Genomic DNA, 56,798 nt, shown 5'->3' with positions numbered 1-56,798 from the left:
GACGGCCCGGCAGATGCCCGTCGTCTGGTCGATCGCCTCGCGGTCCTCAGGGTCCTCGTCGCCGGACCCTCCCCCGTCGTCGACGAGGGGCCGGTAGCGGACCTCGACCGGATAGGTGCGCCCGGACACCTCGAGCACCGGCGCCGGGGTGCCGTCGGCATCGGCGAAGTGGGCGGCGAAGCGGTCCGGGTCGATCGTCGCCGAGGTGATGATCACCTTCAGGTCGGGACGGCGGGGCAGGAGCGCCTTGAGGTACCCGAGGATGAAGTCGATGTTCAGGCTGCGCTCGTGGGCCTCGTCGATGATGAGGGTGTCGTAGCGGCGCAGGTCGCGGTCGCGCTGCATCTCGCTGAGCAGGATCCCGTCGGTCATCACCTTGACCGCGGTGTCGTCGCTGCTGTGGTCGGCGAAGCGCACCTGGTAGCCGACGAGACCGCCGAGGTCGACCTGCAGCTCCTGGGCGATCCGCTCGGCGACGCTGCGCGCGGCGATCCGCCGCGGCTGGGTGTGCCCGATCTGCCCGCCCTGACCGCGACCGATCTCGAGGGCGATCTTGGGCAGCTGGGTGGTCTTGCCCGACCCCGTCTCGCCGGCGATGACGACGACCTGGTGGTCGCGGACCGCGGCGGCGATCTCGTCCTTGACCGCGACGACCGGCAGCTGGGGCGGGTAGTGCAGCTCCCCCTCCAGCACGGGTGCGCGAAGGGGGCCAGGCATGCCGGCCAGGATACGTGCGGATCAGCGCGCGCCTCGCGTCGCCGCCGACGCCCGGTCCTCCTCGCGCGGACCGACCGTGTCCCCGATCGTGCGTGCCGTCTTCACCTGGCCGTTCGCCTGCTTGCCGACCTTGGCGACCGTGTTGACGCCTTGAGCCACCCGCACCACGCGAGAGCTGCCCGCGACCATCGTCCAGTCGGCGATGACGTCGTCGGCGAGCTGCATGCCGCTCTTGGACCGGCCGGCCTCGATCGCCTTGCCAGTGCCCCACCGCGCCGCCCCCCTCGCGCCGTCGACGCCGACGCCGTGCCACGCCTGACCCCGTGCCTTGACCTGTGCCCACCGCGTGTCGGCCGGGCCCGGCGCCGCGGTCCGCCGGGCTCCCGCCCCCTTCGTCGACGCGGTCCTCTCGGCAGCCTTCCAGGCCCCGGTCTCCACCCCGGCGCGCTTCGCCCCCTTCGCCCCGGTCGCGGCGTGGGCAATGCCGCTCATCCTGCGCACCGCCCAGCCGCTGCCCTTCACCGCGCTGTCCAGGCCGACCGTGACTGAGCTCTTGCCGATCTCACGCCAGCTGCCCTGCCCGTAGAAGACCTTGAGCCCGGCCTGGCCGAGCGGGTCGATCACCCTGGCCAGCGCGAGCGGCTTGACCACCCACGAGACGGGGTTGTCCACCACAGAGCTGCGGCCGAGGTCGCGCATCCCCTCGAAGAGGTCGTAGCCGCGCGGGTCGGTGAGCTGGTCGCCGATGTCGACCAGCTCGGCGGCAACCGCCCCCTCCGCGGCGACCGCCTCGCCGCACGACGTGAGGTAGCGCTGCTCGAGGTCGATGAGCCGGTTCATGAGATCACCGTGACGACCGCGCTCGATCGGCTCGGCCGGGTGGTCGGATGCCATCGTCGCCAGTCGGCGGTCGCACTCCTCGGCAGCGGCGCCGACGGCGGCGTGCTGGCGGGCGACCTCGGCAAGCACGTCCTGGCGGTCGGTCAGCCGCGGTGCGTACGCCGCGAGCACCTCGGCCGCGGCACGCAGCTGGGCGGTGATCCGGCGCAGGGTGACCGGCACGTCGTCGACGTGCGCGGCGAAGGCATCCCCCGAGCCGGACTGCCAGACCCCGATCGTGCTGACCTGGCGGAGCAGGCCGCCGACGGTGTCGATGAGGTCGGCCAGCTCGTCCAGCTGCCGTGCCCGGACCCTGATGAACGCGGCGTCGGCCAGGTGCACCCGGTCGGGGTCCATCGCCCGGACATCGCCGTAGGCGCTCATCGCGGCCCGACCCGGTGCCCGTCGAGGATCGTCGGCCGCAGCGCCTGGGCGGTCGCCCGCTCGGTGTCCACATAGCAGGCCCCGGCGGCGCGGGCGAGCTCGGCGAGGGTGTGCAGCCGCTCGTCGAGCTCGACCCGCACCAGCTCGAAGTCACCGAGCAGCCTGGCCATCGCCCCGGCCGCCGACGGGCCGATGAAGCCGGCGAGGTCGTCCACGCCCATCGGGGTCTGGGCCTGCTCCTGGAGCAGCCCGGCGATCTCGTCCAGCCGGTCGCCGAGCGCGGCGATCCCGTCGCCGTCGATGCGCATCACCGTCATGCCGAGCACGGTAGGCAGATCAGCCGATCCGGGTGCCGGACTTTTCCACACCCCCCGCGTCTCCCCCTTCGCCCGCCTCCGACCCCACCCCGTCGCCCGCCTCCCAATTATCGGGTTGAGGGAGTAGTTGCACCTTCACCCGACGACCGACCTCGGGTGAAGGTGCAACTACTCGGGTGAGGCGGCTCAGGCAGCGACCCCGACTCGCGCCGCGGCGAAGCCGGCTTCCAGGTCGGCGATGATGTCGTCCGCGTGCTCGATCCCGACGGCGAGGCGCACCAGACCAGGGGTCACGCCCGCGGCGTAACGCCCCTCGTCCGAGCCCTGGCTGTGTGTCGTCGTCCAGGGGTGGATCGCCAGGCTGCGCACGTCACCGATGTTGGCGACATGGCTGTGCAGGCTCAGCCCCTCGACGAAGCGGCGACCGGCCTCCTCGCCGCCGGCGATCTCGAACGACAAGACCGCGCCCGCCCCCTTCGCGGCGTACTTCTGCGCCAGGTCGTGATGCTTGTGGCTCGGCAGCGAGGCCCACACCACCTTCTCGACCTGGTCGTGCCCCTGCAAGAACTCCGCGACGCGGCGGGTGTTCTCCAGGTGCCGCTCGATCCGCAGCGAGAGGGTCTCCAGACCCTGCGCGATGAGGAAGGCGTTGAACGGCGAGACGGACGAGCCGAGGTCACGCAGCAGCTGCACGCGCGCCTTGAGGATGAAGCTGAGGTTGGCACCGAAGGCGCTGCCCACCCCGAGGTCCGGGCCGTAGCGCAGACCGTGGTAGCTCTCGTCCGGCTGGTTGTAGTTCGGGAAGCGCTCCGGGTGCGCCGCGTAGTCGAAGGTGCCCGCGTCGACCAGCGCCCCGGCGATCGCCGTACCGTGGCCGCCCAGGTACTTCGTCGCGGAGTGGACGACGACATCGGCGCCGTGCTCGATCGGCCGCAGGACGAAGGGGGTAGCGACGGTGTTGTCGACGACGAGCGGCACCCCGACCTCGTGGGCGACGGACGCGACGGACTCGATGTCGAGGATCTCGCCGCTGGGATTGGAGATCGTCTCGCCGAAGAAGAGCTTGGTGTTCTCCCGCACCGCGTCCCGCCACTGCTGCGGGTCGGCACTGTCCTCCACGAACGTGACCTCGATGCCGTAGCGCGGCAGCGTCGATCCGATGAGGTTGTACGTGCCGCCGTAGAGGGCGGGGCTGGCCACGACGTGGTCACCGGCCTCGGCGATGTTGAGGATCGCGAAGGTGGTAGCGGCCTGGCCGGAGGAGAGCAGCAGGCCGGCGACGCCGCCCTCGAGCGCGGCGATGCGCTGCTCGACCGCGTCGGTGGTGGGGTTCATCAGCCGGGTGTAGATGTTGCCCAGCTCGGACAGGCCGAACAGGGACGCCGCGTGGTCGGTGTCGCGGAACTGGTAGCTGGTCGTCTGGTAGATCGGTAGCGCCCTCGCGCCCGTCGTCGGGTCAGGGGCGGCACCGGCATGGACCTGCTGGGTCTCGAACTTCCACTGGGTGGGGTCAGACATGAGGGTCGTGCTCCTTTGGTGCTCGCGCTTGACCGGTGCGGTGTGCACACGGCCCAGGTCGTCTCCCGGGGCACCCCACCGCAAGTGGAGGGTTGCCGACCAGCGAGCCGGGGCTTGGCGCTGGTGCTCTTGACCTTGGCCCGCAGCGTACACACCCCGATCCGACGGGCGCGTAGCCCGTCTCACCTGATGGTCAGCGAGCCTCGGGTCCCGTTCTCTCCCAACGGTTTCGAGCAAGCCACCACAGGCCGACGAAGGGCAGGACGAGCGGCAGGAAGCCGTAGCCGGACCCGAAGTGCGACCAGACCGTCTTGTCCGGGAAGAGGTCGGGCACGAGGTAGCTGAGCGCGCCGACGGCGAGCACGCCGACGGCCTCGACGGTGATCGTCACCTGGGCGAGCCGGCGCCGGTCGGTCACCAGCGCCCAGGTCGCCGCGATGTAGACGACCGCGGCGAGCGCCGAGAGCAGATAGGCCAGCGGCGCCCGCTCGAAGTACTCGAGGATCTGCAGCACCGAGCGTCCGGTGGCAGCCAGCGCCAGCGTGCCGTACGCGAGCACGAGGAGGATGCCCGGGCCGCTGCCGATCGCGCGCCTGGTCCGGCGCGCCGTTGATCCGGGTGCTGCTGGCTCAGGCATGGACGACCCAGATCTGCTGGACCCGGTAGGCCATCACCGCGACGACGAGGGCGCCGGCGAGGAGCACCGCCATGGCCCAGCGCGTCTTCTCCTTGATCGCGAGGAAGGCGAGCGCGGGCGGGACGAGAGGCAGCGTGAGGGCGTAGGCCGCCATCGTCGCGCCCTCCCCCGGCGTGCGCACCGAGGGGGCCTGCACCGCCGCGACCACGGCGAGGACGAGCAGGAGGACCTCGACCAGGGCGGCGACGAGGAGCAGCAGGTCGTCGATCAGCCTCGCCCGCAGGGCGTACACCCCGGCCACGACGGCGAGCACGACCGAGGCGATGACGACGATCGTGGTCAACGGCACAAGCACGGCCCGCAGCCTAGCCCCAGCCGGTCCGGCACGATCGGGGCATGCCAGAGCGCCTCGGAGCCCATGCCCTCGTCGAGACCGTGGTCGACCCCGGCAGCTTCGAGTCCTGGGACGCGCCGGTGCCGCTGGAGGGGATCTGCGAGGAGTATCGCGAGGCGCTGCGCGCGGCAGCGGAGCGGTCCGGGTGCGACGAGTCGGTCATCACCGGCAGAGCATCGATCGGTGGGCACGACGTCGCCCTCGTCGTGAGCGAGTTCGGCTTCCTCGGCGGGTCCATCGGGCGGGCCGCGGCCGGGCGGGTGGTGGCCGCGGTGCGCCGGGCCACGGCAGAGCGCCTGCCGGTGATCGCCGCGACGGCCTCCGGCGGCACCCGCATGCAGGAGGGCACCCCCGCCTTCGTCACGATGGTCGACATCTCCGCGGCGGTGACCGAGCACAAGGCCGCCGGCCTGCCCTACCTCGTCTACCTGCGGCACCCGAGCACGGGGGGCGTCTTCGCCTCCTGGGGATCGCTGGGGCACATGACGATCGCCGAGCCCGGGGCGCTCATCGGCTTCCTCGGCCCGGTCGTCTACGAGACCCTCACGGGCACCCCCTTCCCCGACGGGGTGCAGCTGGCGGAGAACCTCGTCGCCAACGGCATCGTCGACGCGGTCGTCCCCACCGGCGAGCTGGCCTCGGTCGCCGCCCGGGCCCTCACCGTGCTCTCCGGATCGTCCGCGAGCAGCGACGAGACGGCACCCGCCCCGAGGGCGAAGGGGGATCCGCTCGCCGCGGCGAGCATCTCCCCCTTCGCCTCCCGCCCGGAGCCGACGACCGAGGAGGTAAGGCGGACCTGGTCGGCGATCACCGCGACCCGGCGCGCCGACCGTCCCGGCATCCGAGAGCTGCTGCGGCACGCCGCGGACGACGTCATCCCGCTCAACGGCACCGGGCACGGCGAGGCGGACGCGGGGGTGATGCTGGCGCTGGCGAGCTTCGGTGGACGGGCCTGCGTGCTCGTCGGGCAGGACCGCCGCTACCAGGCGGCGGCCTCGATGGGACCGGCCGGGCTGCGGGAGGCGCGGCGCGGGATGCGGGTGGCCGAGGAGCTGTCGCTGCCGCTCGTGACGGTCATCGACACCCCCGGAGCCGACCTCTCCCCACGCGCCGAGGAGGGCGCGCTGGCCGGCGAGATCGCCCGCTGCATCGCGCGGATGACCAGCCTGCGCACGTCCAGCGTCTCGGTCCTGCTCGGCGAGGGAACCGGCGGAGGCGCCCTCGCGCTGCTACCCGCCGACCGGGTCGTCGCGGTCTCGGATGCCTGGCTCAGCCCGCTGCCGCCGGAGGGGGCGAGCGCCATCCTCTTCGGTGATACCGAGCAGGCCGCGCTCGTCGCCGCTCGGCAGCGCGTGCTCGCCGAGCACCTGCTGGCCGACGGTGTGGTCGACCGGGTGATCCAGACGCGGCGGGCGGCGCATGAGGATGTGGCCGGCTTCGCAGGCGATGTCGCCGCGGCGATCGCTGACGAGCTGAGCCCGGCGGCGCCTGTCGGGTGACGAGGCTCAGCCGGCGAGGTCCAGCGGCACCTGGCCGGTGCCGACGAGGCGAACCTCCTCCGGCGCTGCGGCGAAGGTGGCGATGAGCTCGACCCCCGCGGCCCGGCAGGCGGTCAGCGCCGAGCCGTGCCAGGCCAGGTCCTCGGCGCACGGCTGCTCGCCGGGCCGTCCGAGCGCCAGCACGACGGAGCCGAGGGCCCGGCCGAGGTGGTCGAGGAAGGCGTCGAAGAACGCGCGCCGGTCCTCCTCGGTAGAGCTCTGCGGCACGTCGCTCACGGTGACGGGCTGGATCATCCGCCCGTCGTCGGAGCACAGGAGCAGCGAGACCGAGCCGGTCCACCGGTCGCCCTCGCGGACGACGAGGTCGACGACGTCTGCGGCGAGCCGCAGGTCGGTGAGGGATCGGGAGGGCCAGTCACGGGGCAGGTCGATGAATGTCATGGGATGAGACTTCCCGATCTGCCCGATCCCGCCGCCGACTTTTCCACACCCTCCGCAGATCCCCGGGGAACCTCAGACGAACGGTCACCTCCCCCCTTCGCCCTCTCACTCCCTGCAGCGGATCACGGCGGCTCGGATGACCGCATCGTGAGACACGCCCGTTAGTGTGACGCACGTGGCACTGAGCGTCTTCGATCTCTTCTCCGTCGGCATCGGCCCCTCGAGCTCGCACACCGTCGGGCCGATGCGCGCTGCCGTGATGTTCGCCGAGGGACTGGCCGAGGCCGGCGACCTCGAGCGGGTGCACCGGGTCAAAGCCGAGCTCTTCGGCAGCCTCGGCGCGACCGGTCACGGTCACGGCTCGGCGACCGCGGTGCTGCTCGGCCTGAGCGGTGAGCGCCCCGAGGTGTGCGACCCGCGCGAGGTAGCCGACAAGCTCGAGGCGATCCGCTCCTCTGGCCGGCTGAGCCTGCTCGGTGAGCACGAGATCGGCTTCGACGAGGACGAGGACCTCGTGCTGCACCGGCGAGCGACCTTGCCGCTGCACCCGAACGGGATGACCTTCCACGCCTGGGACGAAGGGGGTGAGCTGGTCAGCGAGCACAGCTACTACTCGGTGGGCGGCGGCTTCGTCGTCGGCGAGGACGCCTCCGGCTCGACGAAGATCGTCGAGGACTCCACCGAGGTCGCGCACCACTTCACCACCGGTGACCAGCTCCTTGCGATCTGCGAGGAGACCGGTCTCTCGATCGCCCAGGTGATGCTGGAGAACGAGAAGTCGTGGCGCTCGGAGGAGGAGATCCGCTCCGAGCTGCTGCACATCTGGTCGGTGATGCAGGAGTGCATCGACAACGGCCTGCGGACCGAAGGGGTGCTGCCGGGCGGGTTGAAGGTCAAGCGCCGAGCACCCGGCCTCTACGGCCGGCTGCGGCACGAAGGGAGCAGTGACGACCCCCTTCGCGGGATGGACTGGCTGACCCTCTACGCCCTGGCGGTCAACGAGGAGAACGCCGCCGGTGGCCGGGTCGTCACCGCCCCGACGAACGGGGCTGCGGGGATCATCCCGGCGGTGCTGCGGTACTACCACGAGTTCATCCCGCGCGCCGACGACGACGGGATCATCCGCTTCCTGCTCACCGCCGGCGCGATCGGCGTGATCTACAAGGAGAACGCCTCGATCTCCGGCGCCGAGGTGGGCTGCCAGGGTGAGGTCGGCTCGGCGTGCTCGATGGCGGCCGGAGCGATGGCCGCCGTCCTCGGCGCCTCCCCCGCGCAGGTCGAGAACGCCGCCGAGATCGGTATGGAGCACAACCTCGGGTTGACCTGCGACCCGGTCGGCGGTCTCGTGCAGATCCCGTGCATCGAGCGCAACGCGGTCGCCTCTGTCAAGGCGATCACCGCCGCCCGTACCGCCCTGCGCGGCGACGGCAGCCACGTCGTGTCGCTGGACAAGGTCGTCAAGACGATGCGCGACACCGGCCGGGACATGAAGGTCAAGTACAAGGAGACCGCCCGCGGCGGGCTCGCGGTCAACGTCATCGAGTGCTGAGGCGGGGCGAAGGGGGCCGTGACAGCTCGGGGCGGATGGGTCGGCCGAGGTGGTGCGTGAGCCCGACGTCTGTAGCCGCGGCCGGCCCCATACTGCGTATGCGGGTCATCCACTCGGTGCCGGTGGCAAGGGGCGAGCACGTGCTCTTGCTCGTCCGCTGACGAAGTATGAGCGGATCATCACCGTCTCGATAGACGCCGACGGACCGCCGATGGTGCACGAGCCACGCAGCGTGCCGAATAGGTACTCCTAGCTTCGGCCTACGGGGCCAATTGATGACGTCACCCTGCTGGGCGCCCTGCTCGTAGGACGCACAGATTCAGATCCAGGTCCGCCTCACTCCCGGCCTGCGGGGCTCTCTGTTTCGTAGCCTGGCTCGGTGAAGGCGCCGGAGTCGAGGTCGGGCCCGCCGACTTCAACTAGCTCCCGAACGATGCTGATATCGACGTCCGAATCGCCAGTCACGGTCTCGGCGTCGACGATATCCTCGCCGAAGGTGTCCCCCGTAGCGAGATCGGGATACTTTTCGAGGAGGAAACGACGTCGATATGCGACGTCTGCGGTGTCGACGATGCCCTCGAGGGTTGACCAGTTGAGCGTGCCGCCGATGGCGACGCCAATGCCCGGGAGGACCTTGCCGAGGGTTTGCTTGGTCCATCGGTCGGCGAACTGTGTGGCGAACTTCCCCGTTACACGCGCAACGACGCTCTGGTTGAGAATCTCCCAGGTCTTGCCTCGAACCAACGCTTGGGTGAGTTTCGAGATGTCCTTCATGGCAGCCGTCTTGGCGGTCGCAGTCACAGCAGTTCCGGCGTTGACCACGGACAAGATGAACAACTTCTCGGCCGGGGACTCGGGGTCGTAGCCGTACATCAATGCCGCTCGGCCGACTGCTCGTGAGCCGAGACCGAGGACTGCTGCAGAGTCACCAGCCATGGCGGCGACGATGGTGGCGGCCCCCGGTGCGGCTGCAGCTCCGGCGGACGCGGCGGTGGTCACCTGGCTGCCGGTGATGGCAAAGCTGGCGGCAGCGCCTGTCATAGCGGCGCCGACGGGGTAGAGCCACTCTGCGGACCTGCCCTTCACGGCGTCGACTTGCTCCAGGTCGAGAGCCCGGAGGTCGCTGAGACGAGTGATGTCGTGACCGTGCTTCTGGTGCCGGGCGACGACCCGCTTGGGCGAGAGGCCAGCCCGTGAGACTTTCGCCGTGGCGCGCTCCGCAGACGCGCCGATCGTGCCCGTCCAGGACGGGAGCCTCTCACTGGCGGCCTGTGCTCCGCTCGAGACCGCCTTCGAGCCCTTGGCCGCGATGTCGCGACCACGTCGTGCGATTTTTTGGGCGCGGGGGTGATCCCCGAGGAACATGCCCGTACGTTCACCAATGGCGGCACCCGTGTCGGCGACCTTCTGGCCGACATCGGCCATGCGTGCGGACAACTGGCGTCCCTGGAAGGCTTGGATCTCTTCCCAGGCTTTCATCTCGTACGGCGATGGCTCGTTCATGACGTCAAACTACTCAACACAAGGAGACAGCTCGCCGCAGGCTTGCGGCCAACGTCACTGAGTGGTGCAGCACTCATCGCTGCGCGCGACGAAGGGCCCGACCGGATCAACCGGTCGGGCCCTCCCTTCGTCAGCTACTCAGCGGATCAGCTGCACCCGCTGGTCGAGCCGCAGCCCTCGCAGACGTAGCAGGAGCCGGCGGGGCGCATCTTCGTCCCGCAGGTCATGCACATCGGAGCGTCGGCGGTCTTGCCCTGGAACTTCTCCAGCAGCTCGGCCGAGGAGTGGACGTCGTCACCGGCCAAGCGAGCCGAGGCAGCGCCGGCACCGGCCGGCGTGTGCTCCGAGCCCTCGTGACCCGGCTCGGTCGACTCGACCTCGTCGTGCTTCTTGCCCGACGGGGCGACCGACTGCGAGTACGACTCGAAGTCGCCCTCGTAGTCCTCGTCGTCCTCGGATCCGCTCGCCTCGTACGAGCCGGTCTCGAGCTGGCGGGCCCGCTCCTCCGCGGTGTGGATGCCCATGAAGGACCGGGTGTCGAAGTCGAGGTAGTCCAGCGCCAGCCGGCGGAAGACGTAGTCCATGATCGACTGCGCCATCCGCACGTCCGGGTCGTCGGTCATGCCGGCCGGCTCGAAGCGCAGGTTGGTGAACTTCTCGACATAGGTCTCCAACGGCACCCCGTGCTGCAGCGCCACCGAGATCGCGATGGAGAAGGCATCCATCAGCCCGGCCAGGGTCGAGCCCTGCTTGCCGAACTTGAGGAAGATCTCACCGAGCTGACCGTCGTCGTAGGTGCCGGCGGTGAGGTAGCCCTCGGCTCCCCCGACGGCGAAGGACGTCGTCTGCGAGGTGCGGCGCTTGGGCAGGCGGCGACGCAGCGGCCGGTACTCCACCGTCGGAGCGGCCTCGGCCTGAGCCTGCTGGCCCTTCTCCTTGGCGGTCGACCCGCCGTCGGAGAGCGGCTGGCCCACCTTGCAGTTGTCCCGGTAGACCGCGAGCGCCTTCAGGCCGAGCTTCCAGCCCTCGATGTAGACCTCCTCGATCTCCTCGACGGTGGCCGACTCGGGCAGGTTGACCGTCTTGGAGATCGCACCGGAGAGGAAGGGCTGGGTGGCAGCCATCATCCGCACGTGCCCCATCGGGCTGATCGCGCGGGCACCCATCGCGGTGTCGAAGACCTCGTAGTGCTCCGGCTTCAGCCCCGGCGCGTCGATGACGTGGCCCTTGTCGGCGATGTACTCGACGATCGCCTCGATCGTCTCCTCGGCGTACCCGAGACGCTTCAGCGCCCGCGGGATGGTGAGGTTGACGATCTGCATCGACCCGCCACCGACGAGCTTCTTGAACTTCACCAGCGAGAAGTCCGGCTCGATGCCGGTGGTGTCGCAGTCCATCATGAAGCCGATGGTCCCGGTCGGGGCGAGCACCGAGGCCTGGGCGTTGCGGTAGCCGTGCTTCTCGCCCTGCTTGACGACCTGGTCCCACGCCTTGGTGGCATAGCCGTGGATGTCCTTGTCCATGGTGTGCATGGTCCGGATCTGGTCGTTCGCGGCCTGGTGCTTGCGCATGACCCGCTTGTGGGCGTCGGCGTTGCGGGCGTACCCGGCGTAGGGGCCGACGACCGCAGCGATCTCGGTCGAGCGCTTGTAGGACGCGCCGGTAAGCAGCGAGGTGATCGACGCGGCGAGCGCGCGGCCGCCGTCGGAGTCGTACCCGTGGCCGGTGGCCATGAGCAGCGCGCCGAGGTTGGCGTAGCCGATACCCAGCTGGCGGTAGTCGCGGGTGGTCTCCCCGATCGCCTCGGTCGGGAAGTCGGCGAAGCAGATCGAGATGTCCATCGCCGTGATGACGAGCTCGGTGACCTTCTGGAAAGTCTCGGCATCGAAGGTGTCGTCGTCGCGCAGGAACTTCAGCAGGTTCAGCGAGGCGAGGTTGCAGCTGGAGTTGTCCAGCGACATGTACTCGCTGCACGGGTTCGAGGCGTTGATCCGGCCGCTCTCGGGGCTGGTGTGCCAGTCGTTGATCGTGTCGTCGTACTGGATGCCCGGGTCGGCGCACTCCCACGCGGCCTTGGCGATCTTGGTCATCAGCTCGCGCGCGTCGACGGTCTCGATGACCGAGCCGTCCTTGCGGGAGGTCAGCCCGAAGTCGCCGCCCTCCTCGACCGCGCGCATGAACTCGTCGCTGACCCGGACCGAGTTGTTCGCGTTCTGGTACTGCACCGAGACGATGTCGGCGCCACCGAGGTCCATGTCGAAGCCGGCGTCGCGCAGCGCCCGGATCTTGTCCTCCTCGCGCGCCTTGGTCTCGACGAACTCCTCGATGTCGGGGTGGTCCACGTCGAGGACGACCATCTTCGCCGCGCGGCGGGTCGCGCCACCGGACTTGATCGTCCCCGCGGAGGCGTCGGCCCCACGCATGAAGGAGACCGGGCCGGAGGCGGTGCCACCGGAGGAGAGCAGCTCCTTGCTCGACCGGATCCGGGAGAGGTTCAGCCCGGCGCCCGACCCGCCCTTGAAGATGAAGCCCTCCTCCTTGTACCAGTTGAGGATCGAGTCCATCGAGTCGTCGACGGAGAGGATGAAGCAGGCGCTGACCTGCTGCGGGCTCTTGGTGCCGACGTTGAACCACACCGGAGAGTTGAAGCTGAAGATCTGGTGGAGCAGGGCGTAGGTCAGCTCGTGCTCGAAGACCTCGGCGTCGGTGTCGGTGGCGAAGTACCCGTGCTCCTTGCCCGCCTTGACGTAGGTGAGCACGACCCGGTCGATGAGCTGCTTGAGCCCCTGCTCGCGCTCGGGGGTGCCGACGGCGCCGCGGAAGTACTTCGTCGTGACGATGGTGCTCGCGTTGACCGACCAGAAGTCGGGGAACTCCACCCCGCGCTGCTCGAAGATCGTCTCGCCGGTCTTCCAGTTCTGCTGGGAGACGTCTCGCTTCTCCCAGGTCACCTCGTCGTAGGGGTGGACCCCCTCGGTGGTGTAGATGCGCTCGATCGTCAGGCCAGCGTCCTTGCTGGTGCGGCGGGCTCGGGCCTTGCCGGCGGTCTCGGTCATGCCATCTCTCCTGTGTGCTGTGTCGGACTGTTCTCAGGTTGTCACCGGGCACCGACAGCCATGTCTGCGTGGCGGTGCCCGGGAGCTCTAGGGGGTGCGGGCCTCGCGGCGAGAGGCGTCGGGCTCGGCGCTCTCGCGCTCCTCGCGCAGCTCGCGGTCTGCGCGCAGGACGCTGATCGCGGCGTCGAAGTCCTCGAGGGAGTCGAACGCCTGGTACACGCTGGCGAAGCGCAGGTAAGCCACCTCGTCGAGCTCGCGCAGCGGTCCGAGGATGGCCATCCCGACCTCGTGGGCGTCGATCTCGGCGCTGCCCTGACCGCGGATGCTCTCCTCGACCCGCTGGGCCAGGAGGGCGAGGTCGTCCTCGGTGACCGGACGACCCTGGCAGGCCTTCCGCACGCCGGCGAGGACCTTGGCCCGGCTGAACGGCTCGGCGGCTCCGGAGCGCTTGGTCACCGACAGGCTCGCGGTCTCCAGCGTGGTGAAGCGGCGGGAGCACTCGGGGCACTGCCGCCGGCGCCGGATCGAGGACCCGTCGTCCGCGGTGCGCGAGTCGATGACTCGAGAGTCGGTGTGCCGGCAGAAGGGGCAGTGCACGGGGCTGGCCTCTCGACGTCGGGAGCGGGTGGCGGTGTGGACGAAGGGGTGGACAGCCACCCCTTCGGCTGTGGACAACACCGGCCTGCCTGTGGACGACACGCCGTGCGATGTTCACTAGATGTTGACGAATGACATCCGTGTAACCACTAGATGTAGTGCCACATTGGAGCACGACACCACGGCGCGATGCAAGACCACTCATCGCGTGTCCCGACCCTCACCTCCCCGTCACGCAGCAACGACGGCCACACCTCGTCGAGGTGTGGCCGTCGCGCGCTCCCCCGGGCCGGGTCGAGGGACCCGGGGTGGTCTGACCGGCCGCGTCAGCGGCTCGGGATGCTCAGCTCCTGACCGGCGTGGACGAAGGGGGTAGCCAGCCCGTTCTCCGCCTGCAGGGCGACCACGGCGTCGTCGACCGCCAGGCCCGGGAGCTCGGCCCGCGCGATCTGCGAGAGCGTCTCCCCCGGCTCGACGGTGACCGACCGCAGCGGCTCGGGCGCCGGGCCCGCCACCGCCTGGCCCAGGCCGACCGTCAGCGCCGCGGCGACCGCGGCGAGGGTGAGGGTGGCGCGCCCGCGGCGGGTCACCCGCAGCCGGGTGTGCACGGCGTCGCCGGTCGGCACCGACGTCAGCCGTCGGACGGCGCGGCCGTCGTGGTGACCGGGACGGTCCGCGGCCGGGTCGACCGACCGGTGTCCGTAGCCCGGGATCCCGCGGACGGGGAAGGCGGTGATGGCGCTCATGTCAGCTCCTCCTCGACGTGTCCTCGAACCGGTGTTCGAGAGAACATCTGTTCGATGTCTAGCACACCTGTTCGACCAGTCGCAAGCAGCTTCGCGACACACCTCGAACAGATGTTTGATCGCGGGCTGGTCCAGGACGTACTCTTCGTGCATGTCGAGGAGCCAACCAGGCACCACCGACAACGCACCGGCAGCGCGGGGTCGGCAGGCGCGGACCATCGAGACGAGAGGGATCGACATGACGGGTCGCAAGCACGAGAGAGGTGGCGCCGAGGCGCCCGGGTCCAACGTGCGCCCGCTCCCCCTTCGCGACACCGGGGACGGGCTCACCGCGCGCCAGGTCAAGGTGCTCGAGGTCATCCGCAGCGCCGTCGCCACGCGTGGCTACCCGCCGAGCCTGCGCGAGATCGGCGACGCCGTCGGGCTGACCAGCCCGAGCTCGGTGGCCCACCAGCTGACCTCGCTCGAGCGCAAGGGCTACCTGCGCCGCGACCCCAACCGGCCGCGCGCCATCGAGGTCGTCTCCCCAGCTGACGGCGAGACGATCACCGCTGGCCCGGACTCACCGCTGGCCCAGCCCACGGAGATCGGGGCGCCCCGCGGCAGGGCCGACCTCGACGACGTCGACGTCACCGGCATCGGCGACGAGCGGCCCTCGGCGACCTACGTCCCCGTCCTCGGCCGGATCGCCGCCGGTGTGCCGATCACCGCGGAGGAGAGCGTCGACGAGGTCTTCCCGCTGCCCAAGCAGGTCGTCGGCGAGGGCTCGCTCTTCCTGCTCAAGGTCGTCGGTGACTCGATGATCGACGCCGCGATCTGCGACGGCGACTGGGTCGTCGTCCGCCAGCAGCCGAGCGCCGACAACGGCGACATCGTGGCCGCCCTGCTCGACGACGAGGCGACAGTCAAGACGTACAAGCACCGCGACGGCAAGACCTGGCTCATGCCGCACAACCCGGCCTACGAGCCGATCGACGGCGACCACGCGACCGTGCTCGGCAAGGTCACCGCCGTCCTGCGCCGCGTCTGAGCATGGGCCGCTGGCTGCCGGCGAGCCTCGTCCTGCTCGTGGTGGTGTGGACGACGCTGCCCGGCCTGCTCGCCGGCGACCTGCGGGCCGTCCTCGTGCTGCTCGCCGGCTTCGGCATCGCCTGGTGGGTCTCCCCGCTGAACGGACAATCCGGTCCCCGTCACGAGGACCTGACCGGCGAGGACCCGGTGGTCATCTACTGGCGCCCCGGCTGCGTCTACTGCATCCGGCTGCGCGGCGCCCTCGGCCGTCAGGGCAGGCGCGCCACCTGGGTGAGCATCTGGGCCGACCCCGACGCCGCCGCCTACGTCCGCTCGGTCAACGGTGGTGACGAGACCGTCCCGACGGTGCTCATCGACGGCGAGCCGCACACCAACCCCGACCCAGAGCTGGTCCGCACCGCCCTCGCTCAGGCGAGCTGATCCCCCTTCGCCCCGCCGGGCCGCTCGGCGAGGGCGAGCCGATCCGCGATGCGCTCCAGAGCGGGCGCCAGCTCGCCGTCGACCTTGTAGGTGACCAGGTCGTCGCCCCGGCTGTCCCCGCGGGTCACCAACGCGACCGGCACCCCGTTCTTCGCGGCCCGGCGTACGAAGCGCAGACCGGACATCACCTGCAGGCTCGAGCCGAGCACGAGCAGGCTGGGTGCGGCGTCGGTCAGGGCGAAGCACCGCTGCACCAACGCCTTGTCCACCGAGCCGCCGAAGAAGACGACGTCAGGCTTGAGCAGGTCCGAGGAGCACACGCGGCACCTCGGCTGCTCGAAGGCCTCGACCTGCACCTGCTCGAGGCGCACGTCGCCGTCGGGCCGGATCTCCTCGCTGTCGACGTCGAAGCCGGGGTTCTGCGCCGCCATCCGCGCGTCGAGGTCGGCGCGCCGCTCCCGGGTACCGCAGGCCAGGCACAGCACGTCGGCGAGCGAGCCGTGCAGCTCGACCACCCGCTCGGTGCCCGCGGCCTGGTGCAGCCCGTCGACGTTCTGGGTGATGACGTCCCCGACCGCCCCGAGGCGCTGCAGCTCGGTGACCAGGTGGTGCGCCGCGTTGGGCCGGGCCGCGGAGAATCGCCGCCACCCGACGAAGCTGCGCGCCCAGTACCGCTGCCGGGCCTGACTCGAGGCGAGGAACTCCGAGTAGTGCATCGGGGCGACCCGGCGGGTTCCGTCCGGGCCGCGGTAGTCGGGGATGCCCGAGCGTGTCGACATGCCCGCGCCGGTGAGCACGAGGGCGGGCCGCTGCCGGAGGACCTCCGCGATCGCCTCGAGCGGCCCCGTGGCGGCGAGGTCGAAGGGAGGTGCCGTCACCTGACCAGTATGCGTCGTCGGCGGCGGCCGGTGAGGGGGACGACGCCTCGGACCGGCCCGGTACGGTTTGCTCATGATCGACGCCGCAGGGCTGCGCGTCATGCGCGCCATCGCCGACGAGGGCAGCTACACCGCTGCCGCCCTCTCGCTCGGCTACTCCCAGCCGGCGATCTCGCAGATGGTGCGCCGCCTCGAGCAGCGCACCGGGACCGCGCTCGTCGAGCGCGTCGGTCGGTCGGTGCGGCTCACCGAGGCCGGTCAGGTGCTCGCGCGGCACGCGACGACCGTGCTGGCCACCCTCGACGCTGCCGAGGAGGAGGTCGCCGCCATCGCCGGCCTGCGGGCCGGTCGGGTGCGGCTCATGGCCTTCCCCAGCTCGTCGGCGACCCTCGTGCCCCGCGCGCTAGCCGCTATGCGGGCCTCGCACCCGGACGTGACGGTCACCTTCACCGAGGCCGAGCCGCCGGAGTCGATCGCGGCGCTGCGCACTGGGGACTGCGACCTAGCCGTGGCCTTCAGCTATGACGGGTGCGACGTGGGGCGCGGCGAGGACCTCGACGGCTTCGTCGTCGAGCCGCTCCTCGACGAGCAGGTCGGGGTCGCCCTGCCACTGACCCACCGGCTGGCCGACCGGGAGCGCGTCGACCTCGCCGACCTCGAGGACGAGGACTGGATCGCGGGCTGCGCGCGCTGCCGCGGGCACCTGCTCCAGATCGCGCACGACGCGGGGTTCAACCCGAGCGTGACCTTCGAGACCGAGGACTATGTCGCGGTGCAGGGTTTCGTCGGGGCGGGTCTCGGGGTGGCCCTCATCCCCGATCTCATCCGCGACGCGACGTCGAACGACGCGGTCGTCGTCAAGGCGCTCAACCCCCCGACGCACCGGCACATCCACGTCGTCACCACCCCCGACCTGCAGCGCGTCCCGGCGGTCGCCGCGACGATGCGCGCGCTCTGCGAGGCGGCCTCGGGCTGAGGAGCCTTGTCCACAGCCTCGTCGAGGGGCGGGTGACGATCCACATCGGGAGTCGCTGAACGGCCGCTCAGCGCGTCGCTTCGTAGCGTCGCGGTCATGAGAGCACCGGTCGAGCCGAGCGAGCGGCTGCGCCAGATCCTCGCGGCCGCCGAGGCGAAGGGGGCGAGCGCCCCCGACGAGCCTCCGCCGCCGCGTCCGGTGACGGTTCCCGCTGCCGTGGCGGAGTCGCGGTGGCGTCTCTCGCCGCGGGCGGCCCTGGGTGTCGGCCTCGTCCTGCTCGTCGCCGTCCTGATCCTCGGGGCGCGCACGGTGCTCGCCGAGCGGGCCGCCGAGCCGGTGCCGGTGGCGGGCGACGGCGTGGCCGAGGCGGGAGACCGGAGCGGGTTCGGCGCAGAGCAACCGTCGCCGACGGGCGGGAGCGAGGAGGCCGAGGCGGCCGGGCCGGGCAGCACCGGCGAAGGGGGTGAGCCCGCTCCCGCGAGCACGTCACCGGCCGGTGACGTGCACGTGCATGTCGTCGGTGAGGTGAGCAGGGCGGGAGTGGTGACCCTGCCTGCAGGCTCCCGGGTGGCCGACGCCGTGCAGGCGGCGGGTGGGTCGAGCGCCGAGGCTGACCTGAGCTATGTGAACCTCGCACGACTCCTCGTGGACGGCGAGCAGGTCGTCGTGCCGGCCGAGGGTGAGGTGCCGCCGGTCGGGGCGCCCGCGCCGGCCACGCCCGGCTCCGCAGCCGGCTCGGCAGCTGGAGGGTCCGGTGGCTCGGCGCCGACCGCTCTGGTCAACATCAACACCGCCGACCAGGCGGCGCTGGAGGTGCTGCCCGGCGTCGGGCCGGTGCTCGCCGGGAGGATCGTGCGGTGGCGCGTCGAGAACGGGCGCTTCACCAGCGTCGACGAGCTCTCCGAGGTGAGCGGGATCGGCGAGAAGATGCTCGCCCAGATCGGCCCGCAGGTCACCGTGTGAGGGCTGGCGAGGACGCGCTCGGCGACGGCGGTGCACGCCTCGACGTGCGACTGCTCCTGCCGGCACTTTTCTCCTGGGCGGTCACGGTCTGGGTGCTGGGGCAGCCGGTCTCCTCGCGATGGTGGGTGGCTGGGGCGCTGGCCGCGATCTCGGCGGGATGGGCGGCGGTGCTGGCCCGAGGCGGCGGACTGGACCGCTCGCGCCGATCCGCGCTCGGGTGTCTGTGCGTCCTCGCCGCGGCAGCCACGTCGACCGCTGCGGCGGCTGACGGGGTGCGGGCCGCGGCCGGTGGGGTCGACGAGCTGGCTGCGGCACGCGCGACCATCGCGGCGCGCGCGGTGGTGCTCACCGAGCCGGTGGTCCGCGCCCGGCCCGGCAGGGAGGCAACCATCACCCTCCGCGTGCGCCTGACCTCGGTCACCGCCCGAGGAGCTCAGCGGGTCACTGCTGCCCCCGTCCTAGTCCAGACGAGCGAGCCGGGATGGGCGCAGGTGCGCTGGCACGACGAGGTGAGCCTGCGTGGACGTCTCGCGGAGAGCGACCCGGGTGAACCGGTGCTCGCCATCCTCCGGCCGCGAGGACCCCCGGAGAGCGGCAGCCGTGGGCAGCTCCTCGAGCTCGCCGAGGGTCTGCGCTCGCGCCTGCGGGACGCCAGCGCCGGACTTCCCGCAGATGCCCGAGGGCTCGTCCCGGCCCTCGTGATCGGCGACACGAGCCAGACCCCGCCGGACCTGCACGACGACATGCTCGTAACCGGCATGTCCCACCTGTCCGCGGTGTCCGGCAGCAACGTCGCCATCGTCCTCGGCGCCTGCCTGCTGCTCACCCGGCTCTGCGCCGCCCCGCGGCAACTGCGTCCGTGGGTCGCCGCGGCAGGCCTCGCGTGGTTCGTCATGCTCGCCCGGCCCGAGCCGAGCGTGCTGCGCGCCGCCGTCATGGGAAGCGTGGGCCTGCTCGGGATGAGCGCGTCCCGGCGCGGAGCCGGCGCGCCTGCGCTGGCGGCAGCGGTCGTCTCGCTGCTGCTCCTCGACCCTTGGCTGGCCCGCAGCTACGGCTTCGCGCTCTCCACGCTCGCCACCCTCGGGCTGCTCGTCTTCGCCGGCCCGTGGTCGGCGGCGATCAATGCCCACCTCCCCCGGCGTCTGCACGTCGTCGGCCCGGCCTGCACCATCCCGCTCGCGGCCCACCTCACCTGCGCCCCGGTGGTCGTGCTGCTCCAGGGCTCGGTGAGCACGATCAGCGTGCTCGCCAACCTCGTGGCCGCCCCCTTCGTCGCCCCGACGACGATCGCAGGGATCGTCGTCGCCCTTGTGGCCGTCCCTCTCCCCGCAGCAGCCGGGTGGCTCGCCTGGGCCGCAGGGGTCCCGGCCCTGGCGATCGCCGGGACCGCGCGAGTGGCTGCCGACGTGCCGGGCGGCTCGATCGACTGGCCGGACGGGTCTGCGGGCGCCTGGCTCCTCGCCGGCCTGAGTCTTGCGGGCCTGCTGTGCTGGCCGTGGCTGACCCATCGGGCCCGGGCCACACCGGCGATGGCCCTTGCCGTGCTCGCCGCCGTGACGAGCACGCTTCTCCCGTCGCGGGTACTCACCGGTCCCCCCAAGGAGTGGGTGATGGTGATGTGCGACGTCGGTCAGGGAGACGCGCTGGTGCTGCGCTCCGGGCCCGGGCGAGCGGTGCTCGTCGACGCCGGTCCCGAGCCGGCCGCGGTCGACCGATGCCTCGACCGCCTCGATGTGCAGACCCTGGACGCGGTGGTGCTGAGCCACCTGCACGCCGACCATGCCGACGGTCTCGCCGGCGCCCTGGAGGGTCGGGCTGTCGGCGAGATCGTCCTCTCCCCCGTCGCCGAGCCGGCATGGTCGGCGACGAGGGTCCGGCGCCTCGCGGCCGAGCACGAGGTGCCGGTCTCGACGGTGGTCGCCGGCGACGAGCTCCGCTACGGCGAGATGCGCGCCGAGGTCTGGTGGCCCGCGCGCCGGATCGCGCAGGGGTCGGTCCCCAACAACGCCTCGGTCGTCCTGCGCGCCCAGGTCGGCGAGCTGTCCGCCCTGCTTCTCGGGGACGTCGAGGCCGAGGCCGCTCACGCGATGCTGCTGCGCCTGCGTCGCGACCCCGCGATGGGCGCCTCACTCGACGGTCTCGACGTGCTCAAGGTGGCCCACCACGGCTCGGGCAACGCCGACGTCGCGTTCCTCGAGCAGGTGCGCGCGCCGGTGGCCCTGATCAGCGTCGGCGCCGACAACGACTACGGCCATCCGGCCCCGGCGCTCCTCAGCACGCTCCAGCGGCAGGGCAGACAGGTGTGGCGCACCGACGAGGACGCCACCGTGCTCGTCGGTGAGGACGACTCCGGGCCCGCGGTCGCCCGCCTGCGATGAAGGGCCGGTCCGCCCACCCCGTCATCTTGCACTGACCGGTCAGTCTAAATAGACTGATGGGGTGACCCTCCCCCTTCGCCTGCGGCCAGCTCCCGGCCTGGACCGGTCGCGGCCGTGCTGACCGTCGACCGACTCTCCGCCGACGGGCGGCACGCCCCGCTCTTCCACTCGACGAGCTTCAGCGTCGCGCCCGGCGAGCTCATCCTCGTCCAGGCGCCGAGCCAGCTGGCCCGGACCGGCCTGAGCCTGATCCTCACCGGTCGGATGAAGCCCGGCGGCGGGACCGTGCGCTGGGGCGGCGACGACGCCCGCTCCGCCCTGCGCCGAGCATCCGAGCTCATCGACAGCCCGGAGGTCAACGAGATCGAGACCCACATGCGGGTCCGTGACTACGTCTCGGAGATGCTCTCCTACCAGCCGCACCCCTTCCTGCGCCGACCGCATTCCGGGCAGTGGCTCGCCGACCACGACCTCGAGGACCTCGACAACCTCTGGGACGAGGAACTCACCGGCGAGCAGCGGATCCGCCTCACCGTCGCGCTGGCACGCAGCAACTCCGGGGCCGACCTCCTCGTGTTCGACACCCCGTCGCGCCACGCCAACCACTCTGTCACCTGGATCCCCCGGCTGGAGCAGCTCGCCCAGGACCCCGACCACCCCCGCGCCGTCGTTGCGGTGGTCCCGCACATCTCCGAGAAGTGGAACGGTCCGGTGGCCATCGCCGGGGAGAGTGAGGAAGAGACCCCAGCCGGCGGGGAGCACGCCGGCCCGGTGGCGAGCGACGACGAGGCCGATCACCATGTCGGCTCGCACCTGCCGGCCTCGCTCACCACCGCCGGGTCCGCCGACCCCCGCGGCGGGAGCACCTCGGCCGCGGCCGTCGATGACGCCGACGAGAGCGGCGAGGACCAGACGGCCGAGGAGCAGAAGGCCGAGGACCAGAAGGCCGAGGACCAACCCCCGACCGAGGACCAACCGGCCGAGAACGAGCCGGACGCACCGATCGACACCGTCGACGAGCCGGCCACCGAGACCTCCGCCGACACGGCGGCTGAGACAGGGTCGCCCGACACCTCCGCACAGACCGATGAGGAAAGCACCACGTCATGACCTCCCTTCGCCTCGCTCTCACCGAGATCAAGCGCTTCTCCGGCGGCGTCATGCCCAAGCTCGTGCTCATCGCGATGCTGTGCATCCCGCTGCTCTACGGCGGCGTGTACCTCTACTCCAACTGGGACATCTACGGCAACGTCGACGAGGTCAAGGGCGCGCTGGTCGTCAGCGACAAGGGCGCGACGACCGAGGATGGCACCTTCCGCAACACCGGGCAGGAGGTCGGCGACGAGCTGCGTGAGTCCGCGGACTTCGACTGGCACGACTACCCCGACCGAGAGGCAGCGGTCGAGGACGTCACCGACGGCACGGTCGACTTCGCCCTCGTGACCCCTGCGGACTTCACCGAGCACCTGCTCTCGACCTCACGCTTCGCCCCGGACGAGGACGGCAGTGCCGGTCCGGTCGACCCCGAGGCAGCCGGGATCGAGCTGATCACCAACGACGCGAACAACTACCTCCTGACCAACATCGTGGGCAAGGCCGGCACGACCGTCCGGGACACCGTGTCCTCGGAGGTCGGCGAGGAGACCGCGAGCCAGCTGCTCGCCTCCTTCACCACGATCCATGACCAGGTCGCCGAGGCGGCCGACGGCTCGCGCGAGATCGCCAATGGCACGGTCGAGCTCTCCTCGGCCATCGACCAGCTCAAGGACGGGACCGCCCAGCTCAAGGACGGCGCCCTGCAGCTCAACGACGGTGCACTCACCCTCGTCGACGGGCAGGGACAGCTCCTCGCCGGCGCACGAGACGGCCTGGACGGCGCTCGCGCTCTCGACGACGGGGCGCGCAGGGTCGACGAGGGAGCCACCGAGCTCTCCGGCGGGCTCGGACAGCTCGCCGACGGAACGGGCCGCCTGTCGGACGCGACGGCCACCGCGGCGAAGGGAGGACGCGACCTCGCGTCCGGATCGGCCGAGCTGGCCGACGGCGCCGGCCAGCTGAAGGACGGCGCGGACCGGCTCAGCTCGGGTGCCGGTGAGCTCGCCGACGGCACACGAGCGCTGAGCGAAGGTGCCTCGGACCTGCGCGACGGCACCTCCCAGCTCGACGAGAGTCTCCAGAGCTCGGGCCTTGGTGAGGTCTCCACGAACCTCGAGCAGGTCTGCACCGATCTCTCGGCGATCAACGACGCGGAGGCGACCGGCCGGCTGGGCACGGACGTCTCCAACGCGGTCGTCTCCGAGGTCGGGTCGGTCGTCGCCGAGCAGGTGCAACCGCTCGTCGACTCCGGGGTACTCACCCAGGCCCAGGCCGACCAGATCGTCACCGACGTCTCCGGCGAGGCGGCCCGCAGCAGGGTGGCCGACGCGACCGCCAAGGGGTTGGACCGGTTCGAGGCCAGCGACGTCGGGTCCGGCCTCACCGAGCTTCGCGGGTCGGCCTGCGCGGCCGGTGGCGGGTCGAGCATCGGCGGTCAGATCGACACCCTGATCGGCGCCGTGGCGCAGATCGACGCCGGCGCCGGCCGGCTCGACAGCGGTCTCGAGGAGGCCAGCACCGCGGCCGGCACGCTCGCCGACGGTGCCACGACCCTCGCCGACCGGACCGGTGACCTCGCCGACGGCGCCGACGAGCTGAGCTCCGGAGCGGGGACCCTGGCGGACGGGCTGAGCACGCTCGACGACAAGGTCGGGGACCTCGACTCGGCCGCCGGTCAGCTCAACGCCGGCGCGACCCGCCTCACCCAGGGCACCGGCCAGCTGCGCGACGGCACCGGCCAGCTCGTCTCCGGGGTCGAGCAGCTCGTCGCCGGGCAGGAGCGGGCGCTCGACGGTGCCGAGCAGCTGGCCGACGGGACCGGCAAGGCGGTCGAGGGGTCCTCCGAGCTCGACGACGGCGCCGGGCAGGTCCAGGACGGGTCGGACCGGCTCGAAGAGGGCACCGACGAGCTGAACAAGGGCCTGGAGAAGGGCAAGGACCAGATCCCCGACCTGGACGAGGAGGAGCGCGACTCGCTCGCCTCGGTGATGTCCAAGCCGGTGCAGACGCAGGGCAGCTCACTCGGTTCGGCCAGCACGTACGGCGAGGGGATGGGGCCGTTCTTCATGGTGCTCGCCCTGTGGATCGGTCTGCTCATGGCCGGGCAGTTCCTCCGCGCCTCCAACGACCGCGCCCTGGCCTCGAACACCTCGAACCTGCGGGTGACGCTCGGCTCGTGGCTCCCCTTCGCGCTCATCGGTGCCGGTCAGGCCGTGGTGCTCTTCACCGTGGTCAAGCTCGCCCTCGACTTCGAGATGGAACGGCCGTGGCTGGTGCTGCTCTTCCTCGTCCTCGTCTCAGTCTCGTTCTCGGCGATCGTCCAAGGACTCATCGCGCTGCTCGAGGCGCCGGGCAAGCTGCTCGTGCTCATCCTGCTCATCCTCCAGCTCGTGACCTGCGGCGGGATGATGCCCTACGAGACCCTGCCGGAGTCCCTGCGCTGGCTGCACCATGTGCTCCCGATGAGCTACGGGCTGACCGGGATGCGCCGGCTCATCTACGGCGTCGACCTGGGCTCGATCGCCGGGCTGAGCGCCCTGATGCTGCTCTACCTGGCCATTGGCCTGGCCTTCAGCTACCTCGGCACGGTGCGCCATCGCACCTGGACGCTGAGCAAGCTCCACCCGGAAGTGGTGCTCTGAGGTGACGACCACGAGCGAGCGCTCCGGCGCCCCCGTCAGGCGGCGCCCGGAGCGCACCCGCAAGACCCAGCTGCGCCTCTTCGAGGCGGCGATGGCGGTGATGAGTGAGAAGGGCACCGGGTCGACCACCGTCGAGGAGGTGGCCGCCGCGGCCGGGGTGTCCAAGGGCACCGTGTACTACAACTTCGGGTCGAAGGGGGCGATGGTCGAGGGCCTGCTCTGCTACGGCCTGGAGCTGGTGATGACCGGCGTCGCCGACGCCTTCGAGGCTCAAGACGACCCCCGCGAAGGGCTGACGGCCGCTGCGCGGTGGGCCCTGCAGTTCCTCCAGGGACACCCCGGCTTCGCCCGGCTGGTCATCGCGGAGTTCTGGCGCCCCGGGAGCGAGAAGTCCGCGGCGCTCAGCGCTCACCGCCAGGCGCTGCTGGACCAGGTGAGCGCCATGATCGCCTCGCTCGCGCAAAGCCACAACGTCCCGGACCAGCCGGAGCCGCGATCGCTCGCGGTGGCGACCGTCGGGTCGCTCTTCATGCTGTCGATGGACCACGAGACCTCCGAGTGCGAGCGCAGCGTCGAGGACTCGGTGCGTGCGGTCACCGCCCTCGTCGACGGCTATCTGGCCGGAGCGAGCACTCGGCGCTAGGGTCGGCCGGTCAGCCCCACAGCGATCGTGCCCGGACCGACGTGGGCGCCGATGACGGCGCCGAGCTCGGCGAGCTCGACCGGCACGTCGAGCGCCTCCGACAGCGACTCCTGCAGCCTGGCGGCGCGTTCCTGCGCGTCCAGGTGCACCACGGCGGCCCGGAGCACTCCCCCTTCGCCGGCCAGCCGGCCCGCCCGCTCAATCGCGAGCGCCTCGACCCGGGCGAGGGCCCTGCCCGCCGTGCGCACTCGCTCCAGCGGCTCGACCACGCCGTCGCGCAGCTCGAGGATCGGCTTGATCGACAGTGCCGACCCGAGCAACGCCTGGGCTCCGCCGATCCGCCCGCCGCGGCGCAGGTGCTCCAGGGTCGCGACGTAGAGCAGCACCTCGGAGGCTCCGCTGACCGCCAGGGCGGCACGTTCGACCCCTTCGCCGTCCTCCCCGTCCTCCGCCGCCTCCACGGCAGCCAGGACCGCCTGCCCGAGCGGGTAGGAGATCGTGCGGCTGTCGACCACCCGCACCGGGACCGGCGCGTCCGCCGCGGCGCTGCACGCGCTGTCATAGGTCGAGGACAGGGCCGAGGAGAGGTGGATCGAGACGACCTCGCTCGCCCCTTGCTCCGCGGCCGCCTCGTACGCGGCGAGCATCGCGTGCGGGGTCGGTCGCGAGGTGCTGACCCGCTGCTTCTCGCGCATCGCGGCCGCGATGTCACGCCCGCTCACCTCACCGTCGGTCCAGGTCGACTCCCCCGCGAGCACCTGCAGCGGCACGACCCGCACCGACGAGGTATCGCTGCCCACGGGGAAGGTCGCGGTGGAGTCGGTGACGACCGCGACGCGGCTCACGAGAGCACCTCCTAGACCGGGACGACGTTGACGAGCTTGGGTGCACGGACGATGACGGTACGGACCCCGTCGGTGGTCGCCGCCGCGACCTTCTCCCGGGACAGCGCCAGCTCGCGCAGCGCGTCCTCGTCGATGTCCGCAGGCACCTCGACCCGGTCGCGCACCTTGCCCTTGATCTGGATGACGCAGGTGACGCTGGACTCGACCGTCTTGGACTCGTCGGCGACGGGGAAGTCCTCGTGCACCAGCGACGTGGTGTGCCCGAGCCGAGCCCACAGCTCCTCGGCGATGTGCGGGGCGACCGGAGCGATCATCAGCACGAGCGGCTCGACCGCGGCCCGGGGCGGCGCGGGCAGCTTGGTGATCGCGTTGTTCAGCTCGATGAGGCGGGCGATCGCGGTGTTGAAGCCGAGCGAGGCGTAGTCGGCGCGGACCGCGGCAATGCTCTGGTGGAGCACCCGCTCGGTGTCGGCGTCGAGGGCGTCGTCGGTGACCCGCAGCTCACCGGTCTCCTCGTCGACGACGTTGCGCCACACCCGCTGGAGGAAGCGCTGCGCGCCGACGACGGCCCGGGTCTCCCACGGCTTGGACTGCTCCAGCGGCCCGAGCGACATCTCGTAGACGCGGAAGGTGTCGGCGCCGAACTGCTCGTACATCTCGTCCGGGGAGACCGCGTTCTTCAGCGACTTGCCGATCTTGCCGTACTCCTGGGTGACCGGTCGGCCCTGCCAGGTCCACCCCTTCGTCCCGTCCTCAAGGACGCTCTCCTCGACCTCGGCGGCGGGCACCGGCTGGCCGCGGTCGTCGCGGTAGGCGTGGGCCTGGATGTAGCCCTGGGAGAAGTAGCGGCGGAAGGGCTCCTCGCTGCTCACGTGTCCGAGGTCGAAGAGGACCTTGTGCCAGAAGCGGGCGTAGAGCAGGTGCAGCACCGCGTGCTCGACCCCGCCGATGTAGAGGTCGACGCCCCCGGGGTCCGTGGCCCCCGCGGGCGCGCCGGCGACGGTCTCCTCGCGCGGACCGACCCAGTACGCCTCGTTGGCCGGGTCGACGAAGGCCTGATCGTTCGCCGGGTCGAGGTAGCGCAGGTAGTACCAGCACGAGCCCGCCCAGTTGGGCATCGTGTTGGTCTCGCGGCGGTACCGCTTCGGGCCGTCGCCGAGGTCGAGCTCGACGTCGACCCACTCCTCGGCGCGGCTGAGCGGGGCCTCGGGCTCCTGGCTCGAGTCGTCCGGGTCGAAGGTCTTCGGCGAGTAGTTGTCGACCTCCGGGAGCTCGACCGGCAGCTGCTCCTCGGGGATCGCATGGGCGACCCCGTCCTCGTCGAAGACGATCGGGAAGGGCTCGCCCCAGTACCGCTGGCGGGAGAAGAGCCAGTCACGCAGCTTGTAGCTGACCGTGGCCCGACCCAGGCCCTTGTCCTCGAGCCAGGCGGTGATCGCCGACTTCGCCTCGACGACACCCATGCCGTTCAGGCTGATCTCGTCGTTGGCCGAGTTGATCGCGGGCCCGTCACCGGTGAAGGCCTCGTCATCGGGGTGGCCCTCGCTCGGCTGCACCGTCCGGACGATGTCGAGGTCGAAGGCGGTCGCGAAGTCCCAGTCGCGGCTGTCCTGGGCCGGCACCGCCATGATCGCGCCGGTGCCGTACCCCATGAGCACGTAGTCGGCGACGAAGACGGGGATCTGCGCGCCGGTGACCGGGTTGGTCGCGTAGGCGCCGGTGAAGACCCCGGTCTTGACCTTGTCCTCGATCTGTCGCTCGACGTCGCTCTTGCGCGCGGCGGCGCGGCGGTACTCCTCGACCGCGGACGAAGGGGTGTCCGCCTCGGCCGTCCAGGCCTGCCGGGTGCCCTCGGGCCAGCCACCGCCGGGGACGATCTGGTCCAGCAGCGGGTGCTCGGGGGCAAGCACCATGAAGGTCGCGCCGAAGAGGGTGTCCGGGCGGGTCGTGAAGACCTCGATACCGGCGGCCTCGCCCGCAGTCGTCGTGACCGGGAAGGTCACCGACGCGCCCTCGCTGCGCCCGATCCAGTTGCGCTGCATCGCCTTGACCTTCTCCGGCCAGTCGACCCGGTCGAGGTCGTCGGCGAGGCGGTCGGCGTAGGCGGTGATCCGCATCATCCACTGGCGCAGGTCGGCCTTGAAGACCGGGAAGTTGCCGCGCTCGCTGCGCCCGTCGGAAGTGACCTCCTCGTTGGCCAGGACCGTCCCGAGGCCGGGCGCCCAGTTGACCGGCGCGTGGCTGGTGTAGGCGAGCCGGTACTCGTCGAGCACGGCCGCCCGCTCGGTCGGCGACAGCTGCGACCAGGTGCCCGAGTACCCCTTCGGCAGGTCACGGCCGGCCTCGAAGGAGGCGACGAGGTCCGCGATGGGCCGCGCCCGACCCCGTCCGCCGTCCTCGCGGACGGCCTCGGTGTCGTACCAGGAGTCCCAGATCTGCAGGAAGATCCACTGCGTCCAGCGGTAGTAGTCGGGGTCGATCGTGGCGAAGGCGCGGCGGTCGTCGTGGCCCAGGCCGAGGCGGCGCAGTTGGCGCTTCATCACCACCATGTTGTCCTCGGTGGTCTTGCGCGGGTGCTGCCCGGTCTGCACGGCGAACTGCTCGGCCGGCAGGCCGAAGGCGTCGTACCCGAGGCAGTGCAGGACGTTCTTGCCGAGCATCCGCTGGTAGCGGGAGTAGACGTCGGTGGCGATGTAGCCGAGGGGGTGCCCGACGTGCAGCCCCGCCCCCGAGGGGTAGGGGAACATGTCGAGGACGAGGAGGTGACCGTCGGTCTGCGCGACCCGCTCGGGCTCGGCCCAGGGGCCGGCCGGGTTGGGGGCCCGGAAGCTGCCCTCCTCCTCCCACCGGTCCTGCCAGGCCAGCTCGATCTGGTCGGCCAGGGCGGCGGTGTAACGGTGCGGGGTCTGGCTCATGAGTCCTTGTCTCTCGCGGTCGACGAGGGCCGCTCGGGCCCGGTCTCGCACGATACCGGCGAAGGGGGCGGAGCCAGCGCTCCGGTCAGCTGCCGGACCGGGTCGCGGCCGCCGCCATGAGGGCCTGGGCGAGCAGGTACGGCACCATGACCTTCAGGCCCGCCTGCTCGACCGGGTCGACGAAGGCGTCGACGGCGATGACGGCGTCGCTGAGGACGAAGAGGCTCGAGCCGAGGCCGAGGAGCCGGTCCCCCGTCGACCAGGCGCCCAGGCTCATCGCGGCGATCACCCCCGCGTAGGCGCCCACCGGCGCGACCGCGACCACGCCGCCGTCAGCCCATAGGCGGGCCAGCGCCGGGGCGCTGAGCGCAACGGACGGCGCGAGCGCCGCCGCTCCTACCGCCACCCACCGGCTGCGGCGCATCCCCATGCGGGAGAAGCCGTGCAGGTAGGCGAGGTGGCCGACGAGGAAGGAGCTCAGCCCGGCGAGGAAGAACGCCTCGCCGTCACCGAGGAGCAGCACGTCGCCGCCGAGACCGAAGGCGAGGCCGGTGAGGTGGGCTCGGCCCCAGGGACGCTCCAGCAGACCCGAGGACACCGCAGCGGCCCCGAGGGCGACCATCGCGCCGGGCTTGGCGACCACTTCGAGGCGCCGGTTCGCGGTGGCGACCGCCACCCAGTCCGCCGCCGCGGCCCCGGCGGTGAGGGCCCACAGGGCCGCGCTCCTGACTCGCATGGGGCGGACTTTAGCCAGCCACGCAGGCCACGCGGTCAGGTGGTGAAGATCGTGCGGTGCCACTCCTTGCGGGCGGCCCCGGTGATGTCGGTCATCACGTGCTTGACCTGGGTGTACTCCTCGAAGGAGTAATGCGACATGTCCTTGCCGAAGCCGGACTGCTTGTAGCCGCCGTGCGGCATCTCGCTGATGATCGGGATGTGGTCGTTGATCCAGACGCAGCCGGCCTGGATCTCGCGGCTGGCCCGACCCGCCCGGCCCAGGTCGGTGGTCCACGCCGAGGCGGCAAGGCCGTAGGGGGTGTCGTTGGCCAGGCGGATCGCCTCGTCGTCGTCGTCGAAGGGCAGGACGACCAGGACCGGGCCGAAGATCTCGTCGCGGACGATCTCGCTGTCCGGCGCCGCGTCGGTGACGAGGGTGGGCCGGTAGTACGCGCCGTTGGCGAGGTCGCCGCTCTGCGGAGCCTCACCGCCGCAGACAACGGTGGCGTAGCCGCGGGCCCGCTCGACCATGCCGGCGACCTTGTCGCGGTGGTCGAAGGAGATGAGCGAGCCCATGTCGGTGGCCTCGTCCCGGGTCGGCCCGATGACGACCCGGCCGAAGAGGTCGGCGACGCCGGCGACGAAGTCTTCGAGCACGCTGCGGTGCACGATCGCCCGGGTCGCGGCGGTGCAGTCCTGCCCGACGTTGATCAGCGACCCGGCGACCGCGCCGTGGATCGCGGCCTCGAGGTCGGCGTCGTCGAAGACGACGAAGGGGGCCTTGCCCCCGAGCTCGAGGTGGACCCGCTTGGCGTTGGTCGCCGCGGCCTCCAGGACCGTGCGCCCGACCCTGGTCGAGCCGGTGAAGGAGACCATCGACACGTCCTCGTGCCGCATGAGGTGCGCTCCGGCGTCCGGCCCGTTGCCGGCGACGACGTTGACCGTCCCAGCCGGCGCTCCCGCCTCGTGGAAGGCCTTGGCGAAGATCAGCGAGGTCGTCGGGGTGAGCTCGGAGGGCTTGAGCACGATGGTGTTGCCGGCGGCGATGGCGGGCAGCACCTTCCACGCGGCCATCTGCAGCGGGTAGTTCCACGGGGCGATCGAGCCGACGACCCCGATCGGCTCACGGCGGATCGTCGAGGTGTGCTCACCGCTGTACTCGGCCGAGGCCATGCCGGTGAGGTGCCGGGCGGCTCCGGCGAAGAAGCGCACGTTGTCGATCGAGCCTGGCACGTCGAACTCGCGGCACAGCCGGATCGCCTTGCCGCACTCGGCGGTCTCGGCCTGGGCGAGCTCCTCGAACTGGCCGTCGAGGATGTCCGCCGCCTTGTGCATGATCGTGGCCCGCTCGACGTGCGGCAGCCGCGACCACTCCGAGTACGCCTCGCCTGCAGCGGCCACCGCCGCATCGACGTCCTCGGTGGAGGCCAGGTCGACGGTGCCGAGCTCCTCCCCCGTCGAGGGGTCGACCAGCGGCTGCTCCCCGCCGCTGCCCCTGCGCTCCTGCCCCTTGATGAGCTGGTACATGCTTCTCCCTTCGTCGCGCGTCATCGAGCAACTCGCTTCTCGTACCGGTCGCCGGCCGAGACGAAACCCAGCCTGTCGTAGTAGGGGGCGACCATGCCAGGGGGTGTCCGCACGGTGGTGAACCGGCCCTGGCCGATCGGGCCGTCGCTGCCGAAGACGAACTCGCCGGGGCTGCGGTCGCGGTAGCGGGGGGTGACGTAGTCGAGGAGCACCTGCCCCACCCCTTCGCCCTCGTCCGCGACGATCGTCACCCCGACGGTCTCGTCACCGGTGAGCACGAGGTAGGCGTCCTGGTCGGCGAAGGGGTCGTGGACGAAGCCGGGGTTGAAGCGACGGATGTCGGCCTCGTGCACCCGCAGCACGTGCCTAAGGTAGGCGTCGTCGCCGGGGACCTCGAGCACCTCGTACTTTCGGGCGTCGTGCCGGTCGCGGGCGCCCTGGGCGAGGCGGACGACGTTGATCACGGCGAGCACGACGTTGAGCCCGACCATCGGCCAGACCCCGACTGCGGCGTTGTAGCCGATGAGGACCAGGCAGCCCACGAGGTTGATCCACCGCAGCCGGTGCAGGTTGGTCTGCAGCAACGAGACAACGAGCACCGCGGAGCCGAGCCAGCCGATGACCTCGAGCAGCGTGCCGTCCATCCGGGCAGGTTATCCGTACGGGACGAAGGGGGAGCGCCCGGCGACCCGGGCGACGACGATCCCGGAGACCGCCTTGGCCAGGAGGATCCCCGCGAGGACGACGAGCTGGAACTTCGCCGCCTCCACCGGACTGGCTCCGCCCATGATCGCGCCGACGAAGGCGCCGGGCAGGGTGACCAGGCCGGTGCTCTTGGTCTGGTCGACCGAGGGGATGAGCATCTCGCGCACCGACTGCCGACCGATGTCGTCGTGCGCGACCGGCGGTGTGGCGCCGAGCGCCAACCAGCCCTCGATCTCTCCGGCGCGTTCGCGGGCGGTGGCGTGGAAGGTGCGCCCGACGAGGGTCGCCCCGGCCATCGCGTTGCCGATGATGATGCCGGCAACGGCGATGAGGTAGCGCACGGTCCAGTCCATGAGGTGCAGGGCGAAGACGAGGACGACGGTGAGCAGCGAGGCGGCGAGCACGCCGAGCACGGCGCCGCGGCGGCCCTGGTAGACCTCGGTGAGCCGGCGCGCGGAGGTCAGCGACGCCGTGGTGAGCATGAGCAGGATGAAGAGGGCGACGGTCCACGGGGTCGAGAGCACCCCGGAGAGGACGAGCGCGACGACGCCGAGCTGGAGGGCGGCGCGCAGCACCGCGGTGACCGCCTGCCAGCCGAGCTCGAGCCGGGCCCAGCGCATGACCAGGGTGGCGATGACGGTGAGCAGCAGCAGCGCGGCGACGAACCACGCCTCCCCCGCCCACCCCTGTGGCAGCTCGATCATGAGCGCACCGCCAGGATGACTCCGGTGAGGGCGATCCCGGCGACGACGGCGGTCGTGATCGCGGCGAGGGCGAAGGGGGCGAGCCCGCCCTTGCGCAGGTCGGCGGCGCGCACGCCGCACCCGAGGGCGAACATCGCGGCGGCGAGCAGGGCGGTCTGAGCGATCGCCGCGAGGTCGAGGGCGGCATCCGGCAGGTCGAGCGTCGAGCGGAGCGCGACCATCGCGAGGAAGCCGAGGACGAAGGGAGGGACGACCGGCGGCAGCGTGGTGCCGGTCGGGCCGCTGCGGCCGGTCTGCTCGAGGGCGCGTCGGCGGTGCAGGCCGATGCCCGCGATGACGGGGGCGAGCAGGAGGACCCGGGCGAGCTTGACGAGGACGGCGACGGTGAGTGCTCCCCCGCCGATGATGCCGCCGGCGGCGACGACCTGGGCGACCTCGTGGACCGAGGCGCCGGCAAACAGCCCGGCCTTAGCGGGGGCGAGGTCGAGAGCGGCGGCGCAGAGCGGGACGAGCGGGATCATCAGGGTCCCGAAGATCACGACGAGCGCGATCGCGGTGGCGGCATGCTCGGCGGTGTCCTCGTCGTCCTCGGTGACCCCCGCTGCCGCGGCGACGGCGGCCGCGCCGCAGATCGAGAACCCGCACCCGATGAGCAGCGCGAGGGTTGGTGGGACACGCAGCAGGCGGCCGGCCCAGACCGCGGTGGCCAGGCCGCCGGCGACGACCGCGAGGACGACGAGCAGGACCGGCGCGCCGAGGGCGAGGATGTCGCCGAGGACGAGCTGCAGCCCGAGCAGGACGATCCCAGCGCGCAGGAGCCTCTTCGCCGAGACCTCGATGCCGGGCCGGGCCCACGCCGGGACGCCAGTGGTGTTGGCGAGCAGGATCCCCAGGACGATCGCGACGAGCAGTGGGCTGACCCCGGTGACCAGCCGGCCGGCGGCGAAGGCGAGGAGCGCCGCGAGCAGGGCGAGCCCGACCCCCGGTGCGACGCGCCTGCGCGACGCGAGGTCGGATGTATCCGCCTGGCTCGTGGCGGTAGCTGGTCCTGACGGCACGACATCCATCGTCTCTCACCCCTTCGCCACTTCTGCCGTCCGGTCAGAAATGGCGGGCGTGTCGGCCGACTCGCGCGCAACTTCTGCCCTGAGGGCAGATCTGGCGAGCGGTGTGAGGGTTCGGGCCGTGCAGATGTCGTGAGACATCACATCGGTGGAGCTGAGGGGATTCGAACCCCTGACCCCCTCCATGCCATGGAGGTGCGCTACCAACTGCGCTACAGCCCCGAGCGGTGTCGCTCTCGCCCCCGAAGGGACTGCGGAATCTTACCCAGACACCCCCCGCCGCGACCAAATCGGCGAAGCGGCGCCCCTGTCCCGAGGCAGGCCTCAGGCGGTGGCGCCGTCGGTGGCCAGCGCCTGGGCGGGTCCGACATTCCACTGGGCGATCCGCCAGCCGGCGCGGCCTTCCTCGAGGAGGGCCCAGTGGCAGTTGCGCAGGCCGCCGATAGCCAGCCAGGACTGCTGCTGGTCCAGCCCGACGAGGTCGCAGACCAGGCTGCGCGCGGTCACCCCGTGGGTCGCCAGGACGACGCACTCCCCCGGCTCCATCGAGGCGATCACCTCGTCGACGAGCGACCGAGCACGCTGTGCGACCTCGGCAATCGTCTCCCCGGTCCCACCGCGACGGAAGTCCTCGCCGGTGAGCAGCCGCTCCGCGTCCTCCGGGTAGCGCTCGCGTACCTGGGTGCCGGTCAGTCCCTGCCAGCCACCGGCGTGGATCTCGCGCAGCCGCTCGTCGGTGCTCAGCTCGACCCCGCAGGCGGTCGCGACGTCCTGCCCGGTGACCTGGGCGCGGCGCAGGTCCGAGGAGAGCACGCGGGAGGGACGAAGGGGGATCAGCGCCCGCGCTGCGGCCTTGGCCTGCGCGTGACCGCGCTCGGAGAGCTCGTGGTCGAGCTGGCCCTGCCAGATGCCCTTGGCGTTGGAGTCGGTCTCGCCGTGGCGCAGCACGACGAGGCGACGCGGGGCGGCGAGGCCGGTCATCTGGGCGGTCGCGCCGCTCACTGCTCCAGGCCCAGGTCGATGGCCGGGCAGTCCTTCCACAGCCGCTCGAGCTCGTAGAAGGCACGCTCCTCCTCGTGCTGGACGTGCACGACGATGTCGTTGAAGTCCAGCAGCACCCAGCGGCCCTCCCGGGCCCCTTCGCGGCGCAGCGGCTTGACGTCGACCTCGCGCAACGCGTCCTCGACGGCGTCGACGATGGAGGCGACCTGGCGCTCGTTGTCGGCGGAGATCACGAGGAAGATGTCGGTCAGCGGCATCTGCTCGCTGACGTCGAGGGCGACGATGGATTCGGCGACCTTGTCGGAGGCGGCTCGGGCGGCTCGGGTGGCGAGCTCGACGGCTCGGTCGGTGGCGCTCACGTGGTGGTGGGCTTCCCCTCTTCGGATCGGGTGTACAGGGCGTACTTGTTGATGTACTGCACGACGCCGTCGGGCACGAGGTACCAGACCGGCTCGCCGTCGGCGACGCGCTCGCGGCAGTCGGTGGAGGAGATCGCCATCGCCGGGATCTCCTGGAGCGTGACCTTCTCGTCCGGCAGACCGGACTCCGAGAGGGTGTACCCGGGCCGGGTCACGCCGATGAAGTGGGCCAGCTCCCACAGCTCGTCGACGTCCTTCCACGACAGGATCTGGGCCAGGGCATCGGCGCCGGTGATGAAGAAGAGCTCGTCCTCGGGGCGGGCCGCGTGCAGGTCGCGCAGGGTGTCGATCGTGTAGGTCGGCCCCTCGCGGTCGATGTCGACGCGGCTGACGGTGAAGCGCGGGTTGGACGCCGTGGCCACGACCGTCATGAGGTAGCGGTCCTCGGCCGGGCTGACCTGCTTGTCCGCCTTCTGCCAGGGCTCACCGGTGGGGACGAAGACGACCTCGTCGAGGCCGTAGAGGCTCTGCACCTCGCTCGCGGCCACGAGGTGGCCGTGGTGGATGGGGTCGAAGGTCCCACCCATGACGCCGAGGCGCATGTCAGTCGTGGTTCGGGTGCTGACGCGTGTCGGGCGAGGGTGCGTCGCTGCGCGCGGGCCCCACGCGCTCGGGGACGACGTCGTGCTCGGAGTCTGCCAGTGCGTGCGACCCATCGGTACGCGGCGCCTCACCGGCACCTGCCCCATGCGCGTGGTCACCGTCGTGGGCGCCGTCGGAAAACTTGTGGGCCGTGCCACGGAAGGACCACAGCGCCGCCAGGGCGAGGGCGAAGAGCGCCAGCGCGATCCCGCCGAAGACCCACTGGCTGAAGGGCAGCTCGGTGTGGTGGGCACCGGAGTGCTCCTCGGCCTCGGCGGCAAGGGTGAGAACAGTGCTCAGCATGCCGACCAGCGTACCCGTGCGGCCGGCGCGCTTCGCCTCTCCCCCGAGCGGTGTCCGCCGCACCGGTGCACAGGGCCTCCTGCACAGGCTTAGTGCACAGGCTTAGTGCACAGGGCTGTGGACGGGGACGACGTGATGCGGCTCGTCCTGTGGACAACCAAGCGCCGCGCGCCCGTTCGGCGCACAGCTCACCCACCTGGTTGATCGGGTGCGGCGTGGCGGGTAGACACGTCCCTGCACCGCCTGGCGCTGCTCGTCCCTGACAGCAGCGACCAGGAGCCACCGGGCCATGGGGAAAACGCCCGCTGCACAGCGCGAGAGCGCGACGACGCCGCCTCGGCGTCGGGTGACCGCAGCGGACGGTGCCTCCTGGCCTGCAGCATGCGCCACCGACGCCTGTCGGCGTCGCCGCTGGTCACCGCGGCGCCTCCGGCGGTGGTGCGGCACACGCGTGAGGGCCCCTCCGATCTCTCGGAGGGGCCCTCACCATGCCGCCCGACGGGCGCGTCGGGGCTTCAGCGGATGTGGCCCTCGCCCTCGACGACCCATTTCGTCGTCGTCAGCTCGGGCAGCGCCATCGGGCCACGGGCGTGCAGCTTCTGGGTGGAGATGCCGATCTCCGCGCCGAAGCCGAACTCGCCCCCGTCGGTGAAGCGGGTGCTCGCGTTGACGAGCACCGCGGCTGCGTCGACCTCGGCCACCCAGCGGCGGGCGGCGGCCCGGTCCTCGGTGACGATCGCCTCGCTGTGCTGCGAGCCGTAGCGCTCGACGTGCTCGATCGCTGCGTCGATGTCCTCGACGACGGCGACGCTCATCTCCAGCCCGTGGTACTCCGTGGCGTAGTCCTCGTCGGTGGCCGCCTCGACCGGAGTGTCCCCGGCCAGGTCTGCCGTGGACTGGTCGACGTGCAGGCGCACCCCAGCGTCGGCCAGCTCGGCGAGGGCCGAAGGGAGGAAGTCGGCGGCCACGTCACGGTGGACGAGGAGGGACTCGGCCGCGTTGCACACGCTGGGCCGGTGGGTCTTGGCGTTGACCGTGATCGCCCGGGCGCGCTCGAGATCCGCCCCGGCGTCCACGTAGACGTGGCAGTTGCCGATCCCGGTCTCGATCACCGGCACGGTCGAGCCGGTGACGACCGACTCGATGAGCCCGGCACCCCCGCGCGGGATGAGCAGGTCGACCAGCCCGCGGGCCTGCATCAGCGCGGTGACGCTGCCGTGCCCGCCCTCAAGCAGCTGGACGGCGTCCCGCGGTAGACCGGCCTCGGCGAGGGCCTCACGCATGACGTCGACGAGGACCCGGTTGGTGCTCGCGGCGGCGCTGCCGCCGCGCAGGATCACTGCGTTGCCCGACTTCAGACCGAGCCCGGCGGCGTCGACGGTCACGTTGGGGCGGGCCTCGTAGATCATCCCCACGACCCCCATGGGCACGCGCACCTGGCGGATCTGCAGCCCGTTGGCCAGGGTCGAGCCGCGTACGACCTCACCGACCGGGTCGGGCAGGGCGGCCACGTCCCGCAGCGCCTGCGCGACGTCGGCGACCCTCCCTTCGCCCAGCCGGAGGCGGTCCTGCAAGGACTCCGCCATCCCCTGGGACCGGCCCCGCTCGATGTCCTCGTCGTTTGCCGCGACGACCCGCCCGGCCGCCGCGTCGACGGCATCGGCGAGGACCAGCAGCGCGGCGTCCTTCTCGGCCCGGGTGAGTAGGGCGAGGCTGCGGGCCGCGACCCGCGACCGGGTGGCGAGCTCGTGGACCCGCGCGACGTCCGCGTCGCTGGCAGCGGCTTGCCGGCTCGTGTCCGGCGCGGCATCGGTGGTCGAGGCACTCATGGGCCCAACCGTAGGCGAGGGAGCGGGCTAGGCCTGAGCGTCGTCCGACCTGCGGTCCGTGCCGTCTCCGACCGGCCGGTCCGGCTGGTCGCACGTCGCGGCCGCCTCCATCGAGGAGGTCCCCGCACTCTCCTGGCTGGCCGTCCCCTCCCCCGGCTCGGCATGCGGCCCGGCCGCCGCCCGGGCCGCGCTGCGGTCGGTGCGCTCCGACGCGGTTCTCGAGGCCGGCTGATCCCCCCTTCGCCCCATGACGACCCACAACAGCACCCCGATCAGCGCGATGGCGACGATCACGACGACGAGCACCACGATGATGCCGACGGACGAGTACATGACGATCACTCCTTCACACGGCTTCGCTCTGAGGCCGCGTGGCCCATTGTGCCCCGGGCGGTGGGAGGATGGTCCGCGTGAGCACGACGATCATGTCCATCCAGTCCACCGTCGCCTACGGTCACGTCGGCAACTCCGCTGCGGTCTTCCCGATGCAGCGCCTCGGGGTCGAGGTGTGGCCGGTGCCGACGGTCGCCTTCAGCAACCACACCGGCTACGGCCAGTGGCGTGGCCCGCTGCTCCCGGCCGAGGACGTGCACGAGATCATCACCGGCGTCGGCGAGCGCGACGCCTTCGGCGAGATCGACGCGGTGCTCTCGGGCTACCAGGGCGGGACCCAGATCGGTGACGTCATCCTCGACGCGGTGAGCCAGATCAAGGCGGCCAACCCCGACGCGATCTACGCCTGCGACCCGGTGATGGGCAACGCGAAGTCGGGCTGCTTCGTCCACGAGGACATCCCCGTCCTCCTGCGCGAGCGGGTCGTGCCGCAGGCCGACCTCATCACGCCGAACCAGTTCGAGCTCGGCTTCCTCACCGAGACCGAGCCCGAGGACCTGGAGTCGACCCTCGCCTCGGTCGACGCGGCCCGCGAGATGGGTCCCTCGACCGTCCTCGTCACCTCGGTGCTCCAGCCCGACCGTCCCGAGGGGACGATCGAGATGCTCGCCGTGCACGGTGACGGCGCGTGGATCGTCCAGACCGAGCACCTGCCGATCAAGTGCAACGGCTCCGGCGATGTCACCGCGGCCCTCTTCACCACCCACCTGCTGCAGACCGGCGACGCCGCGCTCGCGCTCGGCCGCACCGCCTCCAGCGTGTGGGACCTCGTCAAGCGCACCCTCGACTCTGGTCGGCGAGAGCTCCAGCTCGTCCAGAGCCAGGACGAGATCGCCAGCCCGCGGATGCAGTTCGACGTCACCCGGGTGCGCTGAGCCCGCCGCCGCGCAGCGCGCGGGGCCTGGCCAGCGGCGGTCCACCGCTGACCAGTCGGACGACGTAGGCCACGACCAGGCTTGAGACGACCATCTCACCGCCGTCCTCGAGCAGCCCGAAGGCCATCGCCGACCACGAGCCGTCGATCAGGCCGTGCGCGAGGTCAACGCCTGCTGGGGCAGGCCAGGTCCCGCCGTGAGGCGCTGCCAGCGATCTCCGGGAAGCCGCCGTCGGTGCTGATGCTCCACCGGGGTCCGAGGACGTTGAGCCCGTAGTAGCCGAAGACGTGCGCGGCGATGAAGATCGCGTCGAGGACGAGCAGGACGACGAGCGCCCGGCCGGCCGGTCTGCCGGTCCACCGGGCGAGACCGCTCGTGGGCAGGCCCTGCGCCATCACCGCGGGTGCACGGCCAGGTGGTCGCGGTGGATGACCTCTCGCTCGTAGTCCGGGCCGAGATCGCTCGCGAGGTCACGGGTGGAGCGCCCCATGACCCGCGGCAGCTCGAGCGAGGAGTAGCTCGTCAGGCCGCGGCCGACGACGGTGCCGTCGACGCCGACGACGTCGACCGGGTCACCGTCGGCGAAGGTGCCACGCACCTCGACCACCCCCGCGGGCAGGAGCGAGGTGCCGCGCTCGGTCAGGGCAGCCACCGCCCCGGCGTCAACGACGATCGCGCCGCGCGAGCTCGTCGCGTGCGCCAGCCACCACGACCGCGCCGGACGGCGGCGGGAGGTCGGGACGAAGACGGTCCCGACATCCTCCCCCGCGAGCGCCGCCGCGACGTCGTTGGCAGCGGCGAGCACCGCCGTGATGCCGGCGGCGTTGGCGATCGTCGCGGCCTCGACCTTGGTCTGCATCCCCCCGGTACCCACCCGTGACCCCGTCGCGCTGGTGTCGACCGCGTCGAGCTCGTGGGCGTAGCGCACCACGGGCAGACGCCGCGCACCGGGACGGTCGGGCTTGTCGGTGTAGAGCGCGTCGACGTCGGTGAGGAGCACGAGGGCATCAGCGCCGATCAGGTGCGCGACGAGGGCGGCGAGCCGGTCGTTGTCGCCGAATCGGATCTCGCTCGTCGCGACCGTGTCGTTCTCGTTGATGATCGGGACGATGCCCAGGTCGAGCAGGCGGGCCAGGGTCCGGTGGGCGTTGGTGTAGTGCGAGCGCCGGGTCGTGTCGTCGGCGGTGAGCAGCACCTGCCCGACGGTCCGTCCGTGCCGGGCGAAGGCGGCGTCGTAGGCAGCGACGAGGGCGCCCTGACCCACGCTCGCGGCGGCCTGCTGGGTCGCGAGGTCGCGCGGGCGGGAGGGCAGGCCGAGCGGCCCGATCCCGGCGGCGATCGCGCCGGAGGAGACGAGGACGACCTGGGCGCCGGCGGCGATTCGCGCGGCGGCGGCGTCGACGACACCCTGCAGGCGAAGGGGGTCCAGGTGCCCCCCGTCGGCCGAGGTGAGCGAGGAGGAGCCCACCTTGATCACGATCCGGCGGGCGGCGCCGAGCTGAGCGCGGACCTGCGCGTCGCTGCGCTCGGCGCTCACTCGTCGTCCTCGATGTCCTCGATGTCCTCGGTGTCCCCGGCGTCCTCGGTCCAGTGCCTGGCGCGCCGCTCCGTGGCGAGCTCCTCGCGCGCGGCGGTCTGGGCGTCCTTGCGAGCGTGGAACTCCTCGCGTCGCTCGCTGCTCGTGCGCCGGGTGCGCTCCTCGAAGCGGGCGTCGGTGCCGCGCCCGCCGAGCAGCTCTCCGCCGCTGACGAGGGTCGGCTCCCAGTCGAAGACGACCGCGTCGTCCTCGGGCCCGATGAGCACCGTCGACCCGGCGACGGCGCCCGCCTTGACCAGCTCCTCCTCCACCCCGGCGCGGGCCAGCCGATCGGCGAGGTAGCCCACGGCCTCGTCGTTGCCGAAGTCGGTCTGGCGCACCCACCGGGTGGGGCGATCGCCGACGACGCGGAAGATCTCGCCGTCGTGCGTGCGCTCGCGCCGCACGACGAAGCCGGAGTCGTCCACCCCCTTCGGCCGCAGGATCACCCGCTGCGGGGTGACCTCGCTCTCCCGCTCGGCCTGGGCCTGCGCGACGTGCCGGGCCAGGGCGAAGCTGAGCTCCTTGAGCCCGATGTGCGCCACAGCCGAGACGACGTGCACCTCCAGCCCCTGCTCCTGAAGCATCGGTGTGACCATCTCGGCGAGGTCACGCGCCTCGGGCACGTCGGCCTTGTTCAGCACGACGACGCGGGTGCGCTCGGCCAGCGGCACCCCGCCCAGCGCGTCGTCCCCGACGTAGGCCGCCAGCTCGGCCTCGATGACCTCGAGGTCGGTCATCGGGTCACGCCCGGGCTCGAGGGTCGCGCAGTCGATGACGTGCACGAGCACCGAGCAGCGCTCGACGTGGCGCAGGAACTGCAGCCCGAGCCCCTTGCCCTCGCTCGCGCCGGGGATCAGCCCGGGGACGTCGGCGATCGTGTACCGCTGGGTCCCGGCGGTGACCACCCCGAGGTTCGGCACGAGGGTGGTGAAGGGGTAGTCGGCGATCTTCGGCCGGGCCGCGGAGAGGACCGAGACGAGCGAGGACTTGCCCGCGCTGGGGAATCCGATGAGTGCGACGTCGGCGAGCGACTTCAGCTCCAGGACGATCTCGACGTGCTCGCCGGGCTCGCCGAGCAGCGCGAAGCCGGGCGCCTTGCGCCGCTGCGAGGACAGGGCCTTGTTGCCCAGGCCGCCGCGTCCTCCCTTCGCCGCGACGTACCGGGTCCCCTCCCCGACGAGGTCGGCGAGGACGTCACCCGCCCGGTTCTTCACCACGGTGCCCTCGGGCACCGGGAGGACGAGGTCCTCGCCGTTGGCGCCGTCGCGCTCGTCGCCGGCGCCGGGCGCGCCCTTGGCCGCCTTGCGGTGCGGGTTGCGGTGGTAGTCCAGGAGGGTGGTCACCTGGGTGTCGACGACGAGGATCACGTCGCCGCCGTTGCCGCCGTTGCCGCCGTCGGGCCCGCCGAGCGGCTTGAACTTCTCGCGGTGCACCGAGGCGACGCCATGGCCGCCCTTGCCCGCCTCGACGTCGAGGACCACCCGGTCGACGAAGCTCGTCATCTCACCCTCCAGCAGATAGGCGAAGGGGGCGGGTCAGCGACCAGCTGACCCGCCCCCTTCGACGTGGTTCCGGTGTCGCCTAGACGATCAGCTCTCGCTGGCCGCCGGGACGACGTTGACGACCTTGCGGCCGCGCTTGGTGCCGAACTCGACCGCACCCGGGGCGAGCGCGAAGAGCGTGTCGTCGCCACCGCGGCCGACGTTGGCGCCGGGGTGGAAGTGGGTGCCGCGCTGCCGGACGAGGATCTCGCCCGCGCCCACGACCTGGCCGCCGAAGCGCTTCACACCGAGGAACTGGGGGTTGGAGTCGCGACCGTTACGGGTCGAGGACGCACCCTTCTTGTGTGCCATAGCTGTTGGTCCTTCGCGTCTGGGCGGCCGTCAGGCCGAGATGTCGGTGATCTTGACCTGGGTGAGCGGCTGGCGGTGGCCCTGGCGCTTCTTGTACCCGGTCTTGTTCTTGTACTTCATGATCGTGATCTTCGGGCCCTTGGCGGGACCGACGACCTCGGCCTTGATCGACACCTTCGCGAGCTTGTCGGCGTCGCTGGTGACGGTCGAGCCGTCGACGAGAAGCAGGGGGGTGAGGTCGACGGCGTCGCCGGCCTCGCCCTTGACCCGGTTGATGAGGATGGTGTCGCCGACGGAGACCTTCTCCTGGCGGCCACCGGCGCGAACGATCGCGTACATCAGATGGAACTCACTTTCGTGCTACGGGGCGCTCTCTCTGTCTGACCGGCCGACAATCCCCGCCGGACGACGAGACGCAAGGACTCGGTCGTGAGGCGTGGGCGTCCGCTCGGTGGGCGCACCAAGGGTCAACGATACCGGGGCCCGGTGCCGGGCGACAAACCCGCGCCGGTCACTCGCTCGCCGCGGTCGGGGGCCCGGCGTCGCTGGTGACCCGCTTGCGCTTGCGGCGCGGCGCGGGCGCCTCGTCCTCGGCGTCGGGCGAAGGGGGTGCGTCGGCCGCCGTGCTCACCTCACCGGCGACCGAGGTGATCGACTCCGTCGGCGCGCTCTGGGCGCTGAGGTCGACCGCCTGCAGGCTCACCGGTGCGCCCGAGCTGGTCGCGGCCCGGCGCCCGCCGCGCCGACGGGGCGAAGCCTTCGGCTCCTCGCTCGCCGGATCACTCTCCTCCTCGCTCGCTGAGATGTCCCCACCGTCGCTCGCCGAGGCACTCTCACCCTCGCTCGCTGAGGTGCGAGAGCCGCCAGGCTGGAGCCTCGAAGCGTCCGCGCCACCGTCCGCGCCATCGTCGTCGGCGACCTCGACGACCTCGGTGACCTCGGTGACCTCGTCGTCCGCGATGTTCTTCACCGCCGCGGCGTGCGCAGCTGCGGCGATCTGGGCGGCGGTACGCCCGTTCTTGTCGATCGTGGGCTCCTTGGGCTCCCTGGGCTCCGACGACTCCTCCGAGGAGCCGTTGCCGCCCCCCTTCGCGCCGCCCTTACCGCGACCGCGCTTGGAGCGGCCCCCACCGCCGCTGTCGTCCGAGCTGGCGGCCGAGCCGTCCGAGACGGGCTCGGAGTGGACGTGGATGCCGCGTCCGTTGCAGGACTCGCACTGCTCGGAGAAGACCTCGATCAGGCCCGACCCCACCCGCTTACGGGTCATCTGGACCAGGCCCAGCGAGGTGACCTCGGCCACCTGGTGCTTGGTCCGGTCGCGGCCCAGGCACTCCAGCAGACGCCGGATCACGAGATCACGGTTGGCCTCGAGCACCATGTCGATGAAGTCGATGACGATGATCCCGCCGATGTCGCGCAGCCGGAGCTGGCGCACGATCTCCTCGGCCGCCTCGAGGTTGTTGCTCGTCACCGTCTCCTCGAGGTTGCCGCCGGATCCGGTGAACTTGCCGGTGTTGACGTCGACGACCGTCATCGCCTCGGTGCGGTCGATGACGAGGGACCCGCCGGACTTCAGCCACACCTTGCGGTCCATCGCCTTGGCGATCTGCTCGTCGATGCGGTGCGCGGCGAAGATGTCCTTCTCGCCGGTCCACTTCTCCAGGCGGTCGGCGAGGTCTGGGGCGACATCGGTGACGTACCCGCGGATCTCCCGCCAGGCGTCGTCACCGGAGACGACCATCTCGGAGAAGTCCTCGTTGAAGATGTCGCGGATGACCCGCACGGTCATGTCCGGCTCGGCGTGCAGCAGGGAGGGAGCGGCGCCCTTCTTGCCCTTCTTCGACTCGGCCTTGGAGCTGATCGACTCCCAGGTCTTGGTGAGCCGCTGGACATCCTTGGTCAGCTCCTCCTCGCTCGCGCCCTCGGCCGCGGTGCGCACGATGACGCCCGCGCCGTCGGGGACGACCTGCTTGAGGATCCCCTTGAGCCGGCTGCGCTCCTTGTCCGGGAGCTTGCGCGAGATCCCCGTCATGCTCCCTTCGGGCACGTACACGAGGTACCGACCGGGCAGCGAGACCTGCGAGGTGAGCCGGGCGCCCTTGTGGCCGATCGGGTCCTTGGTCACCTGGACCAGCACGGTGTCGCCGGAGCTCAGCGCGTTCTCGATCCGCCGCGCCTGGCCGCCGCCGACGCCGTGGGCGTCCCAGTTGACCTCACCGGCGTAGAGGACGGCGTTGCGCCCCTTGCCGATGTCGACGAAGGCCGCCTCCATGCTCGGCAGGACGTTCTGCACCCGGCCGAGGTAGACGTTGCCGACCATCGTCGAGGTGGTCTCGCGCGAGACGTAGTGCTCGACGAGGACATCGTCCTCGAGGACGCCGATCTGGGTGCGCTCACCGGTGCTGCGCACGATCATCGTGCGCTTGACGCTCTCGCGGCGGGCAAGGAACTCGGCCTCGGTGATCACCGTCCGCCGCCGGCCGGCCTCCCGGCCCTCCCGGCGGCGCTGCTTCTTGGCCTCGAGCCGCGTGCTGCCCTTGACCGCCTGCGGCTCGTCGCGGTCCTTGCGACCCTCGCGGACCTTCGTCACGGTGCCGGGCGGGTCATCCTGGGAGTCTCCCCCGCCACCAGAACCGCGACGGCGGCGGCGACGGCGGCGGCTGCCTCCCGATCCGCCGTCACCGGCGTCCTCGGTGTCCGTGCCCTGGTCCTCGCTCTGAGCGTCCTGGCCCTCGGAGTCCTCGGCCGAGGCGTCCTCGGAGCCGGCCTTGCCCCCCTTCGCCCCCCGCGACTGACCCTTGCCGGACGAGCCCTTGCCCGACTGGTCCTTCTCGTCCTGGCCATCGCCTCCCGAGCCGGACTTCTTGCTGCGCCCACCGCGCGAGCCACGCTTGGAGCCCGAGCGGCTCTCCTTGGCCTCGGCGGCCTCGGCGTCGCCGCCGTCCGCACCTCCTGCTTCGGAGCCGCCGGAGTCCTCGCCTTGGGCATCGCTCTTGGCCGCGTCGTCGGACTTGTTGCGTCCTCGGCCCCCGCGGCGGCGGCGCGGCGCGCCATGGTCGTCCCCGGAGTCGCTGTCGGACGGCGCCGAGTCCGAGGCCTGGCTGGCGCTCGGGGACCCTTCGTCCTCGGCGCCCTGGCGCGGCGCGCGGCTGCGGCGCGGCGCCGGCGCCGGCTCGGGCGCCTGGAAGAGCAGCCCGAACCCGGGGCCTCCTGCCGGGGCAGCGGCCTCGCTCGATTCGTTGCGCTCAGTGGTCTGCTGGTCTTCGGTGGCCATCGTCGGCACCTCCTGCAGCAACGCCGGACGCCACGACCGTCCCGAAGGACCGTCCGGCCGCTGCTGCGGCTCGGCGTGGACCGTGCTGTCCGTCCACGCCCGGAAGAAGTCAGTGTTGCCCGCTGCCAGCTCGCGCTCTGCGCGGCACCCGCGACGGGCCGGCGGCGTGCTCAGCCATCGAACGGGTCGATGATCTCCGCAGTCGTCTCGTCCCACCGTCCCTGCGCCAGCCGGGTGACCAACGGTGGTCTCGGCGGCGCGAAGGACGCGACGAGCGACAACGCGGTGAGGACGTCGTCGGGGCGTACGGCCGGTGTGGTGTGCCGTACGACCACGGTCAGTATCGCACAGCGGGGGTCTTCGCCGGCCTCGACGCGCGCGCCGAGCACCGGCTGGCGGGCGTCGAAGCTCTTGCGCCCGCGCTTGAACATGCGGCTGACCTCGACGGTGTCCGCCGCGAGGAACGCCTGGACGACCTGCTCGAGCTCGCCGCTCTCGATGTCGTGGAAGACCATCTGCCAGCGGCTCGCCTCGAGCCGGTCTGCGAGCGCCCCCGGGGCGGCCTCGACCACGTCGAGGATGTCGATGCCGTCGGGGAGGGCGTCGTCGAGAGCGCTGCGGACCTGCTCCGGGTCCAGCTGCTCGGTGACCGAGATCTCGAAGAACTCGGCCTCGCTCGCCATCCCGGTGGGGGCGCCGTTGGCGTAGGAGATCTTCGGGTGGGGGTGGAAGCCTGCGGAGTAGGCCATCGGCACCCCGGAGCGGCGCAACGCCCGCTCCAGCGCCCGGGCGAAGTCGCGGGTCGAGGAGAAGCGCAGCCGCCCGCGACGCGCATACCGGACCCGCAGCTTCTGCACGGCGGGCGGCGGTGGTGGTCCCTCGGGGGTGCGCTTGGCCATGGCGCCCCACCCTACGTCGCCCGCTACCACGCAGTACTGGCTGTGATCACGACCAGTACTGCGTGGTAGCAGGCGATCAGGGGCGCGAGGTCAGGGCCGCGGCGAGGACGAGAGCAGCTCGACGAGGTGGACCGCGGCCCGCTCGGTGAGGTCGGCGACCTGGGTCTGGCAGGAGAAGCCGTCGGCGAGGAGGACTGCGTCGGGCGCGGCCTCCTCGATCGCCGGCAGCAGCTGCTGCCGGGCGACCTCGACCGACACCTCGTAGTGCCCCCGCTCGACCCCGAAGTTGCCGGCCAGACCGCAGCAGCCGCCGAGCCGGCGCACGCTCGCCCCGGTCCGCTCGAGCAGCTCCTCGTCGGCCGCCCAGGTCATCACGGCGTGGTGGTGGCAGTGCGGCTGAGCGACGACCTCGACGCCGGTGAGGTCCGGCGGGTCCCACCGGCCGGCGTCGACGGCTTCGGTGAGCAGCTCCGCGACCGTCCGCACCCCCGCAGCCACCCGCGCGGCGTCCGCCGAGTCGATCAGGCGCGGCAGGTCGTGACGCAGCGTCGCGGTGCAGCTCGGCTCGAGGCCGACGACCGGGATGCCGGCAGCGACCACCGGCAGCAGCGCGCCGGTCACGCCCTCGAGAGACTCACGCGCCGCGTCGAGCTGGCCCGTCGAGACCAGGGTCAGCCCGCAACATCCCTGCTCGGCCGGGACGAAGGGGGTGAACCCGGCCTCGCGCAGCACGGCCACCGCGGCCCGCCCGACGTGCGGGGTGAAGTGGTCGACGAAGGAGTCGACGAAGATCGCCACCGCTCCCGCCGTCCCGGCCATCTCGGCGGCGGGACGGACCACCCCTTCGCCGTGCGCCCAGGACCGGAAGGTCTGCTGGGCGAAGGTCGGCAGGGTGCGCCGCGGGTCGACCCCGGCGAGCGGGAGGGTGAGCCGCTTGACCCCAGGCAGCCCGGTGAGCGCGTTGACCAGGCGGGGGGCGCGGGAGGCGATGCGGGCCAGCTGCGGCAGCCGCCCGAGGGAGTAGTGGGTGACCGGGCGCCGGCGCCCTCGGTAGGTCTGGTGCAGCACCTCCGACTTGTAGGTCGCCATGTCGATGCCGGTCGGGCAGTCGCTGGCGCAGCCCTTGCACGAGAGGCACAGGTCGAGCGCCTCATGCACCGCCGGGTCGGCCCAGCCGCCGGTGATCGTGCCCCCGTCGAGCATCTCCTGGAGGATGCGGGCGCGCCCGCGGGTGGAGTCCTTCTCCTCGCGGGTGGCGAGGTAGCTGGGGCACATCACCGTCGTCGCCGTGCCCGCTGCGCGGCACTTGCCGACCCCGGTGCACCGGTGCAGCGCCTGGGTGAGGTCCCCGTCGTCCTCGGGGTAGGCGAAGGCGAGGTCGGTGCTCGCTCGGGTCACCGAGCGGGCGCGCGGGATCCGCAGCGAGGCCTCGACCGGGTCCGGGTCGACGAGCACGCCGGGCCCGAGGAGGTTCGCGGGGTCGAAGGCGTGCTTGACCTGGGCGAAGAGCGAGAGCGCCTCTTGCGAGTACATCCGGGGCAGGAGGGCGCTGCGGGCGCGGCCGTCGCCGTGCTCGCCGGAGAGCGAGCCGCCGTAGGCGGCGACGAGATCGGCGGCATCCTCGACGAGCTCGCGGTAGCGCTGGGCCGCACCGGGCGATGCGAGGTCGACGTCGAGGCGGATGTGCAGGCAGCCGTCGCCGAAGTGCCCGTACGGCAGGCCGGTGACGTCGTGCTCCAGGAGCAGCGCGTCGAGGTCGCGCAGGTAGTCGCCCATGCGCGAAGGGGGGACCGCCGCGTCCTCCCAGCCTGCGTGCGCGGGCCGGTCGCGAGGCGACCGGCCGGCCAGGCCGGCGCCGTCCTCGCGGATCCGCCACAGCTCACGAACTTCGCGGACGTCGGTGACCACGCGGGCGTCCAGCGCCGCCACCTCGGCGATGACCCTCCGGGCGGCGTCGTCGGCCTCCGCCTCATCGGCGCCGGTGATCTCGACGAAGAGCCAGGCGTCCCCCTTCGGCAGGTCGGGCACGTGCGAGGGGCCCCGCCGGCTGCGGACGACGTCGACGATCCGCCGGTCGATGCCCTCGGCGGCGACCGCGCCGAGGTCGCGCAGGAGATGGGCCACGTCCCCGGCGGCGTAGATGTCGGCGAAGCCGAGGGCGACGAGCCGGGTCGCCGGCGGCTCGGTGACCAGCCGCACCCGGGCCCGGGTCACGACGGCGAGCGTCCCTTCGGAGCCGACGAGCATCCGGCCGATGTCCCGGCCGTTCTCAGGAAGCAGGTGCTCCAGGGCATAGCCGGACACCTGGCGGCCGAAGCGACCGAGCTCGGTCCGGATCACCCCGAGGTTGGCCTGGGTCAGTCCGTGCAGGGCGTCGCGCAGGTCGTCGGCGCCCCTGACGCTGGCCTCTCCCCCGCGCACGCCCGTCGTGGTCGACAGCTCCCGACCGTCGGCGAGGAGGAGGTCCATCGCCATGACGTTGTCCGAGGTCCGGCCGTAGCCGAGGGCGCGGTTGCCGCAGGCGTTGTTGCCGATCATCCCGCCGATGGTGCAGCGGGTGTGGCTGCTCGGGTCGGGGCCGAAGCGCAGGCCCGCGGCGCGCGCCACCCGCTGCAGGTCGGCGTGCACCGTACCGGGCTCGACGAGCGCGGACTGCGACTCCGCGTCGACCTCAAGCACCCGACCCAGGTAGCGGCTGGTGTCGAGCACGATGCCCGGGCCGATCGCGTTGCCCGCGCACGACGTCCCCGCTCCCCGCGGGGTGATCGGCACCCCCCTCTCGCGCGCGACGGCCAGGGTGGCGGCGATCTCGTCGGTGTCGCGCGGAAGGACCACGGCCCGCGGGGGGATCCGGTAGATGGAGGCGTCGGCGGCGTAGAGCCCGATCGAGAGCGGGTCGGTACGCACGTCGCCGACCCCGGCGCGGCGCAGCTGCTCGGCCAGCTCCTGACCCAGGTCTGTCGCGCTCATGCCCCGAATCCTCCCCCAGTCCGGCCAGCGAGGGCACAGCCGGTCCGCCGACCGGGCAGCGGCTCAGGCGCCGCGGGCCGCCTGCTCGCGCACCATGGTCTGCTTGCCGGACCCGAGGACGGTGAGCGGGAGCAGGGTCTTGCCCGTCGGGCCGATCTCGATGTCGGTGCCCATCTGCGGGCACACCCCGCAGTCGAAGCAAGGAGTCCAGCGGCAGTCCTCGACCTCGGTCTCGTCGAGGGCGTCGAGCCAGTCCTGCCAGAGCCACTCCTTGTCCAGGCCGGAGTCGATGTGGTCCCAGGGCAGCACCTCGGACTCGCCGCGCTCGCGGGTCGTGTACCAGGCGACGTCGACGCCCGTGCCCTCGAGCGCCCGCTCGGCCGCGCTCATCCACCGCTCGTAGGAGAAGTGCTCGCTCCAGCCGTCGAACCGGGCGCCGTCCCGCCAGACCTGCTCGATGACCCGGCCCAGGCGGCGGTCACCGCGGCTGAGCAGTCCCTCGACGATGCCGGGCTTGCCGTCGTGGTAGCGGAAGCCGATGCTGCGCCCGACCTTCTTGTCCGCCCGGATCGCCTCGCGCAGCTTGTGCAGGCGGGCGTCGGTGTCCTCGGCGGAGAGCTGGGCCGCCCACTGGAAGGGGGTGTGTGGCTTGGGCACGAAGCCGCCGATCGAGACGGTGCACCGGATGTCGTTGTGCCCCGCGACCTCCCGCCCGGTCTCGATGACCCGCTTGGCGAGCTCGGCGATCTGCAGCACGTCCTCGTCGGTCTCGGTCGGCAGCCCGCACATGAAGTAGAGCTTGACCTGGCGCCAGCCGGCGCCGTAGGCGGCGGCGACGGTGCGGATGAGGTCGTCCTCGGAGACCATCTTGTTGATCACCTTGCGGATCCGCTCGCTGCCGCCCTCGGGGGCGAAGGTCAGCCCGGAGCGGCGGCCGTTACGGGTCAGCTCGTTGGCCAGGTCGATGTTGAAGGCGTCGACCCGGGTCGAGGGCAGGGAGAGACCGGTGTTGGTGCCCTCGTAGCGGTCGGCGAGACCCTTGGTGAGGTCGGCGATCTCGGAGTGGTCGGCCGAGCTGAGCGAGAGCAGCCCGACCTCCTCGAAGCCGCTGGCCTGCAGGCCCTGCTCGACCATCTCGCCGATGCCGGTGATCGAGCGCTCCCGCACCGGACGGGTGATCATCCCCGCCTGGCAGAAGCGGCAGCCGCGGGTGCACCCGCGGAAGATCTCGACGCTCATCCGCTCGTGCACCGACTCGGCCAGGGGCACGAGCGGCGCCTTCGGGTAGGGCCACTCGTCGAGCTCCATCACGGTGTGCTTGCCCACCCGCCACGGGACGCCGGTCTCGGCGGGCGCCACCCGCTGGATCCGGCCGTCGGGCAGGTAGTCGACCTCGTAGAAGGCCGGGACGTACACCCCGCCGGTCTCGGCGAGCCGCCGCAGCACCTCGCGCCGGCCACCGGGGCGGCCCTCCGCCTTCCACTCCCCGATGAGCTCGGTGGCCCCGAGGACGGCCTCCTCGCCGTCACCCACGATCGCCGCGTCGATGAAGTCGGCCACCGGCTCGGGGTTGAAGCTCGCGTGACCGCCCATGACGACGAGCGGGTCGTCCTCGCCCCGGTCGGCCGCGTGGAGCGGGATCCCGGCGAGGTCGAGGGCGGTGAGCATGTTGGTGTAGCCCAGCTCGGTCGAGAACGAGATGCCGAGCACGTCGAAGTCCCGAACCGCGCGGTGCCCGTCGACGCTCAGCTGCGGTACGCCGCGCTCACGCATGAGCACCTCCATGTCGGGCCACACCGCGTAGGTGCGCTCGGCGAGGGCGTCCGGCTGCTCGTTGAGGACCTCGTAGAGGATCATCACGCCCTGGTTGGGCAGACCGACCTCGTACGCGTCGGGGTACATCAGCGCCCAGCGCACGGTGCGCTCGTCCCCCTTCGGGCCGTAGCCGCCGCAGTTCCAGTCCTTGACCGTGGAGTTCAGCTCCCCACCCACGTACTGGATGGGCTTGGTCACGCGCTCGAGCAGCGGCTCGAGCGCGGCGAAGTGGGACTCTCCAGGCATGCCGACCAGGGTAGGCGCCATTCGGGCACCGCCCAAGACCTGCGAAGGGGTGATGCCGGGCCGATCCGGCCGGGCACCACCCCTTCGTCCGACGTGAGCCGTCAGCCCTCGTACATCTGGTCGATCTCGTCCTTGAACTTCTCCGAGACCACCTTGCGGCGCATCTTCAGGCTCGGGGTGAGGTCGCCCTCCTCGACGCTGAGGTCACGGCCGAGGATGGTGAACTTGCCGATCCGCTCCCACTTGTTCAGCCCCTTGTTCAGCTCGTCGACGTAGGACTGGACCATGTCGCGCGCCTGCTCGGAGTTGACGATCTCCTGGTAGGAGGCCCCCGCCAGACCGTTGGCCTCCGCCCACGGCTGGATGGCCTCCTCGTCCAAGGTCACCAGCGCGGTGACGAAGTGCTTGCCCTCGCCGTGGACGAGGAACTGCCCGACGTACGGGCACAGCCCCTTGAAGGTGGACTCGATCAGCGACGGGGCGACGTACTTGCCGTTGCTCGTCTTGAACAGGTCCTTCTTGCGGTCGGTGATCTTGAGGAACCCGCGCTCGTCGATCTCACCGATGTCGCCGGTGTGCAGCCACCCGTCGGCGTCGAGCGCCTCCGCGGTCGCCTCCGGCTTGTTGTGGTAGCCCTGCATGATGCCCGGGCCGCGCACGAGCACCTCGCCGTCGTCGGCGATCCGCACCTCGGTGCCCTTCAGCGGCCAGCCCACGGCGCCGGTGCGGTTCGCGTACGGCCGGTTCACGGTGGCCGCCGAGCTGGTCTCGGTCATGCCGAAGCCCTCGAGGATGGTCAGGCCGGCGCCGTTGAACCACCGGGCGACGTCGTGGTTGAGCGCGGCCGAGCCGGAGATGAAGAAGCGGACCCTGCCACCGAAGCGCTCGCGCACCTTGGCCAGGACGAGCTTGTCCGCCACCGCCATCTGGGCGGACTTGGCGAAGGGGAGGGACTTGCCCTCCTCCTCTGCCCTGGCTCGCTCCCGGCCTAGCTCGCTGGCCCAGTTGAAGAGCTTGAGCTTCGCCCCGCCCTCGGCCTCCATCCCCAGGCTGACCCGGGCGTACACCTTCTCGAAGATGCGCGGCGCCGCGGCCATGAAGGTCGGTCGCACCTCGGCGAGGTTGTCGACGATCTTGTCGATCCGCCCGTCGACGGCGGTGGACATGCCGCTGGCCAGGGAGATCATGAGCAGCTGCTTGCCGAAGACGTGCGCCAGGGGCAGCCACAGGTACTGGACGTCGTCGCTCGAGAGCCAACCGGTCGCGTTGTTCGCCGCGGCCTGGTAGGTCCAGGCCTCGTGCAGCAGGCGGACCCCCTTCGGTCGACCGGTGGTACCCGAGGTGTAGATGATCGTGGCCAGGTCGGAGCGCTCCGTGCCGTCGATCCGCTCATCGACGATGTCCGGCGAGCTCTCGAGCGCGGCCGCGCCGCGCTGCTCCAGGTCCTCGAAGGTCATGACCCAGTCGTCCAGGTCGACCCCGGCCGGGTCGATGACGACGACGGTGCGCACCTCGGGGATCGCCTCCCTGACCTCGCGCAGCTTGGCCACCTGGTCGGCGTCCTCGGCGATGATCACCACGCTGCCCGAGTCGTCGACGATGTACGCGACGTCGTCACTGATCGTCGTCGGGTAGATCGTCGTCGTCGCTGCACCGGCCGCCATGATCGAGAGGTCGGAGAGCACCCACTCGATGCGGGTGCTGCACGCGATCCCCACCCGGTCCTCGGGCTGGACACCGAGGTCGACCAGACCTGCCGCCAGCCGCCACACCCGCTCGCCGCACTGGCGCCACGTCATCTCACCCCACGCGACACCCTCTGGGTAGGAGTAGGCAGGCAGGTCCGGGGTCGAGGCGATGCGGTCCCGGAGCAGGTGCCCGACGCTCTGGGCCGGGTTGTCGAGGATCTGCTGGTCGTACTGCTCCTCGTCCGGGTGGTGGACGTAGGTCTCGGTCGGGGTGGTCAAGATCGCTCCTCACGGTCGTCACCGGGCACCTTCGGCCGGTCTCTGGGCAGACTGTCGCACCTTGTCCTGCCCTGTGTCACCCACCTCGCGGATTCGTGTCCGACCGGTGATACGAGCCGACTCCGACGGCGAGGGCGATGCCCAGCCAGCAGGCGAACATCGACGAGCCGCCGTAGCTGAGGAAGGGCAGGGGCAGCCCGGTGACCGGCATCAGCCCGAGGTTCATCCCGACGTTCTCGACCACCTGCACCGAGAACCAGGTGGCCACGCCGACGCAGACCAGGCGGCCGAAGTGGTCCGAGCGGGCGGCGGCCAGACCCAGCCGGGCGATGAGCAGCCCGTAGAGCACGATGACCATCAGGGCACCGACGAATCCCAGCTCCTCCGCGGCGACCGAGAACACGAAGTCGGTCTCCTGGTACGGGATGCGACCGGACTGGGTGATCTCCCCCTGGCCGAGTCCCGCTCCGAGCAGCCCGCCGGAGGAGATCGCCGCCAGGACCTGCTGGGTCTGGTAGCCGATGCCCAGGGGGTCTGCGGCCGGGTCGAGGAAGACGGTCAGCCGGTCGCGCTGGTACTGGCTCAGCACCGGGGTGGTGAAGGCCGCCACGACCGCCGACACCGCGCCGAGCCCAACCCCGACGAGCCAGGGCCAGCGGGCGCCGGAGGCGGCGAGCACCCCGACACCGAGGGCGACGAGGACCAGGGCCGAGCCGAGGTCGGGCTGGGCGAGGACGAGGAGGACCGGAAGGCCGACCACCACCCCAGCGAGCAGCACCTCCCGGGCCCGGGGGGCCCGGCGGCGCTCCGCCGCCCCGACGAGCACCATCGGCAGGGCCACGCAGAGCGCCACCTTGGCCAGCTCCGCCGGCTGGACCGAGAAGCCGACCGGCAGCACGATCCACGACCGTGACCCGTTGACCGTCGAACCCAGCGGGCTGAGCACCGCCGCGAGCGCCGCCAGCGACAGCAGGTAGGCCGCCGGTGCCACCGCGCGCAGCGCGAGCCGGTCCAGCCGTAGCAGCAGGCCGGCCATGACCAGGGCGATCGCCAGGTTGACCAGGTGCTTGACCAGGTAGGTGGACCCGGAGCCGGGGGCGGTTGCCGACCGCACGAGGACGGCACCGAGCAGGCTGAGGGTCAGCGCCGTCACGAGGAGGATGAGGTCGCTGCGCAGCAGCCGGCGTGCCATCCCCCGGTCGCGTCGCGGCGGCGTCGCCTGCGCCACGAGCACCATCAGTGCGGACGTCGGGTCACGGCGAGGGGACGCCGAGGACCTCGCGGCAGGCGGCCACGTCGGCGCCCATCGCGTCGACGAGCTGCTCGACACTCTCGAACCGCAGGGTGGGACGGATCCGCGCCACGAGCTCGACAGCCACCTGCTCGCCGTAGAGGTCGAGGTCGGTGCGGTCCAGCACGTAGGACTCCATCACCCGCCGGTGACCGTCGAAGGTGGGGTTGGTACCGACCGACACCGCAGCCGGCAGCCGGCGGTCCGGGTCCTCGGCGGGCAGGTCACGCCGCTCGAGCCACCCGGCATAGACGCCGTCGGCGGGGATCAGCCCGAGGCTGTCGCGGCTCATGTTCGCCGTCGGGTAGCCCAGCTCCCGCCCTCGGTGCTCGCCGTGGACGACCTCACCGATGACGCGGTGCGGCCGGCCGAGGACGCCCGCAGCGCCCGCGACGTCGCCCTCGGCGAGCATCCGGCGCACGGCGCTGGAGGACCAGCGCTCGTCGTCACCGACGTCGTCGACGACGACGACGTCCATCCCGTGCTCTCGGCCGAGCTCGCGCAGCAGGTCGACGTCTCCGGTGTAGCCGGCGCCGAACCCCTTCGTGTCCGCGCCGACGACCAGGCAGGTCGCAGCCAGCCCGTCGACGAAGGTCTGCACCACGAAGTCCTCGGCGGAGGTCTGGGCGAACTCCGCGGTGAAGGGGATCACGAGCACTCCGTCGACACCGACCTCGGCGAGGAGCTCGTCGCGCAGCTCTCCGGGCGCGATGAGCTCGGGAGCGCGCTCGGGGTGCAGCACCTGCACCGGGTGCGGGTCGAAGGTCACCGCGACCGTGGGGACGCCCCGCTCGCGCGCCTCCTCGGTCAGGCGGTCGAGGATCGCCTGGTGACCGCGGTGGACGCCGTCGAAGTTCCCGAAGGTCGCCACGCACGGACGCATGTCCTTCGGCGTCCGCTCGGGTGAGTTCCAGCGCTGCACAGGAGGCACTCTACGAAGTCCGGGCCACGGATCAGGAACCCGCGGGGGCGAAGACGACGTGCGGTCTGGACCGCGAACCGCTCTCGTCGAGGATCGCGACGAGGACACCGCTCGGCGAGATGGCAGCCACCGGCTCGTCCCTCCCGGGAGATTGCGACGGGATGCGCTGCCCGAAGGAGAGGGACCTCGCCTCGTCCTCGGTCAGCTCGCGCACGCCCAGGGTCGCTCGTGCAGCCTCGGCGAGCGGGGTCAGCGGCATGGACGCGTCCGCGTCGTCCGCGGCCTCCGACAGCTCCAGCAGGTCGTGCGCCCGGTCGAGCCCGAAGGACCCGACGCGGGTGCGGCGCAGCGCCGTGAGGTGCCCGCCCACCCCGAGGGCCTCCCCCAGGTCGCGGGCGAGCGCGCGGACGTAGGTGCCGGAGGAGACGCTCACCCGGACGTCGAGGTCGACGATGCCGTCGCCGTTGGTGCGGCGCAGCAGGTCGAAGGCGGCCACGGTGATCGCTCTCGCGGCCAGCTCGACCTCCTCGCCCGAGCGGACCCGGGCGTAGGAGCGGCGCCCGTCGACCTTGATCGCGCTCACCGCGCTCGGCACCTGCTCGATGTCTCCGCTCAGCGCGGCGATGGCGGAGGTGATCGCCTCGTCGGTGAGCCCGGACGCATCGCGGCTGGCGCTCACCTCCCCCTCCGCGTCGTCGGTGACCGTGCTCTGCCCCAGCCGGATCGTCGCCTCGTACTCCTTGTCGCACCCGACGAGGAAGGTCAGCAGCCGGGTCCCCTTGCCGACCCCCACGAGGAGGACGCCGGTGGCCATCGGGTCCAGGGTCCCCGCGTGCCC

50 protein-coding genes, 1 tRNA gene and 1 riboswitch (2 of these 52 only partly in view) are annotated in these 56,798 nt (G+C 71.7%); of the genes, 11 read left to right on the top strand and 40 right to left on the bottom strand.

Annotation, left to right across the window (positions count from 1 at the left end; genetic code table 11):
• From hrpA to FB557_RS09195, 6 genes are all read right to left on the bottom strand, one after another.
• Positions 1–717: the 5' end (the start) of an ATP-dependent RNA helicase HrpA gene (hrpA, locus tag FB557_RS09220; protein ID WP_144857324.1), read on the bottom strand. It extends 3,126 nt beyond the left edge of the window; only the first 717 of its 3,843 coding nucleotides appear in the window; its start codon is at positions 715–717; its stop codon lies off the left edge, out of view.
• A 21-nt stretch (positions 718–738) separates the two neighbouring features.
• The gene (locus FB557_RS09215) at positions 739–1,980 is read right to left on the bottom strand and encodes a hypothetical protein (RefSeq protein ID WP_144857323.1); all 1,242 of its coding nucleotides are present in this window, start codon (positions 1,978–1,980) and stop codon (positions 739–741) included.
• Entirely contained in the window at positions 1,977–2,297 is a 321-nt protein-coding gene (locus tag FB557_RS09210; RefSeq protein ID WP_144857322.1) for a hypothetical protein, read from the bottom strand. The genes FB557_RS09215 and FB557_RS09210 overlap by 4 nt, the downstream gene beginning before the upstream one ends.
• 186 nt (positions 2,298–2,483) lie before the next feature.
• A complete protein-coding gene (locus tag FB557_RS09205) occupies positions 2,484–3,815 on the bottom strand; it encodes a bifunctional o-acetylhomoserine/o-acetylserine sulfhydrylase (RefSeq protein ID WP_144857321.1) in 1,332 nt (443 codons plus the stop codon).
• A gap of 19 nt (positions 3,816–3,834) precedes the next feature.
• Positions 3,835–3,950: riboswitch (SAM riboswitch) on the bottom strand.
• A gap of 58 nt (positions 3,951–4,008) precedes the next feature.
• Positions 4,009–4,452, bottom strand: coding sequence for a hypothetical protein (locus FB557_RS09200; RefSeq protein ID WP_144857320.1), 444 nt, complete (start codon positions 4,450–4,452; stop codon positions 4,009–4,011).
• The gene (locus tag FB557_RS09195) at positions 4,445–4,807 is read right to left on the bottom strand and encodes a hypothetical protein (protein ID WP_144857319.1); all 363 of its coding nucleotides are present in this window, start codon (positions 4,805–4,807) and stop codon (positions 4,445–4,447) included. The genes FB557_RS09200 and FB557_RS09195 overlap by 8 nt, the downstream gene beginning before the upstream one ends.
• Positions 4,808–4,848: 41 nt before the next feature.
• On the opposite strand from FB557_RS09195, the gene FB557_RS09190 reads away from it, so the two are divergent.
• Positions 4,849–6,345, top strand: coding sequence for a carboxyl transferase domain-containing protein (locus FB557_RS09190; RefSeq protein WP_144857318.1), 1,497 nt, complete (start codon positions 4,849–4,851; stop codon positions 6,343–6,345).
• A gap of 6 nt (positions 6,346–6,351) precedes the next feature.
• Here FB557_RS09190 and FB557_RS09185 read toward each other — a convergent pair whose 3' ends face one another.
• Positions 6,352–6,786, bottom strand: a complete 435-nt coding sequence (locus FB557_RS09185) for a hypothetical protein (protein ID WP_144857317.1) — start codon at positions 6,784–6,786, stop codon at positions 6,352–6,354.
• Positions 6,787–6,961: 175 nt separating this feature from the next.
• Here FB557_RS09185 and FB557_RS09180 point away from each other — a divergent pair, with 175 nt between their 5' ends.
• On the top strand, positions 6,962–8,335 hold the full coding sequence (locus tag FB557_RS09180; RefSeq protein ID WP_144857316.1) for an L-serine ammonia-lyase: 1,374 nt from the start codon (positions 6,962–6,964) through the stop codon (positions 8,333–8,335).
• Positions 8,336–8,671: 336 nt separating this feature from the next.
• On the opposite strand, the gene FB557_RS09175 is transcribed toward FB557_RS09180, so the two are convergent.
• The 4 genes from FB557_RS09175 to FB557_RS14185 form a co-directional block, all read right to left on the bottom strand.
• Positions 8,672–9,838, bottom strand: coding sequence for an EcsC family protein (locus FB557_RS09175; RefSeq protein ID WP_246074631.1), 1,167 nt, complete (start codon positions 9,836–9,838; stop codon positions 8,672–8,674).
• Between the two features lie 146 nt (positions 9,839–9,984).
• Positions 9,985–12,894, bottom strand: coding sequence for a vitamin B12-dependent ribonucleotide reductase (locus tag FB557_RS09170; RefSeq protein WP_144857315.1), 2,910 nt, complete (start codon positions 12,892–12,894; stop codon positions 9,985–9,987).
• 87 nt (positions 12,895–12,981) lie between these two features.
• Positions 12,982–13,491 carry a transcriptional regulator NrdR gene (nrdR, locus tag FB557_RS09165; RefSeq protein ID WP_144857653.1) on the bottom strand — a complete coding sequence of 170 codons (510 nt, stop codon included), beginning with the start codon at positions 13,489–13,491 and terminating at the stop codon, positions 12,982–12,984.
• A 326-nt stretch (positions 13,492–13,817) separates the two neighbouring features.
• On the bottom strand, positions 13,818–14,237 hold the full coding sequence (locus tag FB557_RS14185; protein WP_170236253.1) for a LysM peptidoglycan-binding domain-containing protein: 420 nt from the start codon (positions 14,235–14,237) through the stop codon (positions 13,818–13,820).
• A gap of 238 nt (positions 14,238–14,475) precedes the next feature.
• Between FB557_RS14185 and lexA the strand changes: the two genes are divergently transcribed.
• Positions 14,476–15,267 carry a transcriptional repressor LexA gene (gene lexA / locus FB557_RS09155; protein ID WP_144857313.1) on the top strand — a complete coding sequence of 264 codons (792 nt, stop codon included), beginning with the start codon at positions 14,476–14,478 and terminating at the stop codon, positions 15,265–15,267.
• A gap of 2 nt (positions 15,268–15,269) precedes the next feature.
• Positions 15,270–15,689, top strand: a complete 420-nt coding sequence (locus FB557_RS09150) for a glutaredoxin family protein (protein WP_144857312.1) — start codon at positions 15,270–15,272, stop codon at positions 15,687–15,689.
• Here the strand turns inward: FB557_RS09150 and FB557_RS09145 are convergent.
• The gene (locus FB557_RS09145; protein WP_246074630.1) at positions 15,677–16,567 is read right to left on the bottom strand and encodes an NAD-dependent protein deacetylase; all 891 of its coding nucleotides are present in this window, start codon (positions 16,565–16,567) and stop codon (positions 15,677–15,679) included. The genes FB557_RS09150 and FB557_RS09145 overlap by 13 nt on opposite strands.
• Positions 16,568–16,640: 73 nt before the next feature.
• On the opposite strand from FB557_RS09145, the gene FB557_RS09140 reads away from it, so the two are divergent.
• The 6 genes from FB557_RS09140 to FB557_RS09115 all read left to right on the top strand — a co-directional run bounded on the left by FB557_RS09140 (position 16,641) and on the right by FB557_RS09115 (position 25,264).
• Positions 16,641–17,543: a LysR family transcriptional regulator gene (locus tag FB557_RS09140; RefSeq protein ID WP_144857311.1), complete on the top strand. Its 903-nt coding sequence runs from the start codon at positions 16,641–16,643 to the stop codon at positions 17,541–17,543.
• Positions 17,544–17,639: 96 nt separating this feature from the next.
• On the top strand, positions 17,640–18,506 hold the full coding sequence (locus FB557_RS14595) for a ComEA family DNA-binding protein (protein WP_144857310.1): 867 nt from the start codon (positions 17,640–17,642) through the stop codon (positions 18,504–18,506).
• Positions 18,503–20,884 (top strand): DNA internalization-related competence protein ComEC/Rec2, encoded by a 2,382-nt coding sequence (locus FB557_RS09130; protein ID WP_144857309.1) that lies wholly within the window; start codon positions 18,503–18,505, stop codon positions 20,882–20,884. Before FB557_RS14595 ends, FB557_RS09130 begins: the two co-directional genes overlap by 4 nt.
• 114 nt (positions 20,885–20,998) lie before the next feature.
• Positions 20,999–21,994: a hypothetical protein gene (locus FB557_RS09125; RefSeq protein WP_144857308.1), complete on the top strand. Its 996-nt coding sequence runs from the start codon at positions 20,999–21,001 to the stop codon at positions 21,992–21,994.
• Positions 21,991–24,621 carry a YhgE/Pip domain-containing protein gene (locus tag FB557_RS09120; protein ID WP_144857307.1) on the top strand — a complete coding sequence of 877 codons (2,631 nt, stop codon included), beginning with the start codon at positions 21,991–21,993 and terminating at the stop codon, positions 24,619–24,621. The genes FB557_RS09125 and FB557_RS09120 overlap by 4 nt, the downstream gene beginning before the upstream one ends.
• A 1-nt stretch (position 24,622) precedes the next feature.
• Positions 24,623–25,264 carry a TetR/AcrR family transcriptional regulator gene (locus FB557_RS09115; RefSeq protein WP_144857306.1) on the top strand — a complete coding sequence of 214 codons (642 nt, stop codon included), beginning with the start codon at positions 24,623–24,625 and terminating at the stop codon, positions 25,262–25,264.
• Here FB557_RS09115 and FB557_RS09110 read toward each other — a convergent pair.
• The 14 genes from FB557_RS09110 to FB557_RS09045 form a co-directional block, all read right to left on the bottom strand.
• Positions 25,261–26,109, bottom strand: coding sequence for a DegV family protein (locus FB557_RS09110; RefSeq protein ID WP_144857305.1), 849 nt, complete (start codon positions 26,107–26,109; stop codon positions 25,261–25,263). The two genes, FB557_RS09115 and FB557_RS09110, sit on opposite strands and share 4 nt — an antisense overlap.
• Positions 26,110–26,120: 11 nt before the next feature.
• Positions 26,121–29,024: a leucine--tRNA ligase gene (gene leuS, locus FB557_RS09105; RefSeq protein WP_144857304.1), complete on the bottom strand. Its 2,904-nt coding sequence runs from the start codon at positions 29,022–29,024 to the stop codon at positions 26,121–26,123.
• A gap of 85 nt (positions 29,025–29,109) precedes the next feature.
• Positions 29,110–29,760 carry a lysoplasmalogenase family protein gene (locus tag FB557_RS09100; protein ID WP_144857303.1) on the bottom strand — a complete coding sequence of 217 codons (651 nt, stop codon included), beginning with the start codon at positions 29,758–29,760 and terminating at the stop codon, positions 29,110–29,112.
• 35 nt (positions 29,761–29,795) lie between these two features.
• A complete protein-coding gene (locus tag FB557_RS09095) occupies positions 29,796–31,268 on the bottom strand; it encodes a gamma-aminobutyraldehyde dehydrogenase (protein ID WP_144857302.1) in 1,473 nt (490 codons plus the stop codon).
• 20 nt (positions 31,269–31,288) lie between these two features.
• On the bottom strand, positions 31,289–31,912 hold the full coding sequence (locus FB557_RS09090) for a YgjV family protein (RefSeq protein ID WP_144857301.1): 624 nt from the start codon (positions 31,910–31,912) through the stop codon (positions 31,289–31,291).
• Between the two features lie 9 nt (positions 31,913–31,921).
• Positions 31,922–32,677, bottom strand: a complete 756-nt coding sequence (locus tag FB557_RS09085) for an ABC transporter permease (RefSeq protein WP_144857300.1) — start codon at positions 32,675–32,677, stop codon at positions 31,922–31,924.
• Positions 32,674–33,744 (bottom strand): YeiH family protein, encoded by a 1,071-nt coding sequence (locus FB557_RS09080; protein WP_144857299.1) that lies wholly within the window; start codon positions 33,742–33,744, stop codon positions 32,674–32,676. Before FB557_RS09080 ends, FB557_RS09085 begins: the two co-directional genes overlap by 4 nt.
• 146 nt (positions 33,745–33,890) lie before the next feature.
• A tRNA-Ala gene (locus FB557_RS09075) sits at positions 33,891–33,963 on the bottom strand.
• 102 nt (positions 33,964–34,065) lie between these two features.
• A complete protein-coding gene (locus FB557_RS09070) occupies positions 34,066–34,743 on the bottom strand; it encodes a histidine phosphatase family protein (protein ID WP_246074625.1) in 678 nt (225 codons plus the stop codon).
• On the bottom strand, positions 34,740–35,102 hold the full coding sequence (gene rsfS / locus FB557_RS09065) for a ribosome silencing factor (protein WP_144857298.1): 363 nt from the start codon (positions 35,100–35,102) through the stop codon (positions 34,740–34,742). The genes FB557_RS09070 and rsfS overlap by 4 nt, the downstream gene beginning before the upstream one ends.
• Positions 35,099–35,689 (bottom strand): nicotinate-nucleotide adenylyltransferase, encoded by a 591-nt coding sequence (gene nadD, locus FB557_RS09060; RefSeq protein ID WP_246074722.1) that lies wholly within the window; start codon positions 35,687–35,689, stop codon positions 35,099–35,101. Before nadD ends, rsfS begins: the two co-directional genes overlap by 4 nt.
• 16 nt (positions 35,690–35,705) lie before the next feature.
• Complete coding sequence (locus FB557_RS09055; protein WP_144857296.1) at positions 35,706–36,047, bottom strand: hypothetical protein; 342 nt, start codon at positions 36,045–36,047, stop codon at positions 35,706–35,708.
• A gap of 515 nt (positions 36,048–36,562) precedes the next feature.
• The gene (locus tag FB557_RS09050; protein WP_144857295.1) at positions 36,563–37,876 is read right to left on the bottom strand and encodes a glutamate-5-semialdehyde dehydrogenase; all 1,314 of its coding nucleotides are present in this window, start codon (positions 37,874–37,876) and stop codon (positions 36,563–36,565) included.
• A gap of 27 nt (positions 37,877–37,903) precedes the next feature.
• Positions 37,904–38,209 carry a hypothetical protein gene (locus FB557_RS09045; RefSeq protein WP_144857294.1) on the bottom strand — a complete coding sequence of 102 codons (306 nt, stop codon included), beginning with the start codon at positions 38,207–38,209 and terminating at the stop codon, positions 37,904–37,906.
• A gap of 92 nt (positions 38,210–38,301) precedes the next feature.
• Here FB557_RS09045 and pdxY point away from each other — a divergent pair, with 92 nt between their 5' ends.
• On the top strand, positions 38,302–39,144 hold the full coding sequence (gene pdxY / locus FB557_RS09040) for a pyridoxal kinase PdxY (protein WP_246074720.1): 843 nt from the start codon (positions 38,302–38,304) through the stop codon (positions 39,142–39,144).
• Here the strand turns inward: pdxY and FB557_RS14180 are convergent.
• The 14 genes from FB557_RS14180 to truB form a co-directional block, all read right to left on the bottom strand.
• The gene (locus FB557_RS14180) at positions 39,128–39,271 is read right to left on the bottom strand and encodes a hypothetical protein (RefSeq protein WP_170236252.1); all 144 of its coding nucleotides are present in this window, start codon (positions 39,269–39,271) and stop codon (positions 39,128–39,130) included. The genes pdxY and FB557_RS14180 overlap by 17 nt on opposite strands.
• 37 nt (positions 39,272–39,308) lie before the next feature.
• Positions 39,309–39,539, bottom strand: coding sequence for a hypothetical protein (locus FB557_RS09035; protein ID WP_144857292.1), 231 nt, complete (start codon positions 39,537–39,539; stop codon positions 39,309–39,311).
• Positions 39,539–40,681, bottom strand: a complete 1,143-nt coding sequence (proB, locus tag FB557_RS09030; RefSeq protein WP_144857291.1) for a glutamate 5-kinase — start codon at positions 40,679–40,681, stop codon at positions 39,539–39,541. The genes FB557_RS09035 and proB overlap by 1 nt, the downstream gene beginning before the upstream one ends.
• On the bottom strand, positions 40,678–42,225 hold the full coding sequence (gene obgE, locus FB557_RS09025) for a GTPase ObgE (protein ID WP_144857290.1): 1,548 nt from the start codon (positions 42,223–42,225) through the stop codon (positions 40,678–40,680). The genes proB and obgE overlap by 4 nt, the downstream gene beginning before the upstream one ends.
• A gap of 87 nt (positions 42,226–42,312) precedes the next feature.
• A complete protein-coding gene (rpmA, locus tag FB557_RS09020; RefSeq protein WP_144857289.1) occupies positions 42,313–42,576 on the bottom strand; it encodes a 50S ribosomal protein L27 in 264 nt (87 codons plus the stop codon).
• A gap of 30 nt (positions 42,577–42,606) precedes the next feature.
• Positions 42,607–42,915 carry a 50S ribosomal protein L21 gene (gene rplU / locus FB557_RS09015; RefSeq protein ID WP_144857288.1) on the bottom strand — a complete coding sequence of 103 codons (309 nt, stop codon included), beginning with the start codon at positions 42,913–42,915 and terminating at the stop codon, positions 42,607–42,609.
• A 172-nt stretch (positions 42,916–43,087) separates the two neighbouring features.
• On the bottom strand, positions 43,088–45,850 hold the full coding sequence (locus FB557_RS09010; RefSeq protein WP_144857287.1) for a ribonuclease E/G: 2,763 nt from the start codon (positions 45,848–45,850) through the stop codon (positions 43,088–43,090).
• 170 nt (positions 45,851–46,020) lie between these two features.
• On the bottom strand, positions 46,021–46,749 hold the full coding sequence (locus FB557_RS09005; RefSeq protein WP_144857286.1) for a TIGR03936 family radical SAM-associated protein: 729 nt from the start codon (positions 46,747–46,749) through the stop codon (positions 46,021–46,023).
• Positions 46,750–46,839: 90 nt separating this feature from the next.
• Positions 46,840–49,719 carry an FAD-binding and (Fe-S)-binding domain-containing protein gene (locus tag FB557_RS09000; protein WP_144857285.1) on the bottom strand — a complete coding sequence of 960 codons (2,880 nt, stop codon included), beginning with the start codon at positions 49,717–49,719 and terminating at the stop codon, positions 46,840–46,842.
• A 63-nt stretch (positions 49,720–49,782) separates the two neighbouring features.
• The gene (locus tag FB557_RS08995) at positions 49,783–51,780 is read right to left on the bottom strand and encodes a TIGR03960 family B12-binding radical SAM protein (RefSeq protein WP_144857284.1); all 1,998 of its coding nucleotides are present in this window, start codon (positions 51,778–51,780) and stop codon (positions 49,783–49,785) included.
• A gap of 101 nt (positions 51,781–51,881) precedes the next feature.
• The gene (locus FB557_RS08990) at positions 51,882–53,747 is read right to left on the bottom strand and encodes an AMP-dependent synthetase/ligase (RefSeq protein ID WP_211356532.1); all 1,866 of its coding nucleotides are present in this window, start codon (positions 53,745–53,747) and stop codon (positions 51,882–51,884) included.
• Positions 53,748–53,823: 76 nt separating this feature from the next.
• A complete protein-coding gene (locus FB557_RS08985) occupies positions 53,824–54,984 on the bottom strand; it encodes an FtsW/RodA/SpoVE family cell cycle protein (protein ID WP_144857283.1) in 1,161 nt (386 codons plus the stop codon).
• 16 nt (positions 54,985–55,000) lie between these two features.
• Positions 55,001–55,960, bottom strand: coding sequence for a bifunctional riboflavin kinase/FAD synthetase (locus tag FB557_RS08980; RefSeq protein WP_144857282.1), 960 nt, complete (start codon positions 55,958–55,960; stop codon positions 55,001–55,003).
• Positions 55,961–55,991: 31 nt separating this feature from the next.
• Positions 55,992–56,798, bottom strand: the 3' portion of a protein-coding gene (gene truB, locus FB557_RS08975; RefSeq protein WP_144857281.1) for a tRNA pseudouridine(55) synthase TruB. 153 nt of this gene lie beyond the right edge of the window; 807 of the gene's 960 nt are visible here — the last part of the coding sequence; the start codon falls outside the window, past its right edge; it ends in the stop codon at positions 55,992–55,994.

Origin of the sequence: Marihabitans asiaticum (assembly GCF_007828725.1) — a bacterium.
Taxonomy (GTDB): domain Bacteria; phylum Actinomycetota; class Actinomycetes; order Actinomycetales; family Dermatophilaceae; genus Marihabitans; species Marihabitans asiaticum.
The sequence above is the reverse complement of the archived record's forward strand: the minus strand, read 5'-3'. Positions and strand labels throughout refer to the sequence as shown.

What these genes read in the sequence shown, in the direction of transcription:
- FB557_RS09185 (WP_144857317.1), bottom strand. Translation starts at nt 6,786, where the DNA reads ATGACATTCATCGACCTGCCCCGTGACTGGCCCTCCCGATCCCTCACC.
- FB557_RS09035 (WP_144857292.1), bottom strand. Translation starts at nt 39,539, where the DNA reads ATGGCGCAGGGCCTGCCCACGAGCGGTCTCGCCCGGTGGACCGGCAGA.
- FB557_RS09095 (WP_144857302.1), bottom strand. Translation starts at nt 31,268, where the DNA reads ATGTACCAGCTCATCAAGGGGCAGGAGCGCAGGGGCAGCGGCGGGGAG.
- FB557_RS09005 (WP_144857286.1), bottom strand. Translation starts at nt 46,749, where the DNA reads ATGGCCAAGCGCACCCCCGAGGGACCACCACCGCCGCCCGCCGTGCAG.
- nadD (WP_246074722.1), bottom strand. Translation starts at nt 35,689, where the DNA reads ATGGGTGGGACCTTCGACCCCATCCACCACGGCCACCTCGTGGCCGCG.
- FB557_RS09090 (WP_144857301.1), bottom strand. Translation starts at nt 31,912, where the DNA reads ATGGACGGCACGCTGCTCGAGGTCATCGGCTGGCTCGGCTCCGCGGTG.
- FB557_RS09080 (WP_144857299.1), bottom strand. Translation starts at nt 33,744, where the DNA reads ATGGATGTCGTGCCGTCAGGACCAGCTACCGCCACGAGCCAGGCGGAT.
- FB557_RS09000 (WP_144857285.1), bottom strand. Translation starts at nt 49,719, where the DNA reads ATGAGCGCGACAGACCTGGGTCAGGAGCTGGCCGAGCAGCTGCGCCGC.
- FB557_RS09010 (WP_144857287.1), bottom strand. Translation starts at nt 45,850, where the DNA reads ATGGCCACCGAAGACCAGCAGACCACTGAGCGCAACGAATCGAGCGAG.
- FB557_RS09205 (WP_144857321.1), bottom strand. Translation starts at nt 3,815, where the DNA reads ATGTCTGACCCCACCCAGTGGAAGTTCGAGACCCAGCAGGTCCATGCC.
- FB557_RS09170 (WP_144857315.1), bottom strand. Translation starts at nt 12,894, where the DNA reads ATGACCGAGACCGCCGGCAAGGCCCGAGCCCGCCGCACCAGCAAGGAC.
- FB557_RS14185 (WP_170236253.1), bottom strand. Translation starts at nt 14,237, where the DNA reads ATGAGCGCCATCACCGCCTTCCCCGTCCGCGGGATCCCGGGCTACGGA.
- FB557_RS09055 (WP_144857296.1), bottom strand. Translation starts at nt 36,047, where the DNA reads ATGCTGAGCACTGTTCTCACCCTTGCCGCCGAGGCCGAGGAGCACTCC.
- FB557_RS08995 (WP_144857284.1), bottom strand. Translation starts at nt 51,780, where the DNA reads ATGCCTGGAGAGTCCCACTTCGCCGCGCTCGAGCCGCTGCTCGAGCGC.
- FB557_RS09140 (WP_144857311.1), top strand. Translation starts at nt 16,641, where the DNA reads ATGATCGACGCCGCAGGGCTGCGCGTCATGCGCGCCATCGCCGACGAG.
- FB557_RS09045 (WP_144857294.1), bottom strand. Translation starts at nt 38,209, where the DNA reads ATGTACTCGTCCGTCGGCATCATCGTGGTGCTCGTCGTCGTGATCGTC.
- FB557_RS09100 (WP_144857303.1), bottom strand. Translation starts at nt 29,760, where the DNA reads ATGCGAGTCAGGAGCGCGGCCCTGTGGGCCCTCACCGCCGGGGCCGCG.
- FB557_RS14180 (WP_170236252.1), bottom strand. Translation starts at nt 39,271, where the DNA reads ATGGCCTTCGGGCTGCTCGAGGACGGCGGTGAGATGGTCGTCTCAAGC.
- FB557_RS08985 (WP_144857283.1), bottom strand. Translation starts at nt 54,984, where the DNA reads ATGGTGCTCGTGGCGCAGGCGACGCCGCCGCGACGCGACCGGGGGATG.
- FB557_RS09215 (WP_144857323.1), bottom strand. Translation starts at nt 1,980, where the DNA reads ATGAGCGCCTACGGCGATGTCCGGGCGATGGACCCCGACCGGGTGCAC.
- leuS (WP_144857304.1), bottom strand. Translation starts at nt 29,024, where the DNA reads ATGAGCCAGACCCCGCACCGTTACACCGCCGCCCTGGCCGACCAGATC.
- pdxY (WP_246074720.1), top strand. Translation starts at nt 38,302, where the DNA reads ATGTCCATCCAGTCCACCGTCGCCTACGGTCACGTCGGCAACTCCGCT.
- FB557_RS09150 (WP_144857312.1), top strand. Translation starts at nt 15,270, where the DNA reads ATGGGCCGCTGGCTGCCGGCGAGCCTCGTCCTGCTCGTGGTGGTGTGG.
- lexA (WP_144857313.1), top strand. Translation starts at nt 14,476, where the DNA reads ATGACGGGTCGCAAGCACGAGAGAGGTGGCGCCGAGGCGCCCGGGTCC.
- rplU (WP_144857288.1), bottom strand. Translation starts at nt 42,915, where the DNA reads ATGTACGCGATCGTTCGCGCCGGTGGCCGCCAGGAGAAGGTCTCCGTC.
- FB557_RS09120 (WP_144857307.1), top strand. Translation starts at nt 21,991, where the DNA reads ATGACCTCCCTTCGCCTCGCTCTCACCGAGATCAAGCGCTTCTCCGGC.
- FB557_RS09210 (WP_144857322.1), bottom strand. Translation starts at nt 2,297, where the DNA reads ATGACGGTGATGCGCATCGACGGCGACGGGATCGCCGCGCTCGGCGAC.
- FB557_RS09085 (WP_144857300.1), bottom strand. Translation starts at nt 32,677, where the DNA reads ATGATCGAGCTGCCACAGGGGTGGGCGGGGGAGGCGTGGTTCGTCGCC.
- FB557_RS14595 (WP_144857310.1), top strand. Translation starts at nt 17,640, where the DNA reads ATGAGAGCACCGGTCGAGCCGAGCGAGCGGCTGCGCCAGATCCTCGCG.
- obgE (WP_144857290.1), bottom strand. Translation starts at nt 42,225, where the DNA reads ATGACGAGCTTCGTCGACCGGGTGGTCCTCGACGTCGAGGCGGGCAAG.
- rpmA (WP_144857289.1), bottom strand. Translation starts at nt 42,576, where the DNA reads ATGGCACACAAGAAGGGTGCGTCCTCGACCCGTAACGGTCGCGACTCC.
- FB557_RS09050 (WP_144857295.1), bottom strand. Translation starts at nt 37,876, where the DNA reads ATGAGTGCCTCGACCACCGATGCCGCGCCGGACACGAGCCGGCAAGCC.
- FB557_RS09190 (WP_144857318.1), top strand. Translation starts at nt 4,849, where the DNA reads ATGCCAGAGCGCCTCGGAGCCCATGCCCTCGTCGAGACCGTGGTCGAC.
- FB557_RS09200 (WP_144857320.1), bottom strand. Translation starts at nt 4,452, where the DNA reads ATGCCTGAGCCAGCAGCACCCGGATCAACGGCGCGCCGGACCAGGCGC.
- FB557_RS09175 (WP_246074631.1), bottom strand. Translation starts at nt 9,838, where the DNA reads ATGAACGAGCCATCGCCGTACGAGATGAAAGCCTGGGAAGAGATCCAA.